At 64.4% G+C, this 55,177-nt stretch carries 55 protein-coding genes (2 of these 55 running past the window's edge); 30 read left to right on the top strand and 25 right to left on the bottom strand.

Annotated elements, in window-relative coordinates; all coding sequences use genetic code 11:
• A protein-coding gene (locus tag HNP49_RS13205; RefSeq protein WP_260407167.1) for an HNH endonuclease crosses the window boundary here: on the bottom strand, positions 1-754 show its 5' portion. It extends 101 nt beyond the left edge of the window; the window shows 754 of its 855 coding nt (coding positions 1-754); its start codon is at positions 752-754; its stop codon lies off the left edge, out of view.
• Here HNP49_RS13205 and radA point away from each other — a divergent pair.
• Positions 735-2,102 (top strand): DNA repair protein RadA, encoded by a 1,368-nt coding sequence (radA, locus tag HNP49_RS13200; RefSeq protein WP_184683951.1) that lies wholly within the window; start codon positions 735-737, stop codon positions 2,100-2,102. The genes HNP49_RS13205 and radA overlap by 20 nt on opposite strands.
• A 21-nt stretch (positions 2,103-2,123) precedes the next feature.
• Here the strand turns inward: radA and HNP49_RS13195 are convergent, their stop codons facing one another.
• The 5 genes from HNP49_RS13195 to HNP49_RS13175 form a co-directional block, all read right to left on the bottom strand.
• A complete protein-coding gene (locus tag HNP49_RS13195; protein ID WP_374507470.1) occupies positions 2,124-2,342 on the bottom strand; it encodes a DUF2788 domain-containing protein in 219 nt (72 codons plus the stop codon).
• A gap of 94 nt (positions 2,343-2,436) precedes the next feature.
• Complete coding sequence (locus tag HNP49_RS13190; protein ID WP_184683949.1) at positions 2,437-2,916, bottom strand: Lrp/AsnC family transcriptional regulator; 480 nt, start codon at positions 2,914-2,916, stop codon at positions 2,437-2,439.
• A 331-nt stretch (positions 2,917-3,247) separates the two neighbouring features.
• Entirely contained in the window at positions 3,248-3,667 is a 420-nt protein-coding gene (locus HNP49_RS13185; protein WP_184683947.1) for an MAPEG family protein, read from the bottom strand.
• A gap of 95 nt (positions 3,668-3,762) precedes the next feature.
• A complete protein-coding gene (locus tag HNP49_RS13180) occupies positions 3,763-4,653 on the bottom strand; it encodes a cation diffusion facilitator family transporter (protein ID WP_184683946.1) in 891 nt (296 codons plus the stop codon).
• On the bottom strand, positions 4,650-5,066 hold the full coding sequence (locus HNP49_RS13175) for a polyribonucleotide nucleotidyltransferase (protein WP_184683944.1): 417 nt from the start codon (positions 5,064-5,066) through the stop codon (positions 4,650-4,652). The genes HNP49_RS13180 and HNP49_RS13175 overlap by 4 nt, the downstream gene beginning before the upstream one ends.
• 116 nt (positions 5,067-5,182) lie before the next feature.
• On the opposite strand from HNP49_RS13175, the gene hrpB reads away from it, so the two are divergent.
• Entirely contained in the window at positions 5,183-7,699 is a 2,517-nt protein-coding gene (gene hrpB, locus HNP49_RS13170) for an ATP-dependent helicase HrpB (RefSeq protein WP_184683943.1), read from the top strand.
• Positions 7,700-7,707: 8 nt separating this feature from the next.
• Here the strand turns inward: hrpB and HNP49_RS13165 are convergent, their stop codons facing one another.
• The gene (locus HNP49_RS13165; RefSeq protein WP_184683941.1) at positions 7,708-8,202 is read right to left on the bottom strand and encodes a helix-turn-helix domain-containing protein; all 495 of its coding nucleotides are present in this window, start codon (positions 8,200-8,202) and stop codon (positions 7,708-7,710) included.
• Between the two features lie 150 nt (positions 8,203-8,352).
• On the opposite strand from HNP49_RS13165, the gene HNP49_RS13160 reads away from it, so the two are divergent.
• Complete coding sequence (locus tag HNP49_RS13160) at positions 8,353-8,691, top strand: hypothetical protein (RefSeq protein WP_184683940.1); 339 nt, start codon at positions 8,353-8,355, stop codon at positions 8,689-8,691.
• Between the two features lie 79 nt (positions 8,692-8,770).
• A complete protein-coding gene (locus HNP49_RS13155; RefSeq protein WP_184683938.1) occupies positions 8,771-9,205 on the top strand; it encodes a cupin domain-containing protein in 435 nt (144 codons plus the stop codon).
• Between the two features lie 7 nt (positions 9,206-9,212).
• On the opposite strand, the gene HNP49_RS13150 is transcribed toward HNP49_RS13155, so the two are convergent.
• Complete coding sequence (locus HNP49_RS13150) at positions 9,213-9,932, bottom strand: ABC transporter substrate-binding protein (RefSeq protein WP_184683936.1); 720 nt, start codon at positions 9,930-9,932, stop codon at positions 9,213-9,215.
• A gap of 227 nt (positions 9,933-10,159) precedes the next feature.
• On the opposite strand from HNP49_RS13150, the gene HNP49_RS13145 reads away from it, so the two are divergent.
• A complete protein-coding gene (locus HNP49_RS13145; RefSeq protein ID WP_184684128.1) occupies positions 10,160-10,399 on the top strand; it encodes a CDGSH iron-sulfur domain-containing protein in 240 nt (79 codons plus the stop codon).
• Between the two features lie 19 nt (positions 10,400-10,418).
• Positions 10,419-11,258 (top strand): SDR family oxidoreductase, encoded by an 840-nt coding sequence (locus HNP49_RS13140; RefSeq protein WP_184683934.1) that lies wholly within the window; start codon positions 10,419-10,421, stop codon positions 11,256-11,258.
• Positions 11,259-11,262: 4 nt separating this feature from the next.
• Here the strand turns inward: HNP49_RS13140 and HNP49_RS13135 are convergent, their stop codons facing one another.
• Both HNP49_RS13135 and HNP49_RS13130 read right to left on the bottom strand, forming a co-directional pair.
• Positions 11,263-11,931 (bottom strand): YciC family protein, encoded by a 669-nt coding sequence (locus tag HNP49_RS13135; protein WP_184683932.1) that lies wholly within the window; start codon positions 11,929-11,931, stop codon positions 11,263-11,265.
• A 28-nt stretch (positions 11,932-11,959) separates the two neighbouring features.
• Complete coding sequence (locus HNP49_RS13130) at positions 11,960-12,490, bottom strand: metal-dependent hydrolase (RefSeq protein WP_184683930.1); 531 nt, start codon at positions 12,488-12,490, stop codon at positions 11,960-11,962.
• Between the two features lie 98 nt (positions 12,491-12,588).
• Between HNP49_RS13130 and HNP49_RS13125 the strand changes: the two genes are divergently transcribed.
• The 3 genes from HNP49_RS13125 to HNP49_RS13115 all read left to right on the top strand — a co-directional run bounded on the left by HNP49_RS13125 (position 12,589) and on the right by HNP49_RS13115 (position 15,467).
• Entirely contained in the window at positions 12,589-13,068 is a 480-nt protein-coding gene (locus HNP49_RS13125; RefSeq protein ID WP_184683929.1) for an NYN domain-containing protein, read from the top strand.
• An 86-nt stretch (positions 13,069-13,154) separates the two neighbouring features.
• Positions 13,155-14,048 carry a drug/metabolite exporter YedA gene (gene yedA / locus HNP49_RS13120; RefSeq protein WP_184683927.1) on the top strand — a complete coding sequence of 298 codons (894 nt, stop codon included), beginning with the start codon at positions 13,155-13,157 and terminating at the stop codon, positions 14,046-14,048.
• A 36-nt stretch (positions 14,049-14,084) separates the two neighbouring features.
• Entirely contained in the window at positions 14,085-15,467 is a 1,383-nt protein-coding gene (locus HNP49_RS13115; protein ID WP_184683925.1) for a DEAD/DEAH box helicase, read from the top strand.
• A gap of 726 nt (positions 15,468-16,193) precedes the next feature.
• Here HNP49_RS13115 and HNP49_RS13110 read toward each other — a convergent pair.
• The 6 genes from HNP49_RS13110 to HNP49_RS13085 form a co-directional block, all read right to left on the bottom strand.
• Positions 16,194-17,021: an ABC transporter permease gene (locus HNP49_RS13110; protein ID WP_095940322.1), complete on the bottom strand. Its 828-nt coding sequence runs from the start codon at positions 17,019-17,021 to the stop codon at positions 16,194-16,196.
• 16 nt (positions 17,022-17,037) lie between these two features.
• Positions 17,038-18,285: an ABC transporter permease gene (locus HNP49_RS13105; protein ID WP_184683924.1), complete on the bottom strand. Its 1,248-nt coding sequence runs from the start codon at positions 18,283-18,285 to the stop codon at positions 17,038-17,040.
• A 119-nt stretch (positions 18,286-18,404) separates the two neighbouring features.
• Positions 18,405-19,463 (bottom strand): ABC transporter substrate-binding protein, encoded by a 1,059-nt coding sequence (locus HNP49_RS13100; protein WP_184683922.1) that lies wholly within the window; start codon positions 19,461-19,463, stop codon positions 18,405-18,407.
• Positions 19,464-19,525: 62 nt separating this feature from the next.
• Positions 19,526-20,635, bottom strand: coding sequence for an ABC transporter ATP-binding protein (locus HNP49_RS13095; RefSeq protein WP_184683920.1), 1,110 nt, complete (start codon positions 20,633-20,635; stop codon positions 19,526-19,528).
• 243 nt (positions 20,636-20,878) lie between these two features.
• Positions 20,879-21,508 carry a response regulator transcription factor gene (locus HNP49_RS13090; RefSeq protein WP_184683919.1) on the bottom strand — a complete coding sequence of 210 codons (630 nt, stop codon included), beginning with the start codon at positions 21,506-21,508 and terminating at the stop codon, positions 20,879-20,881.
• Positions 21,505-23,892 carry a PAS domain S-box protein gene (locus tag HNP49_RS13085; protein ID WP_409372548.1) on the bottom strand — a complete coding sequence of 796 codons (2,388 nt, stop codon included), beginning with the start codon at positions 23,890-23,892 and terminating at the stop codon, positions 21,505-21,507. Before HNP49_RS13085 ends, HNP49_RS13090 begins: the two co-directional genes overlap by 4 nt.
• Before the next feature lie 346 nt (positions 23,893-24,238).
• Between HNP49_RS13085 and HNP49_RS13080 the strand changes: the two genes are divergently transcribed.
• Complete coding sequence (locus HNP49_RS13080) at positions 24,239-24,610, top strand: translation initiation factor Sui1 (RefSeq protein WP_184683917.1); 372 nt, start codon at positions 24,239-24,241, stop codon at positions 24,608-24,610.
• A 116-nt stretch (positions 24,611-24,726) separates the two neighbouring features.
• Positions 24,727-26,640 carry an arginine decarboxylase gene (gene speA, locus HNP49_RS13075; RefSeq protein ID WP_184683915.1) on the top strand — a complete coding sequence of 638 codons (1,914 nt, stop codon included), beginning with the start codon at positions 24,727-24,729 and terminating at the stop codon, positions 26,638-26,640.
• Between the two features lie 4 nt (positions 26,641-26,644).
• Here the strand turns inward: speA and HNP49_RS13070 are convergent, their stop codons facing one another.
• The 4 genes from HNP49_RS13070 to arsB form a co-directional block, all read right to left on the bottom strand.
• Positions 26,645-28,189: a diguanylate cyclase gene (locus tag HNP49_RS13070; RefSeq protein WP_184683913.1), complete on the bottom strand. Its 1,545-nt coding sequence runs from the start codon at positions 28,187-28,189 to the stop codon at positions 26,645-26,647.
• Positions 28,190-28,222: 33 nt separating this feature from the next.
• Positions 28,223-29,791: a sensor domain-containing diguanylate cyclase gene (locus HNP49_RS13065; RefSeq protein WP_184683910.1), complete on the bottom strand. Its 1,569-nt coding sequence runs from the start codon at positions 29,789-29,791 to the stop codon at positions 28,223-28,225.
• A gap of 76 nt (positions 29,792-29,867) precedes the next feature.
• Entirely contained in the window at positions 29,868-31,628 is a 1,761-nt protein-coding gene (gene arsA, locus HNP49_RS13060) for an arsenical pump-driving ATPase (protein ID WP_184683908.1), read from the bottom strand.
• Positions 31,629-31,641: 13 nt separating this feature from the next.
• The gene (gene arsB, locus HNP49_RS13055; RefSeq protein WP_184683906.1) at positions 31,642-32,691 is read right to left on the bottom strand and encodes an ACR3 family arsenite efflux transporter; all 1,050 of its coding nucleotides are present in this window, start codon (positions 32,689-32,691) and stop codon (positions 31,642-31,644) included.
• Between the two features lie 96 nt (positions 32,692-32,787).
• Here arsB and HNP49_RS13050 point away from each other — a divergent pair, with 96 nt between their 5' ends.
• From HNP49_RS13050 to arsJ, 3 genes are read left to right on the top strand one after another with little or no spacing between them, the layout of a single operon-like run.
• A complete protein-coding gene (locus HNP49_RS13050; protein ID WP_184683904.1) occupies positions 32,788-33,564 on the top strand; it encodes a metalloregulator ArsR/SmtB family transcription factor in 777 nt (258 codons plus the stop codon).
• Between the two features lie 32 nt (positions 33,565-33,596).
• On the top strand, positions 33,597-34,598 hold the full coding sequence (locus HNP49_RS13045) for an ArsJ-associated glyceraldehyde-3-phosphate dehydrogenase (protein ID WP_184683902.1): 1,002 nt from the start codon (positions 33,597-33,599) through the stop codon (positions 34,596-34,598).
• A gap of 13 nt (positions 34,599-34,611) precedes the next feature.
• Complete coding sequence (arsJ, locus tag HNP49_RS13040; protein ID WP_184683900.1) at positions 34,612-35,835, top strand: organoarsenical effux MFS transporter ArsJ; 1,224 nt, start codon at positions 34,612-34,614, stop codon at positions 35,833-35,835.
• On the opposite strand, the gene HNP49_RS13035 is transcribed toward arsJ, so the two are convergent.
• Positions 35,829-37,700 carry a DUF4105 domain-containing protein gene (locus HNP49_RS13035; protein WP_184683898.1) on the bottom strand — a complete coding sequence of 624 codons (1,872 nt, stop codon included), beginning with the start codon at positions 37,698-37,700 and terminating at the stop codon, positions 35,829-35,831. The genes arsJ and HNP49_RS13035 overlap by 7 nt on opposite strands.
• Positions 37,701-37,770: 70 nt before the next feature.
• The gene (locus HNP49_RS13030; protein WP_184683895.1) at positions 37,771-38,259 is read right to left on the bottom strand and encodes a DUF3015 domain-containing protein; all 489 of its coding nucleotides are present in this window, start codon (positions 38,257-38,259) and stop codon (positions 37,771-37,773) included.
• A 189-nt stretch (positions 38,260-38,448) separates the two neighbouring features.
• Here HNP49_RS13030 and HNP49_RS13025 point away from each other — a divergent pair, with 189 nt between their 5' ends.
• The 8 genes from HNP49_RS13025 to HNP49_RS12990 all read left to right on the top strand — a co-directional run bounded on the left by HNP49_RS13025 (position 38,449) and on the right by HNP49_RS12990 (position 45,356).
• On the top strand, positions 38,449-38,763 hold the full coding sequence (locus tag HNP49_RS13025; RefSeq protein WP_184683893.1) for a TraR/DksA C4-type zinc finger protein: 315 nt from the start codon (positions 38,449-38,451) through the stop codon (positions 38,761-38,763).
• 147 nt (positions 38,764-38,910) lie between these two features.
• A complete protein-coding gene (locus HNP49_RS13020; RefSeq protein WP_184683891.1) occupies positions 38,911-41,322 on the top strand; it encodes a Lon protease family protein in 2,412 nt (803 codons plus the stop codon).
• 188 nt (positions 41,323-41,510) lie between these two features.
• A complete protein-coding gene (locus tag HNP49_RS13015) occupies positions 41,511-41,852 on the top strand; it encodes a hypothetical protein (protein ID WP_184683889.1) in 342 nt (113 codons plus the stop codon).
• A gap of 190 nt (positions 41,853-42,042) precedes the next feature.
• Entirely contained in the window at positions 42,043-42,537 is a 495-nt protein-coding gene (locus tag HNP49_RS13010; protein WP_184683887.1) for a TIGR00645 family protein, read from the top strand.
• Positions 42,538-42,677: 140 nt separating this feature from the next.
• On the top strand, positions 42,678-42,983 hold the full coding sequence (locus HNP49_RS13005; RefSeq protein WP_184683885.1) for a DUF6482 family protein: 306 nt from the start codon (positions 42,678-42,680) through the stop codon (positions 42,981-42,983).
• A gap of 19 nt (positions 42,984-43,002) precedes the next feature.
• Complete coding sequence (locus HNP49_RS13000; protein WP_311772122.1) at positions 43,003-44,547, top strand: cryptochrome/photolyase family protein; 1,545 nt, start codon at positions 43,003-43,005, stop codon at positions 44,545-44,547.
• Entirely contained in the window at positions 44,544-44,675 is a 132-nt protein-coding gene (locus HNP49_RS18685; RefSeq protein ID WP_184683881.1) for a DUF2256 domain-containing protein, read from the top strand. The genes HNP49_RS13000 and HNP49_RS18685 overlap by 4 nt, the downstream gene beginning before the upstream one ends.
• A 51-nt stretch (positions 44,676-44,726) precedes the next feature.
• Positions 44,727-45,356, top strand: a complete 630-nt coding sequence (locus HNP49_RS12990) for an FKBP-type peptidyl-prolyl cis-trans isomerase (protein ID WP_184683879.1) — start codon at positions 44,727-44,729, stop codon at positions 45,354-45,356.
• Between the two features lie 48 nt (positions 45,357-45,404).
• Here HNP49_RS12990 and HNP49_RS12985 read toward each other — a convergent pair whose 3' ends face one another.
• The gene (locus HNP49_RS12985; RefSeq protein WP_184683877.1) at positions 45,405-45,644 is read right to left on the bottom strand and encodes a hypothetical protein; all 240 of its coding nucleotides are present in this window, start codon (positions 45,642-45,644) and stop codon (positions 45,405-45,407) included.
• Positions 45,645-45,771: 127 nt separating this feature from the next.
• Positions 45,772-46,740: a polyprenyl synthetase family protein gene (locus HNP49_RS12980; RefSeq protein ID WP_184683875.1), complete on the bottom strand. Its 969-nt coding sequence runs from the start codon at positions 46,738-46,740 to the stop codon at positions 45,772-45,774.
• Positions 46,741-46,981: 241 nt separating this feature from the next.
• On the opposite strand from HNP49_RS12980, the gene rplU reads away from it, so the two are divergent.
• The 5 genes from rplU (at position 46,982) to HNP49_RS12955 (ending at position 50,694) form a co-directional block, all read left to right on the top strand.
• Complete coding sequence (gene rplU, locus HNP49_RS12975) at positions 46,982-47,293, top strand: 50S ribosomal protein L21 (RefSeq protein ID WP_095940297.1); 312 nt, start codon at positions 46,982-46,984, stop codon at positions 47,291-47,293.
• Positions 47,294-47,316: 23 nt separating this feature from the next.
• Positions 47,317-47,574, top strand: coding sequence for a 50S ribosomal protein L27 (rpmA, locus tag HNP49_RS12970; RefSeq protein ID WP_095940296.1), 258 nt, complete (start codon positions 47,317-47,319; stop codon positions 47,572-47,574).
• A 133-nt stretch (positions 47,575-47,707) separates the two neighbouring features.
• Positions 47,708-48,931: an Obg family GTPase CgtA gene (gene cgtA / locus HNP49_RS12965; protein WP_184683873.1), complete on the top strand. Its 1,224-nt coding sequence runs from the start codon at positions 47,708-47,710 to the stop codon at positions 48,929-48,931.
• 80 nt (positions 48,932-49,011) lie between these two features.
• Positions 49,012-50,130 carry a glutamate 5-kinase gene (gene proB / locus HNP49_RS12960; RefSeq protein ID WP_184683864.1) on the top strand — a complete coding sequence of 373 codons (1,119 nt, stop codon included), beginning with the start codon at positions 49,012-49,014 and terminating at the stop codon, positions 50,128-50,130.
• Between the two features lie 153 nt (positions 50,131-50,283).
• Complete coding sequence (locus tag HNP49_RS12955) at positions 50,284-50,694, top strand: CreA family protein (RefSeq protein ID WP_184684124.1); 411 nt, start codon at positions 50,284-50,286, stop codon at positions 50,692-50,694.
• A gap of 72 nt (positions 50,695-50,766) precedes the next feature.
• Here HNP49_RS12955 and rpsT read toward each other — a convergent pair whose 3' ends face one another.
• Complete coding sequence (rpsT, locus tag HNP49_RS12950; protein WP_095940293.1) at positions 50,767-51,039, bottom strand: 30S ribosomal protein S20; 273 nt, start codon at positions 51,037-51,039, stop codon at positions 50,767-50,769.
• A 210-nt stretch (positions 51,040-51,249) separates the two neighbouring features.
• On the opposite strand from rpsT, the gene murJ reads away from it, so the two are divergent.
• From murJ to ileS, 3 genes are all read left to right on the top strand, one after another.
• Positions 51,250-52,794, top strand: a complete 1,545-nt coding sequence (gene murJ / locus HNP49_RS12945; RefSeq protein WP_184683862.1) for a murein biosynthesis integral membrane protein MurJ — start codon at positions 51,250-51,252, stop codon at positions 52,792-52,794.
• 69 nt (positions 52,795-52,863) lie between these two features.
• Positions 52,864-53,799: a bifunctional riboflavin kinase/FAD synthetase gene (gene ribF, locus HNP49_RS12940; RefSeq protein ID WP_184683860.1), complete on the top strand. Its 936-nt coding sequence runs from the start codon at positions 52,864-52,866 to the stop codon at positions 53,797-53,799.
• 18 nt (positions 53,800-53,817) lie between these two features.
• On the top strand, positions 53,818-55,177 hold the beginning of the coding sequence (ileS, locus tag HNP49_RS12935; RefSeq protein ID WP_184683858.1) for an isoleucine--tRNA ligase. 1,472 nt of this gene lie beyond the right edge of the window; only the first 1,360 of its 2,832 coding nucleotides appear in the window; its start codon is at positions 53,818-53,820; its stop codon lies off the right edge, out of view.

The raw sequence follows: 55,177 nt of genomic DNA, 5'->3' as shown, positions 1-55,177 counted from the left end.
GATCGGCTAGTTGAGGCGAAATTATGATGTCGCCTTCAGTTGAAAATGTGATGTGGCCAGAGTCGAAGGCTCTATCCAGATTTGGAATCAGCAGTAACCCATTAAAGGGATCAAGGCGTTCATCGTCGTTGCATACGCACCAAGGTTTGATGTGCGAGGCGACTAGGAAACAGGTGTCTTTGAATCCAGTTACGGCACAGCCATTCCAATGAGAAATCAGCTTTTGCCTGAACGCGCCCTGGCCGATTCTTGCTTTTACAAGGGTGCTTATTTCTGTCACGGATTTAGTGCAGTCCCCTAGTATCTCGTCGATGTCCGCTTCCGCATCATTCTCATGCCCCTCCGCCAGGAAGTCAGAAAACTTCTCAAGCGCGGCGTTGTACATATTGTGACCGCGCTCATTTCGTTCGATGTAAATGGGCAGCTCTCGAATACTGGCGGCAATTTTTTTGAAGGCGATATAGCTATTTATCGCGGTCAGTGGGCCGCTTATTAGCCCGTTCTGCGTAGCCCATTCAGACATTACGCCACGTACAGCACCTTCATATTTCTTCACTGTGGACGGGGATAAGCCCCGGTGCTGCATCCAGCCCTCAAAAGTCATCGAATTTGCTCGCTTCGGCACGGCAGCGGGTTGGTGAAATGATTGGTCGGACGCTAATGGCTTTGGCGTTTTTCGTCTATTGAATCGCCCTCCAGTATCATGCCCGCTTTTCCAGCAGGCGGAGACTTCCATGGCCAAGGCCAAACGCATGTATGGCTGCACCGAGTGCGGCGCCACCTTTCCCAAGTGGGCCGGGCAGTGCGGCGAGTGCGGGGCCTGGAATACCCTGACCGAGACAATGATCGAAAGCGGCGGTGCCGGCGCGCCGTCCGGGCGCGGCGGCTGGGCCGGGCAGCAGGCGCAGATCAAGACCCTGGCCGAGGTCAGCGTCGAGGAAGTTCCGCGCTTCTCCACCGTCTCCGGCGAGCTGGACCGGGTGCTCGGCGGCGGCCTGGTGGACGGCTCGGTGGTGCTGATCGGCGGCGACCCCGGCATCGGCAAGTCGACCATCCTGCTGCAGACCCTGTGCAATATCGCCCAGCGCCTGCCGGCGCTGTACGTCACCGGCGAGGAATCCCAGCAGCAGGTGGCCATGCGCGCGCGGCGCCTGGAGCTGCCGCAGGACAGGCTCAAGGTGATGACCGAGACCTGCATCGAATCGATCATCGAGGTGGCGCGCCGCGAGCAGCCCAAGGTGATGGTGATCGACTCGATCCAGACCATCTTCACCGAGCAGCTGCAGTCCGCCCCCGGCGGCGTGGCCCAGGTGCGCGAGAGCGCAGCGCTGCTGGTGCGCTTCGCCAAGCAGAGCGGCACGGCGATCTTCCTGGTCGGCCACGTGACCAAGGAGGGCGCGCTGGCCGGTCCGCGCGTGCTGGAGCATATGGTCGATACGGTTCTCTACTTCGAGGGCGAGTCCGACGGCCGCCTGCGCCTGCTGCGTGCGGTGAAGAACCGCTTCGGTGCGGTCAACGAGCTGGGCGTGTTCGGCATGACCGACAAGGGCCTGAAGGAAGTCACCAACCCTTCGGCGATCTTCCTTACCCGCGCCCAGGAGGCGGTGCCCGGCAGCGTGGTGATGGCCACCTGGGAAGGCACCCGGCCGATGCTGGTAGAGGTGCAGGCGTTGGTCGACACCAGCCATATGGCCAACCCGAAGCGCGTGACCCTGGGCCTGGACCAAAACCGCCTTGCCATGCTGCTGGCCGTGCTGCACAGGCATGGCGGCATCGCGACCTACGATCAGGATGTGTTCCTCAACGTGGTTGGCGGGGTGAAGGTGCTGGAAACGGCGTCGGACCTGGCGCTGATGGCGGCGGTGATTTCCAGCCTGCGCAACAAGCCGCTACCGCATGATCTGCTGGTGTTCGGTGAGATCGGCCTGTCCGGCGAGATTCGCCCGGTGCCGAGCGGTCAGGAGCGCCTTAAGGAGGCGGCCAAGCACGGCTTCAAGCGCGCCATCGTGCCCAAGGGCAACGCGCCCAAGGAGGCACCGGCCGGTTTGCAGGTTATTGCGGTGACGCGCCTGGAGCAGGCGCTGGATGCTCTGTTCGAATAACGCGTTCGAGTAGGCCCGAACTCAGGTCTGGATATGCCGGGCCATTTCGATGAAGTAGCCGATGATCGGCTTGGCGGCGAAGGCGAACAGGCACAGCCCCAGGCCGAGGAACAGGATGGCGGTGCCGAGGCGGCCGGCCTTGGACTTCTTCGCCAGGTCCCAGATGATGAAGGCCATGAACAGCATCAGGCCGCCCACCAGGGTGTACATCATCAGGGCTTCGAACTGTTCGGTTTCCACGTCGACCTCGCCGGGGGATTCGTAACGGCCGGCGATTATACGGGCAGGCGATTGCCTTCGACAGACGACAGAGTGTCGCTCTGTCGGATGCCGCTCAGCTGCGCAGGTGCTCCAGCGGCAGCTCGGTGCTGGCCAGTACCTGATTGAGCACGAAGCTGGAGCGCACGCTGGTCACGCCATCGACGCGGGTCAGGCGGCCGAGGAGGAATTTCTGGTAGTGGTCCATGTCCGGCACCACCACCTTGAGCTGGTAGTCGGCATCCATGCCGGTGACCAGGCAGCACTCCTGCACCTCGGGCCACTGGCGAATGGCCGCCTCGAAGTTCTCGAAGCGCTCGGGGGTGTGCCGGTCCATGCCGATCTGCACGTAGGCGGTGAGGGTCAGGCCGAGCAGCTTGCGATCGAGCAGGGCCACCTGACGGGCGATGTAACCGTCGTCTTCCAGCTGTTTGACCCGCCGTGAGCAGGGTGAGGCGGACAGACCGATGCGTTCGGCCAGCTCCTGGTTGGAGATGCGCGCGTCGCGCTGCAGTTCGGCAAGAATGCGCAGGTCGTAGCGGTCGAGTTTGTTCATGGCTGGCCTGTTTTTATGCTGGATTGCCTAATCATTCTTATTCTTGGTGATTTATTGCGCAAGCGGTGTTCTTGTCGGCAATCTTCGCAAGCATTCTCCCCGCTCGCCTGGGTAACCTTTGTTCCAGATTCAAGGCCCGGACAACACAGTCCAATCGCAGCGGCCAATCAGTTGCTGCGGCGCCGCCGATCCCACCGGGTCGCGCTGGCCACCGGGTCCGCACTGTCCAACCAGACGGGCGATAGGCAAGGGTGTCACAAGCACCTGGGAGGGACACAAAAAAGGAGGCCGGGGGCCTCCTTTTTTGTGCGCGTGTGTTTTACGGCGCCTGTCAGATCAGGCCACCGAGCAACAGCAGCCAGTAGCCCAGGATGGCCAGCTGGATGAAAAAGCCGGCAAAACGCAGCCAGACGAACAGCGGGCCGGTGCTGATCAGGTGCATGACCGACTGGAACAGGCGGGCGCCGAGCAGCAGGCCGGCCAGCGGGTCGGTCAGTGCGGTCTGCCCAGCGGCAATGGCATAGAGCAGCACAGCCGCCTGCAGCGGCAGGTTCTCCAGGCAATTGGCATGCACGCGTACCAGGCGCTGGCCGAAGTCGCTCGGGGTGTTGCTGCCATCCGGGGCGAAGGCATTGACCTTCATCTTGCCGGTCAGAACCATCAGGCCGCGCTGGTTGACCAGCAGAAAGACCAGAACCAGGGCCCAGGCCACCAGGCCGAGCAGGGCGCAGGCAGTTGCCGTCAGCGTCATGTGAAGCTCCTTGTAGTGTCGTTATGGGGAGAGTCGCGGCGCCAGCTTAGCGTTTTTTAGAGTAAAAACTCTAGTTGTTGGCCCCGGTCTTTTGCTCAGTCTGCCTTGGCTTCCACCGGGTCCGGGTGTACCAGCACTTCGGCGCGGGGGAACTCGACGTGAATCGCCGCTTCGGCCGCTTCGCACAGGCGGTGGGCCTCCACCAGCGGCAGGTCGGCCGGCAGTTCCAGGTGCAGCTGCACGTACCAGTGGCTGCCGGAAATGCGCGTGCGCAGGTCGTGGGCGCCAATCACGCCGTCCACCGCGCAGACCAGTTCGTGCATGCGTTCGCTGACTTCCAGCGGCAGTTCCTGGTCCATCAGTACCGCCACCGACTCGCGGGCGATGCCCACGGCGCTCCACAGGATGTAGGCGGCGATGGCCAGGCCGAACAGCGCATCGAGCTGGCTGAAACCGATGCCGGCGAGGATCAGGGCGAGCAGAATGCTGCCGTTGAGCAGCAGGTCGGAGCGGTAGTGCAGGGAGTCGGCGCGGATCGCCGTGGAGCCGGTGACCTGGATCACGTGGCGCTGCAGCACGAGCAGGCCGGCGGTCAGCGCCAGTGACAGCAGCATCACGGCAATGCCCAGCTCGGCGGAGCCGATCGGCTGCGGGTTCTGCAGGCGCTCGACGGCCTGGGCGCCGACCAGCACGGCGCTGACGCCGATGAACATCGCCTGGGCCAGCCCGGCCAGGGCCTCGGCTTTGCCGTGCCCGTAGCGGTGGTCGTCATCGGCCGGCTTCAGCGCATAGTGCACGGCCAGCAGATTGAGGAAGGAAGCGGCACTGTCCAGCAAGGAGTCGGTCAGGCCGGCGAGCAGGCTGACCGAACCGCTCAGCCACCAGGCAATGGCCTTGGCCACCACCAGGGTGATGGCGACCAGCAGCGAGGCACGGGTGGCCAGCTTCAGTAGGCTGGCGTGCTTGTAGGGTGTGCTGGCGCTCATGCCGATGGCGCCAGGCCCAGGCCGGCCAGTTGTTGCGGGTTGCCGCGCTGTTCCAGCAGGCGCGGATCATCCAGCGGCAGGCTGCGGCCCAGCTCCTGTTCCAGTAGAGCCTTGAGCTTGCGGCGATCGACCTGACCGTCGGTGCCCAGCGTCTCCTGCAGCTTTTCCGGAGCGACCGAGTATTTGCCCTCGGGGAAATAGATGGCGCCGGTGGCGAAGTCGATGCCGAAGGCGATCAGGCCGGGGAGGATGTAGAACAGCAGACCGACAGCATTGGCGGCGACGATGGCCGGATCGAGCTTGCCTTCGATCTGGCCGCGGCGTTCCGGGTAGAACAGGGTGCCGCAGGCACTGAGCTGAGCAAGCAGGGTGGTGCCGAGAGCGGCACACAGCAGACGGGTGGAAAAGCGCATGGGAACCTCCTGACGCGATGGCGCGAACTATACCCCAGCTCGCCTGGGGTTGTGCCTGAGACCACCTGTCCCGGCACGGGTTCGCCCTATAATCGCCGGCCTTGTGTGGAGGAACGATGAACCGCCTGCCGATTGATGACGTACTGCCGGCCCTGCGCGCCGCTCTGAACGAACGCGACGAAGCCGTGCTGGAGGCTCCGCCCGGCGCCGGCAAAACCACCCGCGTGCCGCTGGCGCTGCTGGACGAACCGTGGCTGGCCGGACAAAGCATCGTCATGCTGGAGCCGCGCCGCCTGGCTGCGCGCGCCGCCGCCGAACGCCTGGCCAGCGAGCTGGGCGAGAAGGTTGGCGAGACGGTGGGCTACCGCATCCGCCTGGACAGCAAGGTCGGCCCGCGCACGCGCATCGAGGTGGTCACCGAGGGCATCCTCGCCCGCCGCCTGCAGGACGACCCGGCGCTGGAGGGCGTCGGTCTGGTGATTTTCGATGAATTCCACGAGCGCAGCCTGGATGCCGATCTGGCGCTGGCGCTCACCCTCAATGGCCGCGAGCTGCTGCGCGACACGCCGCTCAAGGTGCTGCTGATGTCGGCCACGCTGGAAGGCGAGCGCCTGTCCGCGCTGCTCGGTGAGGCGCCGGTGGTGTCCAGCGAAGGTCGCATGTACCCGGTGGATATGCGCTGGGGCGCGCCCTGGCAGCCCGGCGAATGGATCGAGCCGCGCGTGGTGCAGACGGTGCTGCAGGCGCTGAGCGACGAGCCGGGCAGCCTGCTGGTATTCCTTCCCGGCCAGGCGGAGATCCGCCGGGTGGCCGAGCAACTGGAGAGCAATCTGGCCGGGCGCGCGGACGTGCTGCTTTGCCCGCTGCATGGCGAGCTGGACCTCTCCGCCCAGCGCGCGGCCATCGAACCGGCGCCGGCCGGGCAGCGCAAGGTGGTGCTGGCCACCAATATTGCCGAGACCAGCCTGACCATCGACGGCGTGCGCGTGGTGGTGGATGCGGGTCTGGCGCGGGTGCCGCGTTTCGACCCGGCCAGCGGCATGACCCGTCTGGACACCCAGCGTATCGCCCGGGCATCGGCCACTCAGCGCGCCGGCCGTGCCGGGCGACTGGAACCTGGGGTGTGCTACCGATTGTGGTCGCAGAACCAGCACGATCAGCTGGCCGCTTACGGCGAGGCGGAAATCCTCCAGGCCGACCTCGCCGGGCTGGCGCTGCAGTTGGCGCGCTGGGGTGTCGAACCCTCTGAGCTGGCCTGGCTGGATGTGCCGCCGCCGGCCGCCTTCGCCCAGGCCCGTGACCTGCTGACGCGCCTCGGTGCCCTGGATGAACGCGGTGTACTCATGGCCCACGGCCAGGCCATGGCTGAGTTGCCGGCGCATCCGCGTATCGCCCATCTGCTGCTACGCGGCCAGGCGCTGGAGCTGGGGGCTCTGGCGGCGGACCTGGCGGCGCTGCTGTCCGAGCGCGACATCCTGCGCGGCGCGGGTGCCGACCTGCACAGCCGCATGAGCCTGCTGGCCGGCGAGAGTCGCGCCGCACGCGGTGCGCAAGGTGGCGTGCAGCGCGCGCGGCAGCTGGCCCGGCAATTTCGTTCCTATCTTCGCGGCAAGGCCGATGAGGCCGTGCCCGACCCCGAACACCCGCGTTGGCTCGGCTGCCTGCTGGCTTTCGCCTATCCGGACCGCATCGCCCGCCAGCGTCGCGCCGGCGGTGCCGAATACCGCCTGGCCAATGGCCGCGCGGCGCTGTTTGCCGAGGCCGATGCGCTGATGAAGCACGAATGGCTGGTGATCGCCGACCTGGGCAGCCGTCAGGGCCAGCGTGAGGAGCGCATCTATCTGGCCGCCGATCTGGAGCCGGCACTGTTCGATGCTGAGCTGGCCGAGCAGGTCCGCGAGCTGGACGTGCTCGACTGGGACGAACGCGAGGGCGTGCTGCGCGCCGAGCGCCAGCGCAAGGTCGGCGAGCTGGTGCTCGACAGCAGGGCTTTGCCGCAACTGGACGAGGCTGCACGTGGCCGCGCGCTGCTCGCCTTGGTGCGGCGCAAGGGCCTGGAACTGCTGGCCTGGACGCCCGAACTGCGCCAGTGGCAGGCACGCATCGCGCTGTTGCGACGGCTCGATCTGCAGCACAAGGGCGAGAGCGAGTGGCCAGACCTGTCCGATGCAGCGCTGCGCGATTCGCTGGAAGACTGGCTGCTGCCCTACCTGGGCAAGGTCAGCCGGCTCAGCCACTTTGCCAACCTCGATCTGCCGGCCATGCTCGCGACCTTGCTGCCCTGGCCGCTCCCTCAACGCTTGGACGAGCTGGCGCCGAAGGCCCTGGCCGTGCCGTCCGGCTCGCGCATTGCTATCGATTACAGCGAGCAGCCGCCGGTGCTGGCGGTGCGCCTGCAGGAACTGTTCGGCCTGGCCGAAACGCCGCGCATCGCTGGCGGGCGGCAGAGCGTGCTGCTGCACCTGCTGTCACCAGCACGCCGGCCGGTGCAGGTGACCCAGGACCTGGCCAGCTTCTGGGCCAATACCTATGCCGAGGTGAAGAAGGATCTCAAGGGGCGCTACCCCAAGCACTACTGGCCGGACGACCCGCTGATCGCCGAGCCCACGGCGCGGGCCAAACCGCGCAAGTAGCGTCGGTCTCAGTCCACCGCATGCAGGCACTGGATCTGGCGGATCCGCTCGCGGGTTTCCTCGTTGGCGCCGGGGCCCGCGCTCAGGCCGATGTCGGCCAGTTCCAGCGGGTTGCCCTGTTCATCCTGAAAGCGCAGCGGAGCTAGCGGTGCGCGGGTGTGCCGATTGACCAGCACCACGGGCGGACCTTCGGCCTGCGGGTACCAGCGGTCGCCCCATTGCAGCAGGCTGACGATGATGGCCTGAACCTCACGGCCCTTGGTCGTGAGTTGGTAATCCACGCTGCTGCCCTGGCTGCGTTTCTCCAGGATGTCGTGCTCCATCAGCAGCTTCAGGCGCTTGGACAGGATGCTCTTGGACATGCCGAGGTGGCGCTGGAAATCATCGAACTTGCGGGTGCCCCACAGCGCCTCGCGGATGATCAGCACGTTCCACCAGTCGCCCAGCACGTCCAGAGCGCGGGCTATCGAGCAATTGCGGTCTTCGAAACTCACTCTTTCCATGGGGCGGTCCTGAGGGCAGTCAATCTGGTCGGCAAGGCCTGAAAAGGCCTTGACAGGTTCTATAATGAAACCTATTGTCGATCTCAGGTTCCATTATGAAACCATGATGGGATCAAGAGCCGAGAACGTCAAACCCCAGGAGCGACCGACATGCGCCCATTATTACCCGTGAGTCTGGCGGCCGTTATCGCCGCCAGTGTCGTGTTTCCCGCCCAGGCCGCGCAGCCGCAGTGCCTGACCAGCGAGATCGAGTCCGAACTGATCGACAGCCGCCTGGCGCTCGGAGCCGGCCAATGCCACCTCGAGGCCATGGCGGCCAATCCGTCCCAGGCACTGGCGCATGCCCAGTATGCCTATAGCTGGTTTGTCCAGGCCGAGCAGCGTCAGGCCGGCAGCGCTGTTGACCAGCTCACGCTCGCCCGGCAGCGCCTGGAGGCGCTTGAGCGTCAGGGTCGTGTGCCTGCACTGACCGCCCAGAACGGGCATTGACCACCACGGTGCCGGTGGCTCTGGCGCAGGCCAGGTCGCCGGCAGTCTGGCCGCTACTAACGTTGAAAAAGGAAAAACCATGAGTCGCGAACACAATATGTCCTGTGTCGAGGTTGGTGAGCCGCAGCAGTGGATGAACTATCAATTTGCCCACCCTTTGTTACCGAGACCGGCTAAGGGCAAGCACTTTCTCAAGGACGAGCTGGGGTTGAGTGGGATGGAAATCTCCATCAATGCCCTGCCGGCAGGCATCGCGGTGCCGTTCTGGCACAGCCACCGACTCAACGAGGAGGTGTATGTCTTCGTCAGCGGCGAGGGCGAATTCTGCGTGGATGAGCGCATTGTCCCTGTGGGGCCGGGTTCAGTGGTGCGGGTTGCGCCCGAGGGCCGGCGCTGCTGGCGCAACACCGGCAAAGAGCCGCTGAACTATCTGGTGATCCAAGCCCGGGCCGGCAGCATGGACGGGGCGACCATCGAGGACGGCGTGCCCACGCCGGGTAATCCCTGGATGTGACGGGTGTTCAGAGGCTGAGGTCTTCGCCGGCGTCGCGCAGGGTTTCGTAGGCGCGGTCGAGGTCGTCGCGCAGTTGCTGGCTGTTGGGCGCTGCCTTGGAAATGATCAGTTTGATCGGCAGGCGATGCAGGGTGATGTACGGCAGTGGCGCCAGATTGCGGGCCTGCAGTTCACGCTCCACCGGGCTTTGGTAGTCGATGAAGAAGTCGCCGCGGCGTAGTTCCAGCATGGCCAGGGCAGAGGCATGACTGCTGGTCTGGGTCGACTTGATGCCCAGCTGCGGGTCTTTCAGCCAGTCGGATACCGGCGGGCGGTAGGTGTAGCCGGTGAGCAGGATAACCCGCTTGTCGCGCAGTCCCTCAGGCAGCGCAGGTGTCGGCGTGTCGCTGCGGTGGTACAGGTTGAGGTTGACCTCGGCGACCTGATAGCGGCTTTCCAGGGTCAGCCCCTTGAGCTGTGGCACGCCCGGAGCCCCCGGCCACAGATGGATACTGCCATCGGCCAGACCACCGTACAGGCGGGCGCTCGGGGCGGAGCGAAAGTCGGCGGGGTAGCCGGCCTGCCTGAGCAGGCGCCGGGTCAGCCGGATGATGCTGCCGTCCGGCAGACCCTCGGCATTGGTGAAGCTGTAAGGAGGAAACTCCAGGTAGCGCACTGTCACGGTTTCACGTTGCGGCACCCCGGCCATGCTCAGTGCGCTGACCAGCAGCAGGCAGAGGGCGGCCATGCTCGGCAGTCGCCAGGACTGAAGCGCGCGGAGCTGCTCGGCATGGGCAGGTGCAAGGTGTGGCGGCATGGTTTCCCGGCGGCTGGTGGCCGTCTTGTTCTCGGGCTGTTTTTCAGGTGCTTGTTTCGAGCATGGGCAATGCTCCCGCTGCTGTCCAGTCGCGAGCCTGAACTATGCTTGAGCGATGCCCGGCGCCTGCGCGTCGGCAGTCAGTCGAGGGCAATGCGATGGACGAGCCGGTGATTGCACAAAAAGCACCCTATGCCGTGGCGGTTGAAGCCGGGCAGGATTATTTCTGGTGCCGCTGCGGACGCAGTGCCAAACAGCCGTTCTGCGATGGCGCGCACAAGGGCAGTGGGCTGACACCGCTGAAGTTTCATGCCGAGGAGAGCAAAACCCTGTATCTCTGTGGCTGCAAGCACAGCCAGACGCCGCCACTGTGCGATGGCAGCCACAAGCAGTTGTGAGTTGAACCCGGGGGAAGTCATGCCGCACAAGGTTTTTCACAGCAAGGTATTCGAGCGCAAGGTGGTGCTGGTCACCGGCGGTTGCGCGGGCATCGGTCGTGCCCTGGTGATGCGTTTTGCCCAGGCCGGGGCGCGCCTGGTGATTCTCGACCTGCAGCAGAGCGAGCTTGATTTCCTGGTGCAGCACCTGCGCGATCAGTTCAATGCCGAGGCCCTGGGGCTAGCCTGCGACGTGGCCGATGCGGCGGCGGTCAATCAGGCTGTGGCGCTGGCCAGCGAACGTTTCGGCGGCATCGACGTGCTGATCAACAATGCCGGCATCACCCACCGCAGCACCTTTTCCGAGACCGACCTGGCGGTGTTCCAGCGGGTCATGGCGGTCAACTATTTCGGCGCCCTGCATTGCACACTGGCGGCCTTCGACAGCCTGGTCAACCGCCATGGTCAGGTGATCGTGCTCAGCTCGCTGTCGGGCTTCGCTCCGCTGCTCTATCGCAGCGCCTACAACGCCAGCAAGCATGCGCTGCATGGGCTGTTCGAGACGCTACGTTACGAACTCAAGGGCTCGGGGGTGAATGTGATGCTGGTGTGTCCCGGTTTCACCGCCACCGACCTGCGCAAGAATGCCCTGGTCGGCGATGCGGCGGCCGCGCGGCCACCGCTGGCCATGGGCCGGGTTGCCTCGGCCCAGGATGTGGCCGAGGAAATCTACCAGGCGGCGATCAAGCGCAAACGCCTGCTGGTGCTGTCCAACGTCAACTGGCGGGCCCGCCTGCTGGCGCGTTATTTCCCGCGCCTGTTCGAGCGGGCGTTACTGCCGCGGATGTCCGGGCTAAAGCCTGAGCGTAACCGGTCCTGACGCCTCAGTGGTCGCGCGGCTCCAGTTGCGGCCGCTGTTCCAGCAGCATGAAGTAGCGAAACACCACCACGCTGACGAACAGTTGCAAGAGGCCGCTCAGACCGCCGCTGAGTAGGTCTGCAACCGGCTCGGCGCTGAGCCGGTCGGCCAGCCAGGCATCCAGCAGCCACAGCGGAATCAGAACACTGAAAATGCAGCCGGCCAGCGGCAGGAACTGCCCTCGTACCAGGCGAATGCTGCCACGCATGGCCTCCAGTGGCGACTGGCCGCGCAGTACCAACAGGTATTCGGCAAAGGCCAGCAGAACGATGAGGATCATCCCCGGCAGCAGCATCAGGCTCAGGCCCAGCATGACCAGCACGGACGTCAGTGCGGTGAGCAGGGCGAAACCCGGCCACAGCTGCAGGGCTCGCCCGAACAGTTCCGCGGCACTGGCATCGCGGCCCTGACTGCGGGCATCGAGAAAGAGGATCAGCATGCCGGTGTACAACGGGTAGAACAGCACGCCGAACAGCAGTTGCAGGGCGCCTTCCGGCCAGTGGCCGAACTGCTCGCGCAGTGCCAGCTCGCTGAGGCGTTCGAGCAACAGCAATGGCAGGCAGAGCAGGGCGATACGCAGAAAATTGTGGCTGTAGAAATAGGCGGCTTCGCGCAGCACTCGCAGGGCATTCATGGGCAGGCCAGCAGCAATGGACGTGCCGTCACTCTAGCGGATCGCGCCGGTCGGCTCCATGCACTGGCAAGGGCGCGCGGTGACAATAGGCATAAATGCTCAGAAACCAGAGGAACAACTCAACAGCAAATGACCAGTGAAGGATGAAGTTAAGCCACCAGGGACTGAATCGAGCAGGCACGCTGAACAGCGCAAATGGCTTGTCATTCCAAGGTGCTAGCCACCAGATATCACCCACCAGAGTGTCGAGAACAAGGTGACAACAGCCGTTCAGGCTGAACAGCAGTGCCAGTCGCGGCAATTTCTCACCGCACCATGCCATGCAGGCAATGACGGCTAGACCCAACAGGGAGAACCACAGCAATGGCCAGTGACTCCAGTAACTGTGGTGGTGATGCTGACGCTGGTCGATGAGATAGAAGTACAACATGTCCAGATCTGGTGCGACTGCTCCCAGCAATGCTGCCATCAGCCAGAGCGTTTGAGACATCTGTGTGGGTTTCCAGCGAAGCAGGCTTCGGCCAAGCAGGTAGCCAGCAGGCAGATGCGCGATGAACATGGCCAGTCCTTTGCCGAGATAGGCGTCAAACGATACAGAATGTAGCCATCGGCGCATAATCGCCGCCTCCCTGACGCGATCCGGACATCAAACACCCCGTGAAAACCATTGCCCTGTTCGCCGATGTGCAGAACCTCTACTACACCGTGCGCCAGGCCCATGGTTGCCACTTCAACTACAACGCCCTGTGGCAGGAGGTGGCGGCGCGCGGGCAGATTGTCGAGGCCTATGCCTATGCCATCGACCGTGGCGATGCCAAGCAACAGGGCTTTCAGCAGATCCTGCGCAACCTCGGTTTCACCGTGAAGCTCAAGCCCTATATCCAGCGCAGCGACGGTTCGGCCAAGGGTGACTGGGATGTCGGCATTACCCTGGATGTGATCGAAGCGGCGGCACGGGTCGACGAGATTGTCCTGGCCTCTGGCGATGGTGATTTCGATCAGTTGCTGGAGCGGGCCAGGCTGCGCTTCGGCACCCGCTCACTGGTCTATGGCGTCCCCGGCCTGACCGCCCAGGCACTGCTGCGCGCGGCCGATGACTACCGGCCGATTGAAGGCACGCTGCTGCTGCGTCATTGAGCGGTACAGTTTTTCCTGACGACTGTAACTGTTCAGCCTGTGCCAGTGACTCGCACACTGGCTCGCCGCACGTCGAGAGTTGCGTCATGCCTGCCTCCCGTTTCCCCTGGTTACTGATCGGTGCCTTTGCCGCCCTGTATCTGATCTGGGGCTCGACCTACCTGGTGATCCGCATCGGCGTCGAATCCTGGCCGCCGCTGCTGATGGCCGGTTTGCGCTTCATCATTCCTGCACTGCTGTTGCTGCCGTTGCTGCGGCTGCGTGGTGCGCCCTGGCCGACCCGCCGGCAGTGGCTGTACACCGGCGTGCTGGGCGTGTTGCTTTTGAGCATCGGCAATGGCGCGGTGACCATGGCCGAAGACCTGGGCGTGGCCTCCGGGGTGGCGGCGCTGGCGATTGCCACGGTACCGCTGTTCACCCTGCTGTTTGGCCTGTTGTGGGGGCAGCGTCCGCGTGCGCTGGAGTGGACCGGGATTGCCCTCGGTCTGCTCGGCATCGCCCTGCTCAATCTCGGTGACAACCTGAAGGCCAGCCCGCTGGGCGCCGCGCTGCTGCTGTCGGCCGCTGCCAGCTGGGCGTTCGGTTCGATGTGGAGCAAGCAGCTCGACCTGCCACAGGGCTTCATGCTGGTGGCCTGCCAGATGCTCGGCGGCGGCGTGGTGCTGCTGGCCGCCAGTGCGCTGACCGGCGAGCGTCTGGAGCAGGCGCCGAGTCTGGCTGGCTGGGGGGCGTTGCTGTACCTGATCGTGTTCGGCTCGCTGATCGCCTTCAGCGCCTACCTCTATCTGCTCAAGACCGTGCGCCCGGCGGCGGCCACCAGCTATGCCTACGTCAACCCGGTGGTGGCGGTGCTGCTGGGCATCGTTTTTGCCGGCGAACAGATCAACACGGCCGAATGGCTGGCGATGGCAGTGATTCTCGCCGCCGTGCTGCTCATCGGTCTGCCGCAGTGGCGGGCGCAAAGTCGGGCGGCAGAGTAAACTAGCGGGTCTTTGAGCCTGACCCGGTATTGCCCCATGTCCTTTGCTGCCCTTGGCCTGATCGAGCCGCTGCTCGTCACCCTCAACGCCCTTGATTACCAGACGCCGACGCCGGTGCAGAAAGAGGCGATACCGGCGGTGCTCAAGGGCCGAGACCTGCTCGCCGCGGCACAGACCGGCACCGGCAAGACCGCCGGTTTTGCCCTGCCGCTGCTGCAGCGCCTGACTCAGCAGGGGCCGCAGGTGGCGAGCAACTCGGTACGGGCGCTGGTGCTGGTGCCGACCCGCGAGCTGGCCGAGCAGGTGCAGCAGAGTCTGCTGGCCTACGGGCAGAACCTGCCGCTGCGCTGCTACGCGGTGTACGGCGGGGTGAGCATCAACCCGCAGATGATGAAGCTGCGCAAGGGCATCGACATCCTGGTGGCCACGCCCGGTCGTCTGCTGGACCTGTACCGGCAGAACGCCGTGCGCTTCGAGCAGCTGCAGGCGCTGGTGCTGGATGAGGCCGACCGCATGCTCGACCTGGGCTTTGCCCGCGAGCTTGACGAGCTGTTCTGCGCCCTGCCGAAAAAACGCCAGACCCTGCTGTTTTCCGCCACCTTCTCCGACGCCATCCGCGCCATGGCCAAGGAGCTGCTGCGCAACCCGCTGTCGATCGAGGTCAGCCCGCGCAATGCCGCGGCCAAGAGCGTCAAGCAGTGGCTGATTCCGGTGGACAAGAAGCGCAAGGCCGAGCTGTTCCTGCACCTGCTGGCACAGCAGCGCTGGGGGCAGGTGCTGGTGTTTGCCAAGACGCGCAAGGGAGTGGATGCGCTGGTCGAGGAGCTGTTGGCCGAGGGCGTCAGCGCCGATGCGATCCACGGCGACAAGCCGCAACCCAGCCGCCTGCGCGCGCTGGAGCGCTTCAAGGCCGGTGAGGTGCAGATTCTGGTGGCCACCGATGTCGCCGCCCGTGGTCTGGATATTCACGACCTGCCACAGGTGGTCAATTTCGACCTGCCCATCGTGGCCGAGGATTATGTGCACCGCATCGGTCGTACCGGGCGGGCGGGCGCGACCGGCGAGGCGATCTCGCTGGTGTGTGCCGACGAGGTGGACCAGCTCGCCGCCATCGAGACCCTGATCGGTCAGGTGCTGCAGCGCCGCGACGAGCCGGATTTCATTCCCGATCACCGTGTACCGCTGACGGCTCCCGGTGGCGCCATTCTGAAAAAGCCGAAGAAGCCCAAGCAGAAACTGGTGCCCGGCAGCGGCGCATCGGCCGGCGGCAAGGGCAATATTCACCTGGGGCGCTGGTTTGAGGGCGATGACAACAAGCCCAAGGTCAAGGCGGTGCGCCAGGTGCCCAAGCTGGGCGGTGGTGGGGCCAAGGCGGGTGGCAAGCTCGGTGGTAAACCGGCGGGGAAAAAGCCCCGCTGAGCCTCAATGCTGCATCAGTGTTTTGTGAAACCCCGCATTTGCACTGAAGGTGCTGTTTCACGCTGTGCTCTGGCTATTTAGTGCGAGTGCTTGAATGTTTGGTTTCGCCCAGCCGGGCGACTCACTTTTCTTTGTTTGCGCAAAGAAAAGTAAGCAAAAGAAAGCGCCCCCCGACATCCGGGTCTGGCCTGTGGCCAGACTTCCCTCCCTCCGGCGCCGCTTCGGGGACCGGCATACACGGGACGTCCTTGTCCCGTTATGCCTCGCGCGGCCATCCCGGCCGCTCGTCCCCCTGCGCGACACCTCCAGTCGGCCTCCTGACGGGGACTCGGCTCCGAGTGGCCTGAAGGTTTGAATCCAAACGCTTGGGCTCTTTGGCTCTCTGTGCACTGCCTTGCAGGCAACACCTCACGCCCCTTTCAGGAGGGCGAATGGAATCGTTGCGCAGAGGGGCGAGCCGCAGGGATGCGGCGAGAGGCTTAAAGGGCCACGACGGCCTTGTAAGCCGGCCCTCGGAGCAGCGATGGAGTGAGCGGACCCTGCGCGAAGCGCTGGGCCGGATGACGGGGCTAGACCTTTTGGTTTCTTTTGGGACAATGCCAAAAGAAACTCGCCCAGCAGGGCGAAACCTGATTATCCGGCCACTCCGGCAATGGGCTTAGCGCATCGGGTGGGGAAACAAAACGGGCGCCTCAAGGCGCCCGTTTTCATATGCAGCATCGATCTTCAGCCCGGCTGCTGAGTCCGCAGCTTCTCGCTGCGCCCGCGCAGCCACTCCAGCGTCAGCAGCATGACGATGGAGAAACCGATCAGCAGCGTCGCCGCCGCCGCGATGGTTGGTGACAGGTTCTCGCGGATACCGCTGAACATCTGCCGCGGCAGGGTGGCCTGCTCGGGGCCGGCGAGGAACAGGGTCACCACCACTTCGTCGAACGAGGTGGCAAAGGCGAACAGCGCGCCGGAAATCACCCCGGGGGCGATCAGCGGCAGGGTCACCTTGCGGAATGCCAGCAGCGGTGACGCACCCATGCTGGCGGCGGCGCGCACCAGGTTGTAGTTGAAGCCCTGCAGGGTGGCCGACACGGTGATGATCACGAAGGGCACGCCCAGCACGGCGTGCACCAGGATCAGCGAGATGTAGCTGTTGCCCAGCCCCAGCGGCGCAAAGAACAGGTAGCTGGCGACACCGACGATGACCACCGGGGCGACCATCGGCGAGATCAGCAGACTCATCACCAGCGCCTTGCCGCGAAATTCGCCGCGGGTCAGGCCGATGGCCGCCAGGGTGCCGAAGACCATGGCCAGCAGGGTCGCCGCCGGGGCGACGATCATGCTGTTGGTCAGCGAGCGCATCCACTCGGCCGAGGTGAAGAAATCGGCGTACCAGCGCATGGACAGGCCCTGCAGCGGGTAGACCAGGAAGCTGCCGGAGTTGAACGACAGCGGCACGATCACCAGGATTGGCAGGACCAGGAACAGCAGGACCAGGGCGCAGAGGCTACGGTGGGTCCAGAACCAGAGTTTCTCGATCGGGGATTTGTACGGACTGAGCATGTCGATGTTCTCCTGATCAACCCAGACGCAGACGGCTGGCGCCGACCAGCCAGCTGTACACCACGTACAGCAGCATGGTGGCGAGCAGCAGCAGGCCGCCGAGGGCGGTGGCCATGCCCCAGTTGATGGTGCTGTTGGTGTAGAAGGCGACGAAGTAGCTGATCATCTGATCGTTCGGGCTGCCCAGCAGGGCCGGGGTGATGTAGTAGCCGATCGACAGGATGAACACCAGCAGGCAGCCAGCGCCGACACCGGCCACGGTCTGCGGGAAGTACACGCGCCAGAAGCTGGCGAACGGGTGGCAGCCGAGAGAAATGGCGGCGCGCATGTAGGTCGGCGATATGCCCTTCATCACGCTGTAGATCGGCAGGATCATGAACGGCAGCATGATGTGCACCATGGAGATGTACACACCGGTGCGGTTGAACACCAGCTGCAGCGGCTGGTCGATGATGCCCAGCGCCATCAGCGTGCTGTTGATCAGACCGCCGGACTGCAGCAGCACGATCCACGCCGCCACCCGCACCAGAATCGAGGTCCAGAACGGCAGCAGCACCAGAATCATCAGCAGGTTGCTGGTGCGGGTCGGCAGGTTGGCCAGCAGGTAAGCCAGCGGGTAGGCCAGCACCAGGCAGAGCAGGGTGATCACCAGCCCCATCCAGAAAGTGCGGGCGAAGATATCCAGGTAGATCGACTGATCCGGAGTGGCGGCCGCCAGCTCGCCGAGATCGTCGATGCGGTGGTCGAGTGCCGCCAGCAGGTAGTAGCCGGTGAAGGCGCTGCTGTTGCGGCGGATCACCTGCCAGTAGGCGGGGTCACCCCAGCGCTCGTCGAGGTTCTCGAGGGCATCCTTGTAGGAAGCCGGTTCCTGCTTGAACGGCAGGGCGCGTCCGGTCTTGGCCATCAGGCTGCGGTAGCCGGCCAGTTCCATGTTCATGCGCTTGGACAGGTCGCCGATGGTCTGTTGCTTGCGCGCTTCGGCCAGGTCCACGGCCAGTGCCTGATACACCGGTTCGGCGGGCAGGCCGCGGCCGTCCCAGCTGGCGATGGCTGTAACTGTGCGCGGCAGGCTGCGTACCACTTCCGGGTTTTCCACGCTCTTGTACAGCAGCAGGGCGATCGGCAGGACGAAGACGACAAAGAGGAACAGCAGCAGCGGCAGGATCAGGCCCTGGGCCTTGAGCCGGTTGATGCGTTCGGCACGCGCCAGCTTCTGCTTGAGCGTCAGTCCGGCGAATTCAGTGAGGGAAACGGTAGTGGCCATCGCGGGCTCCAGAGACACCGGGATAAAACACCCTCGCCCAAGGCAGGCGAGGGATGAGAGGGGCACGGGCCGCCCCTCTCGCAAACCTCTCCGTCAGGAGAGGGCACCACTGTTGAAACTTACTTGGCCGCCCAGGCGTTGAAGCGCTGTTCCAGCTGCTCGCCGTAGTCGGCCCAGAAGGTCACGTCCATGGCCACCTGATTGGCAATGTTGGCCTTGGTGGTCGGCATGTCCTTGCCCAGCGCCGGGTCCAGCAGCATCACTGCCTTCTTGTTGGCCGGGCCGTAGGCGATGTTGGACGAGTAGACCTTCTGCTGCTGCGGCTGCAGGGTGAAGGCGATGAACTCCTTGGCGGCGTCGGCATCCTTGGCACCCTTCGGGATGGCCCAGGAGTCGAAGTCGTAGATGCCGCCGTTCCACACGATCTGCAGGTTGCTTTCCTTCTGCACTGCGGCGATGCGGCCGTTGTAGGCCGAGCTCATGACCACGTCACCGGAGGCGAGGAACTGCGGCGGTTGGGCACCGGCTTCCCACCACTGGATGTGCGGCTTGATCTCGTCGAGCTTCTTGAAGGCGCGGTCCTGGCCTTCCTTGGTGGCGAGCACGGTGTACACCTCTTTCGGTGCCACGCCGTCCGCCATCAGGGCGAATTCCAGGGTGTACTTGGCGCCCTTGCGCAAGCCGCGCTTGCCCGGGAACTTGTTCACGTCCCAGAAATCGTTCCAGCCCTGCGGGGCGGTTTTCAGCTTGTCGGCGTTGTAGGCCATGACCGTGGAGTAAACGAAGAAGCCGATGCCGCACGGCTGGATGGTGCCTTCCACGTAGTCCTTGGGATTGCCGAGAATGGCCGGGTCGATTTCCTCGAACATGCCTTCGTCGCAACCACGGGCCAGCTCCGGCGACTCCACTTCGACCAGATGCCAGGACACGCTGTTGGTGTCGACCATGGCTTTGACCTTGGCCATTTCGCCGTTGTACTCACCGGCGATGATCTTGCCTTTGCCGGTGGCTTCCCACGGCTGGTAGAAGCCCTTGGTCTGGGCGTCCTTGTTGGCGCCACCGAAGGAAATCACGGTGAGGTCGGCGGCCATGGCCGAGGATGCGGCGGCGAGGCCCAGGGCCAGGCCGGCGAGACGGAAGGTGCTACTGGTCAACTTGCTGCGGGTTGCGGTGCTCATTGTTGTTGTCTCCACGGTGCAGGGTATGGGGTTTTGCTGTTGTGGGGTGTGGCGCGGCGCACTCATTCCGCCAGCAGCGGATCGAGGGCGCGGACGTGCTCGACATGCCAGCCCAGCGGCACGACATCGCCCACGCCCAGGGCGGGGTCGAGTTCGGCGATGGGCTGTTTGACGAAGAAGTTCGGGTTGCCGCAGACCTCCATGCGGATGCGCACGTGGTCGCCCAGGTAGATGAACTCGGCGACCCGGCCGCTGAAGCGGTTGGCGCAGTTCTCGCTGGCGGCATTCAGGCGCACGCGCTCGGGGCGGATCGACAGGCTGACCGGCTCGCCGCTGGCGCCGACCTTGACCGCCAGGGCCTGGACGTTTTCGCCGCGGGCCAGCTTGACGCTGCAGCGCTCGCCGTCGCGGCTGACCAGGGTGCCCGGCAGGCGGTTGTTCTCGCCGATGAAGTGGGCGACGAAGGTGTTGCTCGGCGCCTCGTAGAGATCGCGCGGCGGAGCGATCTGCTGGATCTCGCCCTGATGGAATACGGCCACGCGGTCGGACATGGTCAGGGCTTCGCCCTGGTCGTGGGTCACATAGACCACGGTGACGCCCAGGCGCTCGTGGATGTGCTTGATCTCCATCTGCATGTGCTCGCGCAGCTGCTTGTCCAGCGCGCCGAGCGGTTCGTCCATGAGCACCAGCTGCGGCTCGAACACCAGTGCGCGGGCCAGCGCCACGCGCTGCTGCTGACCACCGGAGAGCTGGCCGGGGTAGCGGTGGCGGAACTTGTCCAGCTGGACCATGGCCAGCGAGCGTTTGACCCGCTCGTGGATGTCGGTCTTGTTCATGCCGCGCACGCTGAGCGGGAAGGCCATGTTCTCGGCCACCGTCATGTGCGGGAACAGCGCGTAGTTCTGGAACACCATGCCGATGTTGCGCTTGTGCGGCGGCACGTTGTTGATGGCCTTGCCGTCGAGGAGGATTTCCCCGGCGGTGGGGGTTTCGAAACCGGCCAGCATCATCAGGCTGGTGGTCTTGCCGGAACCGGACGGGCCGAGCAGGGTGAGGAACTCGCCCTTGCGGATATCCAGGTTGAGATCTTTGACGATCAGCGCTTCGCCGTCGTAGCTCTTCTGCACGCCGCGGAAACTGACCAGGATGTCGTTTGCCTGAGAATCGCTCATCACCGCACCTTTTGTTTTTGTCTTGCCGATGAGCAAAGACTAGGTGCGCGGGACCGTCCAACAAATCGGGCAGGCGGACAACTTGCGGTAGGGCGGCAGGCCGATTTTTTGTAGGGATTGCCCTACAAGTGTGCGAGTTGCCGGCAGCCCCCTCACCCTGGCCCTCTCCCGGAGGGAGAGGGAGAAAACGGTCTGCGCCTTAGCTCCCCTCTCCCTTTGGGAGAGGGGCTGGGGGTGAGGGCGTCAGACCAGCTTGTGTTCCAGGGCATACTTGACCAGTTCGGCCACCGAGTGGGCGCCCATCTTTTCCATCAGGCGCGCCTTATGCGTGCTCACGGTCTTGCTGCTGATCGCCAGGTGCTGGGCGATCTCGTTGACGCCCTCGCCCTGAACCAGGCGCTCGAACACGGAGAACTCGCGCTCGGAGAGCAGAGCATGGGGCGGCCGCGAGTCGGTCAGGCCGACCTCGAAGACCATGCGGTCGGCCAGCTCCGGATCGATGTAGCGGCCGCCGCTGGCGACCTTGCGGATGGCGGTGAGCAGCAGCGCCGGATCGCTGTCCTTAGTGGCGTAGCCGGCGGCGCCGACCTTCAGGGCGCGGGCGGCCATCTGCGCCTCGTCGTGCATCGACAGCATCAGCACCGCCGGTGGCTGGAGCAGGGCGCGAATGCGCGGGATGGCTTCCAGGCCATTCACGCCGGGCATGGAAATATCCAGCAGCACCACGTCGCAGGGCGTCTGACGCAGCACCTCCATCAGCTGTTCGCCGTTGCCGGCCTCGCCCACCACCTGCATGTCCTTGGCCATGCCGATCAGTTGCTTGATGCCCTCGCGGACAATGGTGTGGTCTTCGGCCACCAGCACTCGAATCACTGCTCTGTCTCCTCATCCAGGGCCACGTATACACACAGGGTAGTGCCTGCACCGGGGTGGCTGTCGAGGCTTAGTGTGCCGCCGAGCATCAGCACGCGCTCGCGCATGCCGACCAGGCCAAAGGAGCCGTGCACCGCCGCCGGGTCGAAACCGCGGCCGTCATCGCTGACCCGCAGGCACAGCTGATGGCCCTGCGCGCGCAGGCTGATCTCCACGCTGTGGGCCTGGGCGTGGCGCAGAATGTTGGTCAGCGCTTCCTGCAGTACGCGGAACAGGCCGATGGCCTTGGCGTCGGACAGCGCCGGCAACTGCTCCGGCACTTCCACCAGGCAGGGGATCTGGCTGCGCGCCTCGAAGCGCCGCGCCTGCCATTCGATGGCCGAGGCGATGCCGGCATCGAGAATCGGCGGGCGCAGGGCAGTGGCAACGTCACGCACCAGCTGGAACAGGCTGGCGATAAGTTTCTTCATGCTGTCCAGGCGCGCCTGCAGGCCAGGGTCGAGGTCGGCGTAGGCCAGTTCGCACATCGAGGTTTCCAGCTTGAGCACGGTGAGCACCTGGCCCAGCTCGTCGTGCACCTCGCGGGCGATGCGCGCCTTTTCCTCCTCGCGCACGCTCTCCAGATGCGCCGACAGCTCGCGCAGCTGGGCGCGGGATTCGCCCAGGGCCAGCTCGATGGCCTTGTTGGCGCTGATGTCCCAGACGATGCCGTCCCACACCACGCGGCCATCCTCGAAGCGCCGGGCGGTGGCCTTGATGTCGACCCAGCGCTGTTCGCCGCTTTGGGTCAGCAGGCGACCCTGCCACTGCCAGTCGCGGTCGGCGGCCAGGGCCGCGTCCTGAATGGCGCGGTAGTCGGCCTGGTCGTCCGGGTGGGCCAGGCTGCGGATGCCGCGGTCGGCATGGGAGAGGAACTCGGCGGAGTAGCCCAGCAGACCCTGACTGGCTTCGCTCATGTAGGCGAACAGCACCGGGGCGCCCGGCGCCGCCCGTTCCAGACGGAAGACCAGACCGGGCACGTTGCCGGCGATGCCCTTCAGGCGTGCTTCGCTTTCTTCCAGTGCCGCATGGGCTCGGCGCCGTTCGGTGACATCGCTGAGGAACACCAGCAGGTATTCACTCTCGCCGAAGCGCAGGAAACTGATCGACACATCCACTGGCAGCAGGCTGCCGTCGGCGCGCACGCACTGGGTTTCGAAGCTCAGGGCGCCTTCCTCCGGCTGCCGTGCTCGGCGCCACAGGCCGAGCCAGCGGTCCATGTGCAGGCCGGGCTCGAAGTCGGCCAGCGGCCGGTCCACCACCGCGCCGGCCGGATAGCCGAGCATCTGTTCGGCGGCCGCGTTGGCATAGCGCACGCGGCTGTCCCAGTTGACCCAGAGAATGCCCACGGTGCTCTGGTCGATGGCGAACTGGGCCAGGCGCAGGGCTTCTTCCGCCGCCAGTTGCTGACTGAGTTGCAGGCGGGCATCGAGCAGGCGTTTTTCCAGACCGCTGCGCTGGCGTAGCAGCCAGGTGATGATCGCCGCGCTGGCCAGCAGCAGGGCCAACAACAACAGGCTGATGTTCTGCCACAGTCCCGGTGATTCGCTCAGGCGCGGGTACTGGATCTGCAGCCAGCGGTCGTGCAGCTGGTTGAGCTGCTGCGGCGACAGGTTGCGCAGGGCGCTGCCGATCAGCTCCGCCAGTTGCGGCTGGTCGCGGCGACTGGCCACGCGCAGCAGCAGGGGGAAACCGATGTCGCCGACTACCGCCAGCTCGCTGAATTCCTGCAGGCGCGATAGACGGCTGAGTTGCGCTTCATCGGCCACGGCGAAACGTGCGGTCTGGTTGATGACCTGCTGCAACGCGGCTTGTTCATCCGGGCTGGGGCGCAGGTCGAGGTTGCTGAAGTTGCTGCGCAGGTAGGCCAGTACCGGACTGTTGCTGGCCACGCTGACGGCGCTGCCGGCTTCAAGTGCATCCAGTTCGACCGCGCCGGTATGGCTGCGTTCGCCGACCACCAGATGCGGCACGCGCAGGTACGGGTCGGAGTACTGCCAGAGGCGCAGGCCGGCCGGTGTCTGCAACAGGCCGGGGGCCAGGTCGATGGCGCCGGCCCGGAGCGCGGCCTGCAGTTCGTCCTGGCTGGCATAGTGTTGCCACTGCCAACTGACCCCCAGAGCCTGGCCCAGCCACTCCATCAGCTCCACGTTGGCGCCGGACAGGCGCTGCTGGCGGCGGTCGAACTGGGCGTAGGGCGGCTGCAGGACGATGCCCACACGCAGCGGCCCATGAGCCCGCAGCCAGGCGCGCTGGGCTTCCGTCAGCGTCAGCGGTGCGGGCGCGTCGGCCCACGCCGGGAGGGCGAGCAGGCAGAAAATAAGGGTGGCGAGGCGCAGCAGCACGGGCGTGACCTTGTAGTCGTAATGGGCTTGAGCATATCCGAGGCGTCGGCCCTGGGCGATCCGACCATGGTCCCGCTGCTTCCACCCAGCGCGTTGAAACAGGCTGTAAAGCCTTGCCGTACGTGGCGTTGGCGATTTTGCACAGGTCGCGAATCTAGCAGCACAATGACGCAAAAACGCTCTTAGCAAGCGCCGGGCATGCCGTTACACTGCGCCCCGCCCGTTGCTTGCAATGGATTCGGCCCGCATGGCGTGGCCGGCAGCGCTGCCCCTGCCAGAGTGGGGCTTCGCGGCTGAGGTTTGCCTCAGCCAGTCGCTATCCTGACCAACCCAAGAGGACAGCCCGGTGGTCAAGAAAGCTGCGTCATTTGCCGCACTAGGCGGCCTCGTCTATTCCACCGATGGCGGCCGGCATTGCCCGGACTGTAACCAGCCGGTGGATGCCTGTATCTGCAAGCAGACCCAGATTCCTGCCGGTGACGGCATTGCCCGCGTGCGCCGCGAAACCAAAGGCCGTGGCGGCAAGACCGTCACCACCGTCACTGGCGTGCCCCTGGCCGAGGCCGAGCTGAAGGAACTGGCCAGCGCGCTGAAGAAGCGCTGCGGCTGCGGCGGTGGGCTCAAGGATGGCGTCATCGAGATCCAGGGCGACATGGTCGACCTGCTGCTCGAAGAACTCGCCAAGCGCGGCTTCAAAGCCAAGAAGTCCGGCGGCTGACTTTTCTTTTCGTGCGTTTCCGTGAAGGCTGCTGCCGACGCGGGGCCGTCTGTCATCTTTACTTTCCATCTTGGGAGTCGCCATCGAGCGGCTCTGTCGCCTAACAGGAGGACGCCATGTCCACACGTCGCACCCGCAAGAACGATGGCAGCCAGTGGACCGTTGCCGATAGCCGCAGCGTGTATGGCATTCGCCACTGGGGCGCCGGCTACTTCGCCATCAGCGATGCCGGGCATGTCGAGGTCCGTCCCAACCGCGCGGCTCGCAGTGCCATCGATCTGCACCAGCTGGTGGACGAGCTGCGCCAGACCGATCTGTCGCTGCCGCTGCTGGTGCGTTTCCCTGACATCCTGCAGGACCGCGTGCGCCAGCTGACCGGCGCCTTCGATGCCAGCATCGAGCGCCTGGGCTACCGCAACCGCTACACCGCGCTGTACCCGATCAAGGTCAACCAGCAGGAAGCGGTGGTGGAAAACATCATCGCCACCCAGGACGTCTCCATCGGCCTGGAAGCCGGCTCCAAGCCGGAGCTGCTGGCGGTGCTGGCGTTGGCGCCCAAGGGCGGCACCATCGTCTGCAACGGTTACAAGGATCGCGAGTTCATCCGTCTGGCGCTGATGGGGCAGAAGCTCGGCCACAACGTGTTCATCGTCATCGAGAAGGAATCCGAGGTGCGTCTGGTGATCGAGGAGGCCAAGGAGCTGCAGGTGCTGCCGCAGATCGGCCTGCGCGTGCGCCTGTCCTCGCTGGCCTCCAGCAAGTGGGCCGACACCGGTGGCGAGAAGTCCAAGTTCGGTCTGTCTGCCGCGCAGATTCTTTCCGTGGTGCAGCGTCTGAAAGAGGCCGGGCTGGATCAGGGCATCCGCCTGCTGCACTTCCACATGGGCTCGCAGATCGCCAACATCGCCGATTACCGCAAGGGCTTTCGCGAGGCCATCCGCTACTACGGCGAGCTGCGCGCCCTGGGTCTGCCGGTCGATCATGTGGATGTCGGCGGCGGCCTTGGCGTCGACTACGACGGCACCCATTCGCGCAGTGCCAGCTCGATCAACTACGACATGGAAGACTACGCCGCCACCGTGGTCGACATGCTCCGCGAGTTCTGCGACCGCCAGGAAATCCCCCACCCGCACATCTTCTCCGAGAGCGGCCGGGCGATGACCGCGCACCATGCGGTGCTGCTGGTGCAGGTGACCGACGTGGAGAAACACAACGACGCGGTGCCCGAGATCGATCCGGCGGCCGAGCAGCCGGAAGTGCTGCAGGTGCTGATCGAGCTGCTCGGTGACAGTGATCCGGAAATGGTTGCCGAGACCTACTGGCGTGCGACTCACTACATCAGCGAGGTAGCCGCGCAGTACTCCGCCGGCAAGCTGTCGCTGGCGCAGAAGGCCCTGGCCGAACAGTGCTACTTCGCCATCTGCCGGCGCCTGCACAACCAGCTCAAGGCGCGTCAGCGTTCGCACCGCGCGGTGCTCGACGAACTCAACGACAAGCTGGCGGACAAGTACATCTGCAACTTCTCGGTGTTTCAGAGCCTGCCCGATACCTGGGCGATCGAGCAGATCCTGCCGATCCTGCCGCTCAACCGCCTCGATGAGGAGCCGCTGCGCCGCGCCGTGCTGCAGGACCTGACCTGCGACTCGGACGGCAAGATCAAACAGTACGTCGACGAGCAGTCGATCGAGACCAGCCTGCCGGTGCATGAGCTGCGCGAGGGTGAAGACTATGTGCTGGGCATTTTCCTGGTCGGCGCCTACCAGGAAATCCTCGGCGACATGCACAACCTGTTCGGCGATACCGACTCGGTGAACATCTACCAGAACGACGACGGCAGCTTCTATCATGCTGGTATCGAGACCCACGACACCATCGAGGACATGCTGCGCTATGTGCACCTGTCGCCCGAGGAGCTGATGACCCACTACCGCGACAAGGTGGCCAGTGCCGATCTCAGCAGCCGCGAGCGCAGCCAGTTCCTCGACGCCCTGCGCCTGGGTCTGACCCGCTCGTCCTACCTCTCCGAGTAAAGGGCTACCCGGCCACCGCCGCGGTGGCCGGGTATTCATGCTCGATGCGGTTGCGTCCGTTCTGCTTGGCCCGGTAGAGCAGCGCGTCGGCGCGTTTGATCGCCGCCTCCAGTTCTTCGCCTGCGCCCAGCAGCACCAGGCCGCCACTCAGGGTAACCGGCAGGTCGCCTTGCGGAATGCGCGTGCGTTGCGCCTGCTGACGCAGGCGCTCGGCCACCGGGATGGCGTCTTCGCCATGGGGTAGCCGAAACAGGGCAATGAACTCCTCGCCACCCCAGCGGCAGATTAGGTCGAAGGGGCGGCGTCCCTGCAGCAGATAACTGCCCACTTGCCGGAGTACGACATCGCCAGCGTCATGGCCATGCTGGTCGTTGATCTTCTTGAAGAAGTCGATATCCATCAGCAGCACGGCGACCCGCTGGTTCTCGCGCTGGGCAATGGCCAGATTGGCACCGGCCTGCTCGTAGAAACCGCGGCGGTTAAGGGTCTGGGTCAGTGGATCGGTGTGAGTCAGGCGGGTCAGCTCGCCGAGCGCGTCCATCAGGCGCCAGGCCAGCAGGCAGAACAGAGCCAGCAGGCTGGATAGCAGCAGGCCGGGCAGGCTGTCGAGAAAGGCATCCCATTCCAGTTCATGGCGCTTGACCTGGTGCACCAGCCACAGCTCATGGTCGATCAGTGGGGTGCTCAGCCAGTGGTTGCCGTGGGCATCGGTTCGCCATTCGTGCAGCTCCGTGCTGATGGGCGGCTGGTTCAGCGTGGGCGTGGCGACGTCGCCCTGGCGTGCGATGACCTGTCCGCTGTCGCTGAGCAGCAGGCTTTCGCCGGTGCTTTCACCCACGTCGAGCAGCTGTTGCAGGGTGTCGATCCGCAGGTCCAGAGCGGTGACGCCGAGAAACTGCTGATCGACATAGATCGGCTGGGAGAAGGTCATGATCTGGCCCTTGCCGGCGAGATCGGCGTAGGGACCATGGATGGTCAGGCGTCCGCGGGGATTGGCCTGTGGCAGGTTGCCGAGCCAGTAGGCGCGCTGATACAGCTGCGCGGAGAAATGGAAACGCTTGAGCGCGGCATCCGGGGCCAGGTAGATGAAGCTGCTGGCCGACAGATAGTAGATCCAGGCGACTTCCTGGTTGAACGCCATGGCTTCGCGAATGAGCGGGTCGAGTGCCAGGGTGGCCTGGATTTCCCGGCGCTGATCCGCCGAGTAGCTTTGCTGCAGGGCACCACTGAGCTGGCCTTCGCGACCCGGCGCCGAGTCAATGTGCCAGATGCCCAGCTCCGGGTGCAGCTTGGTTGGCGGAAGTGGTGGCGGCGGTTGTTGCCGGGCCTGCAGGTTGCCGTCGATCAGCAGGTTGCTCATGACCGAGACCTGATCCCTGCGCATCTCCAGAAAGACGCTCAGCAGCTTGGCGCGGCTGGCGAAGATGTTTTCGATCTGCAGCCGCCGTTCGGTTACCCGCTGTTGGTACAGGTAGATATTGGTGGTCAGGAGCAATACGGCCAGGCCGATCACGACGATGGCCAGGCGTTTCTTCGAGTTGATCAGCATGCGGCAGTTCTGGGCTCGGTTTGATTGATGGGGCTATCCGGCGCTGGCCTGCACCTGGGGGTCGCTAGTGGCCCGCGTGGGCAGGTCGCTGACGATACGGTTGCGCCCCTGCTGTTTGGCCTGATAGAGCAGCTGGTCGGCGCGGCGGATGGCCTGGTCCAGGCTTTCGCCTTCCTTGACCAGCACCAGGCCACCGCTCAGGGTCACCTGCTGACGCTCGGCAAAGCGTGCCCGCTGCGCCTGTTGGCGCATGCGTTCGGCCACGCTGGCGGCGGACTCGGCATCGTCCAGCAGCATCAGCACGAGGAACTCCTCGCCGCCCCAGCGGACGATCAGATCGAACGGCCGCGCCGACTTCAGCATGTAATGCGCGGCCTGACGCAGCACCTGGTCGCCAACCGCATGACCATGGGTATCGTTGACTGCCTTGAAGTGGTCGATGTCCATCAGCAGCAGGACCAGATGGCCCTGCTGGCGGGTGCTGAGCGCCTGGATACTGGCGGCCTTGTTGTAGAAGCCCCGGCGGTTGAGGGTCTTGGTCAGCGGGTCGGTCTGCATCAGCCGGGTCATCCGGCGCAGGGCGAAGAACAGCCGCCAGGCCACGCCATACAGCAGCAGCGCCAGGCCGATCAGCAGCCACGTGCTGCCGCTCTGCTGGACGGCCAGCCAGTGCAGCTGGCTTTCGCTGATATGGTGCAGCAGCCACAGCTGGCCGCCGAGCATTGGCTTGCCCAGCCAGTGCACGCCGGCGGAGCTGTCCCAGCTGGGCTGGGCGCTGGGTGGCAGGGTGTACTGTTCGTGCAGGCCAAAGGTGCCCTGACGCACCACGATCTTGCCGTGTTCATCGACCAGCAGGGTTTCACCATGGGTAGCCCCGCTGCTGGTCAGGCGGCGCAGCAGCTCGATGCCCAGGTCGAGGGAGACCACCCCGAGCATCCTGTTCTGTTCATAAACCGGCGCCGAGAGCGTGATCATCAGGTCCTTGCCGCCGGCATCCTCGTACAGGCTGGAGATGATCTGCCGGCGCTGCGGGTTGTGCTCGGCCAGGGCGTCCTGCCAGAACGGCTTGAGCAAAAAGGCCCTTTCGTAATGAAAGTCGTCGAGCGGTGGTTTAGGCGCCAGGTACATGAAGTCGCTGGCCGAGGTGTAGTACACCCAACTGATCTGCGGGTTGTGCCGCAGGATCGGGGCGAACAGGACATCCAGCCCGAGGGCGGCATTCAGCTCGCGGCGCACGGCGCTGGCCAGTGGAACATCGCCAAGCCCGGTGACGGTGCCGCTCAGTTCGCTGGCGCCCTGTTCATCTTCACGCCCGGATAGTACCCAGCGCTGGCCATCTGCCAATGGGCGCAGGGCGCGCAGCGCAGGGAGTGGCGGTGGGTCGTCGCGGTAGCGCTGCAGCAGCAGTTGCTGCATGGCGTCGACCTGGGTGCTGAGCAGGGTCAGGTAGTTCTGGGTCAGCTCATGGCGGCTGTGGAAGGTCTGCGCGATATCGGCGCGCAGGCCGTTGAGATTGGCCTGGTAGCGATAGGCGCCCAGGCCGAGGGCCAACAGCAGCGCCGGCAGCATGAGGATCAGTCGGGTGCGGGTGGTCAGTGGCATGGCGAATCCGCAGGCAGGAACGGCACGTTTGCCAAGCAGTATGGCAGTCTGTGCGTGCCTTGCCTGCCTCCCCGCATTAATCCTGCGGCTGACTGAGCGCGCGCAGGCGTTCAACGCCCACCGGCTCCTCGGCCAGCAGCGGCACCAGGGCGTAACGCCGGGCATGCTGGGTGGCCACGGCGTGGATTTCCTTCAGTTCATTGTGCGCGCGCTGGCGCAGCAGTGCCGAGCGCGGGCGTGCGGCGGCCAGGCTGTTGTTGATCACCCAGGCCCAGGGCTCGATACCGGCGCGGCGCAGGTCGTTCTGCAGGCCGGCCGCTTCCAGCACCGGGGTGGTTTCGGCCAGCGTCACCAGCAGCACCTTGGTCTGCTGCGGGTCCTGCAGTTGCATCATCGGTGTGCTGAAGCGCAGATGGCTGTCGCTCATCTGCCGGGCAATCTCGCGGTGATAGGCGCCGGTGGCATCGAGCAGCAGCAGGGTATGGCCGGTGGGCGCGGTATCCATCACCACGAACTGGCGGCCGGCTTCGCGGATGGCGCGGGAGAAGGCCTGGAATACGGCGATCTCCTCGGTGCAGGGCGAGCGCAGGTCTTCGGCCAGCAGGGCGCGGCCGGCATCGTCCAGCTTGGCGCCCTTGCTGGCCATGACCTGAGCCCGGTAGGCCTCGGTGGCCGCATGCGGGTCAATGCGGCTGACCCGCAGGTTCTCCAGAGAGCCATTGAGGGTTTCGCTGAGGTGGGCTGCCGGGTCGGTGGTGGTCAGGTGCACGGGCAGGCCGCGGTTGGCCAGCTCCACCGCCACCGCTGCGGCCAGGGTGGTTTTGCCCACGCCGCCCTTGCCCATCAGCATCACCAGGCCATGGCCGTTGGCGGCAATCTCGTCGACCAGCTCGGCCAGGCTGGGAGCCTGCAGGGCCGGTTCGGCCGGCAGTGTCTGGCTCGTGCCCAGGGTGGTGTTGTCGAGCAGCTGGCGCAGGGCGTCGAGACCGACCAGATCGAAGGCCTTGAGCGGGATCTGCTCGCATGGCAGGTCGCGCAGCGCCTCGGGCATGGCGGCGATGGCCGCCTGTTCGCGGCGCTGCACGGCGGCGGCCAGCGGGTCGTCTGCGGTCTCTGTGGCCGGCAGCACGCCATTGATCACCAGATGCTGCTGGCCGAGGCCGATGGCGGCCAGCTCCTCGTGGGTGCGCGCCACTTCGCGCAGGGTCGCCGCCTGGGCCCGGGCCACCAGAATCAGACGGGTGCGCTGCGGGTCGGCCAGCGCCGCTACCGCGGCGGCGTACTGTTCGCGCTGCTTGTCCAGCCCGGCCAGCGGCCCGAGGCAGGAGGCATCGCCCTGGCCGGCCTGAAGAAAGTCGTTCCACGCCCCCGGCAGTTGCAACAGGCGGATGGTGTGTCCGGTGGGGGCGGTGTCGAAGAGGATGTGGTCGTAGTCGCGGGTCAGTTCGGAGTCCACCAGCAGGGCCGTGAACTCGTCAAAGGCGGCGATCTCGGTGGTGCAGGCGCCGGACAGCTGCTCTTCCATGCTGCGCACCACCTCGTCGGCCAGCACGCTGCGCGCCGGGCCGATGATGCGTTCGCGGTAAGCCTGGGCTGCGCCCGGCGGGTCGATCTCCAGGGCCGACAGGCGGGGGACCGCCGGCACCGGGGTGATCTGGTTGCCGATGCGGATGCCGAAGACCTGGCCGACATTGGAGGCCGGGTCGGTGCTCACCAGCAGCACGCGTTTGCCACTGGCGGCGAGGGTCAGGGCGCTGGCGCAGGCGATCGAGGTCTTGCCCACCCCGCCCTTGCCGGTGAAGAACAGGAAACGCGGTGCGGCGTGGAGAAACTGCATGGTCAGCTCCTGCTTAGCGGGTGTTCAGGGCGCGCTCGTACCAGCCCTGGCTGCGGTTGACCAGATGCACCAGCCAGAGCATCAGCGGCACCTCGATCAGCACGCCGACCACCGTGGCCAGTGCGGCGCCCGAGTGAAAACCATAGAGCACGATGGCCACGGCCACCGCCAGCTCGAAGAAGTTGGACGCGCCGATCAGCGCCGCCGGCCCGGCGATGGCGTGGCGCACCCGCAGGCGCCGGCACAGCCAGTAGCCGATCGCGGCGATCAGCAGGGTCTGCAGCAGCAACGGCACCGCCAGCAGGGCGATCACCAGCGGTTGGGCGATGATCGCCTGACCCTGGAAGGAGAACAGCAGCACCAGGGTGCTGAGCAGGGCGAGGGTGGCCAGCGGGGCGATCTTCGCCAGCGCCGCGTCGAAGGCCGCCTGGCCTCGGCGCAGGAGATGGGCGCGCAGCCACTGGGCGATGGCCAGGGGAATGACGATGTACATCAGCACCGACAGCAGCAGGGTGTCCCAGGGCACCGGGATCGATGACACACCCAGCAGCAGGGCGACGATCGGGGCAAAGGCCAGCACCATCACCAGATCATTGAGCGCCACCTGGGTCAGGGTGAAGTTGGCATCGCCGCGGCACAGGTGACTCCAGACGAACACCATGGCGGTGCAGGGCGCCGCGCCCAGCAGGATCATGCCGGCCACGTAGCTGTCGATCTGCTCGGCCGGCAGCCAGTCGGCGAACAGGTGACGGACGAACAGCCAGGCGAAGAACGCCATGGTGAAGGGCTTGATGGCCCAGTTGACCACCAGGGTCACGCCCATGCCGGCCTTCTCCCGCCACACCTCGTGCAGGGAAGAGAAGTCGATCTTCATCAGCATGGGGATGATCATCACCCAGATCAGCAGGCCCACCGGCAGGTTGACCTGAGCGATCTGCAGCGCGCCGACGGCCTGCGCCGCCTGCGGCAGGTACAGGCCCAGCAGGGTGCCGGCGATGATGCACAGCAGCACCCACAGGCTCAGGTAGCGCTCGAAGAACCCCAGCGGGCTGACGTTGGACATCCGGCTTGCTCCGTCATTGTTTTGAAATATCTGTTTTACAGAATATGCCTCATTAAATATATTCGCCAAAACGTATTTATTGCGGCAGGTCAATCCATGAAGCGTCCGTTGCGCGTGCTCTTTCTCTGTGTCGCCAATTCGGCCCGTTCGCTCATGGCCGAGGCCCTGCTGCGGCATGCCGGTGGCGAGCAGTATCAGGTGTTCAGCGCTGGCAGCCGGCCGGGCTCGCCCGACCCACGGGCGCTGGCGGCGCTGGATCAGGTGGGCATCGCCACGGGGGGGCTGCGCAGCAAGGGCATCGACGAGTTCGCCGGCGAGCACTTCGATTATGTGATCACCCTGTGTGACAAGCAGGCGCTGGAGTGCGCGGCATTGCCGCAAGCCGACGAGGTGCTGGCCTGGCACTTCGAGGACCCGGCGGCCAGTTCGCAGCCCGCGGCCTTCCGCCAGACCCTGCAGGCCATCCACGAGCGCATCAAGCTGTTCGTGCTGATCAACAGCAAGGAAGAGCAGGCGCTGGCCGACAGCCTGACCCCGCTGAGCCTGTTCAAGAGCCTGGCCGATGAGACCCGTACTCGCCTGTGCCTGCTGATCGCCGCCGAGGGTGAGTTGTGCGTCTGCGAGCTGACCACGGCGCTGCAGCAGAATCAGCCGAAGATTTCCCGGCACCTGGCGCAGCTGCGCGCCGCCGGGTTGCTGGAAGACCGCCGGCGTGGCCAGTGGGTGTATTACCGGCTGCACACGCTGCTGCCCGAGTGGGCACGGCAGATCGTGCAGCAGGCCGGGCAGGCCGATGCGGCTGCCGTGGCCGCCGACGCCGCGCGCCTGAACAACATGGGCAACCGCCCCGACCGGCAGGCGCATTGCGCCTGACGATGTGAACCGATAAACGAGTGGAGTTCGATATGACGATCAAAGTGGGTATCAACGGTTTTGGCCGCATCGGCCGTCTCGCCCTGCGCGCCGCCTGGGACTGGCCGGAGCTGGAGTTCGTGCAGATCAACGACCCGGCCGGCGATGCCGCCACCCACGCCCACCTGCTGAACTTCGACTCGGTGCATGGCCGCTGGCAGCACGAGGCCGGCAGTGAGGGCGACTGCATCCTGATCGGCGGCAAGTCGATCAGGGTCACCGCCAACAAGTCCATCGCCGACACCGACTGGAGCGGCTGCGATCTGGTGATCGAGGCCAGCGGCAAGATGAAGACGGTCGCGGTGCTGCAGGCTTACCTGGAGCAGGGCGTCAAGCGCGTGGTGGTCAGCGCTCCGGTCAAGGAAGCCGGCGCGCTGAACGTGGTGATGGGCGTCAACCAGCAGCTGTTCGACCCGGCCGTGCACCGCATCGTCACTGCCGCCTCCTGCACCACCAACTGCCTGGCGCCGGTGGTCAAGGTGATCCACGAGAACCTCGGCATCCGTCACGGCTCGATCACCACCATCCACGACCTGACCAACACCCAGAGCATCCTCGATCAGCCGCACAAGGATCTGCGCCGCGCCCGCGCCTCTGGCATGAGCCTGATCCCGACCACCACCGGCTCGGCCACCGCCATCGCGGAAATCTTCCCCGAGCTGCGCGGCCGCCTGAACGGCCATGCCGTGCGCGTGCCGCTGGCCAACGCCTCGCTGACCGACTGCGTGTTCGAGGTCGAGCGCGCCACCACGGCAGAGGAGGTCAACGCCCTGCTCAAGGCCGCCGCCGAAGGCCCGCTCAAGGGCATTCTCGGTTACGAGGAGCGCCCGCTGGTGTCCATCGATTACCGCACCGATCCGCGCTCGTCGATCATCGACGCGCTGTCGACCCTGGTGGTCGACGGCACTCAGGTGAAGCTCTATGCCTGGTACGACAACGAGTGGGGCTACGCCAACCGCACCGTCGAGCTGGCCCGCCTGGTCGGCTTTGCCTGAGTGAGCTGACATCATGCGTGCGCTTGCCAGCCTTTCCGCCGAAGTGCGTCAGTACCTGCTGGTCACCGGCAACTACTGGGCCTTCACCCTGACCGACGGCGCGCTGCGCATGCTGGTGGTGCTGCACTTCCACAGCCTCGGCTACTCGCCGTTGCAGGTGGCGCTGCTGTTCCTTTTCTACGAGCTGTTCGGCGTGGTCACCAACCTGTTCGGCGGCTACCTCGGCGCGCGTATCGGCCTGAACCGCACCATGAACCTCGGGCTGGCGCTGCAGGTGGCGGCGCTGCTGATGCTGACGGTGCAGTCACCCTGGCTCACCGTGCCCTGGGTGATGGCGGCGCAGGCGCTGTCCGGCATCGCCAAGGACCTCAACAAGATGAGCGCCAAGAGCGCGATCAAGCTGCTGGTACCGGGCGAGGCGCAGGGCCAGCTGTACCGTTGGGTGGCGCTGCTGACCGGGTCGAAGAATGCGCTCAAGGGCGTGGGCTTCTTCCTCGGCGGCGCTTTGCTGGCACTGCTGGGGTTCGCCGGCGCGGTACTGGCCATGGCGCTGGTGCTGGGGCTGATCTGGCTGGCCAGCCTGTGTCTGCTGCGCAATGACCTGGGCAAGGCCCGCGCCAAGCCGAAGTTCCGCGACCTGCTGTCCAAGAGCCGTGCGATCAATCTGCTGTCGGCGGCGCGGCTGTTCCTCTTTGGCGCCCGTGATGTGTGGTTCGTGGTGGCGTTGCCGGTGTTCCTGGCCACCCAGTTCGGCTGGGATTTCTGGCAGGTGGGCGGTTTTCTCGCCCTGTGGATCATCGGTTACGGCCTGATCCAGACGCAGGCACCAAGGGTCACGGGAAAGGCCTCCGGCCGTCTGCCCGATGGCCGCGCGGCCTTTGTCTGGGCGCTGGCGCTGGCCGGTCTGCCGGCTCTGATTGCGCTTGGCCTGAGTGCTGGCGGTCCGGCGCAGGTCTGGGTGCTGGGCGGTTTGCTGCTGTTCGGTGCGCTGTTTGCGGTGAACTCTTCCCTGCACAGCTACCTGATCGTCAGCTACGCCAAGGAGGACGGCGTGTCGCTGGACGTGGGCTTCTACTACATGTCCAACGCCCTCGGCCGGCTACTCGGCACGTTGCTATCCGGCTGGCTGTTTCAGACCTGGGGGCTGGAGGTCTGCCTGTGGGTATCCAGCGCCTTCGTGCTGGTGGCGGCGCTGGTTTCGCTAGGGCTGCCCCGACATGGCTCGCAGGCTCAGTAGTGATACCACTTGAGCTGCAGCATCACTTCGTTTTCCGGGCCGGTCAGGTGGCTGAACTCGCGCAGGGCCGACAGGCGCAGGCCGAGGTTCTGCCCGAGCTGCCATTGCTGGTTGAGTGACAGGCGGCGGCGGACTTCGCCGTTGAGGAAGTAATCGCCGGCGCCTTCGACGCTGGCCGTGCCCAGCGCGTTGTGCCAGAGCAGGCCGGTGTTGAAACCGCCGGCGGTGGCCAGGTAGGGCGCGAAGTCGCTGTTGTGCTCGACCCGCCCGGTGGCCATGGCGAAGGCCAGGGTGCTGTCGGTCAGTTGCCAGCTGGCGCCGGCGCCGCCATTGAGGTGCGCCACCAGGGTTTCATCGCCGTCCTTGCCCGGTACCCGCTCGAAGCCGCCGGCCACCTGCCAGCTCAGCGGCTGCAGCAGTTGGCTGCGTGGGGTCAGCGAGCGGATGGTGGCGAAGTCCAGTTCCTGCAGCTGCCAGTGGTTGTTCTCATACTGGCGCAGCTTGAGGCCGAGAATCTCGATCTGCGCGCCGAGGGGGAAGCCGGCCAGGTTGTCGTTGAGGTCGTGATAGGCCATGCGCAGGCCGTATTCGGCGAAGGCGCGGTCATCGCGGCTACCCACGCCCAGTTGCCAGGTGCGCGAGTCGTGGCCGTCTTCCGGCAGCTTCGGGCGCTCAACGTCGAGCGTGGTGGGCGGATTCTGGTTGATCGCCCGCAGCAGCTGGTAGCTGCGCTGGGCGGCGGCCGGGTCGCGCTCCTGGCCATTGGCCTGATAGCGCAGCAGGCGGTAGGCACCGTCCTGCACCAGCGCGCGGCGTTCGGCCGGCAGGGCCTGGAATTCGGCAGACTGCAGGGGCTGGGTGTCGGCGGCCAGGGTTTTGACCCACTGCAGCTCGTTATCACTCAGCGGTTTGGCGCGTTCCAGCAACTCCCGTTCGCGTGAGGGGCGGTAGTCGATGCGTTCGACCAGGCCGGCGTCCTTGATCGCCCGCACGGTGTCCACCGGAATGGCGGTGATCGGGAAGTCGTCGGTCAGCTCCAGGCCCGGGCGGGCGATTTCCAGCAGTTCAAGCAGGCGGTAGGAGCAGTTCTCGTCGAAGAAGTAGTAATCGAACTGGATCTGCTTGAGTTCCCAGACGTGCTCGACCATGCGCCCGGTTTCCTCGGGCGTCAGGTTCAGGCGGTATTCCCACAGGTCGCGGTTTTCCAGACGGCTGTATTCGCTGAGCTTCTCGCGGTAGGGCAACAGGGCGAACAGCCCCGGGTAGCCGCCCATCAGGCCTTTCCAGGCATAGAGGATGCTGTTGTCGCTGCCTTCGATGAAGGCGCCGAAGTTCAGCGCGTAGCTGAGCAGGGCGGTGCCGTTCTGGTCGATGTCGGCCTGGTCGATGCGCAGCAGGGTGTGGCCGAACATCGACGACGGGCTGTTCAGGTAGGCCGCCGGGAAGATCAGCACGCTACTGTGCGGGGCAATGTCGCGGTACCAGGTGGTGAATTCGCCACAGGCCGGTTGCGGCAGATCATTCAGCTGCAGTTGGTCACGCAGCCAGCGGGTGCGTGCCGGAAACACGCACTGGGGATGTTTGTCGCCGAGGTTGACGGGGCGGTAGAGCGCCGTGAGGGTGGCACTCAGCTCGGCGGCCGGATCGTGCGGACCGTCGGGCGAGAGAAAGAAATCGTCGTCATCCACATAGCTGCGCCAACCGCCGAGCTTGCCGGTTTCGTAATGCCCGATGGCCAGCCAGTAAGGGTCATTGGCCAGCTGTTGCAGACGGGCGGGCGAGGGGCTGGCGGCCAGAGCGGGCAGGCTCAGGCACAGCGCCAGACTCAGGCCAAGAACAGGCCGGGAGGCGAAGCGTTTGCGCATGGGGAGGGATTCGATGGTGCAAGTGGGGCAGGAAAGGGGAGGCCCGTCCAGGTGGACGGGCCTCGGCGCATCAGGCTTCGCTGGCGTATTGGGCCAGACGGGCATCCTGCTTCATCACTGCCAGGGTGGCGGCGTGAACTTCGGCGTCGGTGGCGCTGGCCGAGGTGAAGATGTCGCTGAAGTGCTGGTGGGTCACTTGGGCAAAGTGAGCACGGTCTTCCGGCTTCACGCCCAGGGCCACGGCGTAGGTGGTCAGGGCTTCGCCTTCACCCTTGGCCATGTCTTCGGACAGCTCGTCCATGATCGAGCCCAGTACCAGCATCGGCTTGCCGCCGTAGGTCAGGGTGCCTTTGGTGGAGCAGCCGTTGGTGCCGGAGGTCATGCCGAAGGTGGCGTTGCCCGAGGTGCCGTTGGTGATGGAGGCAACAAAGTGAGAACCGAAGCCGCTCTGGCCTTTGAACAGCATGTTGCCCCAGCCGCAGCTCGGGCCACCCGGGGCTTCGGCAAAGGCGGCAGCGGAGGTGAGGGCGAGCAGGGAACCGATCAGAATCCGTTTCATGGGTAATCTCTCTTTTCTTGGTTGGAACGCAGACGTCATGCCTTGCGGTGCCCTCAGCATTTTCGTTCTGTTCGCGAGTGTCAAGCGCCGGCCTTTTGCCAGCGGCGCAGGCTCACAGGATTTGATGCAAGTCAGTGCGCGCTGGCGACCATGAGCCACACTGCAGGCAACCGTTGAAGGAGCCTTGCAATGACCGCTTTCGATCCGCGTAGCACCCTCGAACAACTGGCTGCCGACTACCGTGGCCGCGCCGAAGCCATTCGCCGCGATCTGGGGCGCAGCCATTCCCAGGATTTTGCCGAGCAGGCTAGCGAACGACAGAACGATGAGGTGCTGGAGGCCCTGCTGGCCGAGGCCGAGTTGGCGCTGCGTCAGGTCGAGCATGCCCGTGAGCGCTTGGCGGCCGGCCATTACGGCGAGTGCGCGCGCTGTGGCGAAGCCATCGAGGCGGCCCGCTTGGCTGCGCTGCCGATGGCTGAGTGCTGCCTGAAGTGCGCCGACTGATAGGTACGGGTAGATAGGTGCAGCCGCCGCGTCTGGTTTGTCTGGGCGCTGGCGGCCAGCCAGTCGTTCGCCTTGCCAGTGCGTCGGGGCCACCGCAGAATGCAGGCATCCCCGCGGCCCTGAGCCGCCCGCCTGCAAGGATTGACGATGGCCGCTACCGCCGTTGCCGCTCTCAAGCTTGAGCCTGAAGAGCTGACCCGCCCGTACTCCCCCGACCAGTTCAACTTCGCCAGTACCGACGAGCTGGAGCCGTTCCGCGGTGTGCTCGGCCAGGAGCGTGCCGTCGAAGCGCTGCAGTTTGGCGTGGCCATGCCGCGCCCCGGTTACAACGTTTACGTGATGGGCGAACCGGGTACCGGGCGCTTCTCCTTCGTCAAACGCTACCTGCAGGCCGAGGCCAAGCGCCTGGCCACGCCGGTGGACTGGGTCTACGTCAATCACTTCGACGACCCGCGCGAGCCGCGTGCGTTGCAGCTGCCGCCCGGCGAGGGCACGCAGCTGATTGCCGACATCAACCAGCTGATCGATAACCTGCTGAGCACCTTTCCGGCTGCCTTTGAACACCCGACCTTCCAGCAGAAAAAGAACGCCATCGACCGCGCCTTCAACCAGCGTTACGACAAGGCTCTGGACATCATCGAGAAGGCTTCGCTGGAGAAGGACGTGGCGCTGTATCGCGACAGCGCCAACGTCGCCTTCACCCCGATGAAGGACGGCAAGGCGCTGGATGAGGCCGAGTTCGCCCAGTTGCCGGAGGCCGAGCGCGAACGTTTCCATCGCGATATTTCGGCGCTGGAGGAGCAGCTCAACGAAGAGCTGGCCAGCCTCCCGCAATGGAAGCGCGAGTCGAGCAACCAGCTGCGCCAGCTCAATGAAGAAACCATCACCCAGGCGCTGCTGCCGTTGCTGGCGCCGTTGTCGGCCAAGTATGCAGAGAACGCCAGCGTGGTGGCCTACCTGCAGGCCATGCAGGTCAATCTGCTGAAGACCGTGGTCGACCAGATGGTCGAGGACAACCGCAGCGATGCCCAGCGCCGCCGCGCCCTGGAAGAGGATTACAGCCCCAGTCTGGTGGTGGGCCACCATGCTCAGGGCGGTGCGCCGGTGGTGTTCGAATCGCACCCGACCTACGACAACCTGTTTGGCCGCATCGAATACAACACCGATCAGGGCGCGCTCTACACAAGTTACCGCCAGCTGCGTCCGGGGGCGCTGCACCGCGCCAATGGCGGCTACCTGATCGTCGAGGCCGACAAGCTGCTCAGCGAGCCCTTCGTCTGGGATGCGCTCAAGCGCGCCCTGCATTCGCGTCAGCTGAAGATGGAGTCGCCGCTGGGCGATCTCGGCCGCCTGGCCACCGTGACGCTCACCCCGCAGGTACTGCCGCTGCAGCTCAAGGTGGTCATCGTCGGCTCGCGCGAGCTGTATTACACCCTGCAGGACCTCGATCCGGACTTTCAGGAAATGTTCCGAGTGCTGGTCGATTTCGACGAGGAAATCGCCCTCTCCGACGAGAGCCTGGAGCAGTTCGCCCAGTTGCTGAAAACCCGCACCAGTGAGGAGGGCATGGCCCCGCTCAGCGGTGCGGCGGTGGCGCGTCTGGCCACTTACAGTGCCCGTCTGGCCGAACACCAGGGGCGCCTGTCGGCGAGGATCGGCGACCTGTTTACCCTGGTCAGCGAGGCGGACTTCATCCGTCACCTGGCCGGCGATGCGCTGACCGATGTCGGCCATATCGAGCGGGCTCTGAAGGCCAAGGCCGACCGCACCGGGAGAGTCTCGGCGCGCATCCTCGATGACATGCTGGCCGGCATCATCCTGATCGACACCCAGGGCGCGGCCGTCGGCAAGTGCAACGGACTGACCGTGTTGGAGGTTGGCGATTCGGCCTTCGGCGTACCGGCGCGCATTTCCGCCACGGTCTATCCCGGCGGCAGCGGCATCGTCGACATCGAGCGCGAGGTCAATCTCGGCCAGCCGATCCACTCCAAGGGCGTGATGATCCTCACCGGCTATCTGGGCAGCCGCTACGCGCAGGAGTTTCCCCTGGAGATTTCCGCGAGCATCGCGCTGGAGCAGTCCTATGGCTACGTGGACGGCGACAGTGCCTCGCTGGGTGAGGTCTGCACGCTGATCTCGGCGCTGTCACGCACGCCGCTCAAGCAGTGCTTTGCCATCACCGGATCGATCAACCAGTTCGGTGAGGTGCAGGCGGTCGGTGGGGTCAACGAGAAGATCGAGGGCTTCTTCCGTCTGTGCGAGGCGCGAGGCCTGACCGGCGAGCAGGGCGTGATCATCCCGCGCGCCAACGTCACCAACCTGATGCTCGACGAGCGCGTACTGCAGGCCGTGCGCGGTGGGCAGTTCCATGTCTACGCGGTGAGCCAGGTGGACGAGGCGCTGTCGCTGCTGGTCGGCACCGACGCCGGCACGCCGGACGGGCAGGGCGTGTTCCCCGAGGGTTCGGTGAATGCCCGGGTGGTTTCCCGTCTGCGCGAGATCGCCGAGCTGGGCATGGAGGAGGATGACAAGGGCAAGGACAAGGCGGACGCGTCCTGACCACTTGTCGCCGGGCGCGGCTGGTCAGTCACTGAGCGAAGTGCTGGCGGCCGCGCCAAACCTGCCTGAGAGGCGCTTCCCCCCGCACTGTCCACAAAGATATCCACAGCTGGCGTGGATAAGCGCCAGGCTTCTACAGCGCCGCCTGCGGGTGTAGTCTCAAGGCAGACCCCTTGAGGATTGCCGCCATGGCGCGTGACCTCTGCCTGATTCGTCATTGCCTGGGAATCGTCACCCGCATCGAGTGCGAAGTGCGCCCGCTGGCAGACGGTCGCGGCCTGTGGACGCTGCTCTGCGCCGCTGGCATGAATGCCGCGCAGCCGTCGGCGATCAAGGCGCAAGGCCCGTTCCACGGGCCTTTGCAGGCCGAGGGGGTGCTCGCCGCGATTGCCAGCAACCTGATCGATCAGGGCTATCGGGTGTGTCCCGATCCCGCCATCTGGCGCCTGCACCTGCAGGCCGAATTGCGCCGGCAGCAGGCCGAACATGGCCGTCATCTGGGCGACTGTCAGTTCCGCCCAGAGACCTGATGGTCAGCTTTGCTGCTGTTTTGACCAGGGCGCTGCAGGCCGCGGCCGGGCGGCTTCAGGGCATTCGCTGCAGAGCCTCTCCACAGAGTTATCCACAATTGCCGGGGATAAGCGCGGACGCCTCTGGCAGGCTTGTCTGAGCCTTTCTCGCGGGTATACTCGCGCCAGTTTTGGCTCATCGGGGGACCCCATGGAACGCTTTATCGAAAACGCCATGTACGCATCGCGCTGGTTGCTGGCACCCATCTACTTCGGCCTATCGCTGGCCCTGCTGGCGCTGGCCCTGAAGTTCTTCCAAGAAATCCTGCATATCCTGCCGATGGTCTTCAGCATGGCCGAGGCCGATCTGGTGCTGACCTTGCTGTCGCTGATCGACATGGCGCTGGTAGGCGGCTTGCTGGTGATGGTGATGATCTCCGGCTATGAGAACTTCGTGTCGCAGCTGGATATCGACGAGGGTAAGGAGAAGCTCAGCTGGTTGGGCAAAATGGACTCCGGCTCCCTGAAGATGAAGGTTGCGGCTTCCATCGTGGCCATTTCCTCTATTCATCTGCTGAAGATTTTCATGTCAGCGCAGTCGATCAAACCTGACTACCTGATGTGGTACGTGATCATTCACATGACCTTCGTGGTGTCGGCCTTCGCCATGGGCTACCTGGACAAGCTGACCAAGCACGATCACTGATCGGTTCTGGCACTACCCGCCGCCCGGCCTTCGCAAGATCGCCGGGCGGTTTTGTTTGGGCTTGCGGGAATGTTTATCTGTACAGATTGGTAGTGTTGTACAATATTTGTACATGATAATTCCTTGTACAGGTGCGTGCCATGAAACTCGTCGAATTGCGTGAACTGGCCTTGAACAGTGAGATTGCCGAGCTGGCCCTGATCTCACTGGAGGGTGGCACCTATGTGCTGGAGGCCAAGGTCGGTGGCCGCCAGCGGCCGGTCAAGGATGAGCAGGGGCGGGTGTTGCACCTGCGTTCGGTAGAGCATGCCCGTGATCTGCTCAAAGAAGTGCCGCCGGTGCCGTTCTACCTGGTGCATGCCGAAGTGCATGACCAGATGTGCGGCATGCCACCGGCGGCCAGTGAGCCGCTGCGGGTAGCCATTTCGCTGAATTCGGCCTGGTAGCGCTGTGTCAGGCAAGTCTGTGCCTAGCTCTTCCGTGCATCGTCTGGCGCTGGTCCTGGGCGATCAGCTCAGTTTCGATCTGCCTTCGCTGCAGGCGCTCGATCCGACCACGGATGCCGTGCTGCTGGCCGAGGTGGCGGCCGAAACCGACTATGTCCCCCACCATCCGCAGAAAATCGCACTGATCTTCAGTGCCATGCGCCACTTTGCCAAGGCCCTGCGCCAGCGCGGCTATTGCGTGCACTACGTGTCGTTGGAAGATCCGGATAACAGTGGCTCCCTGCCGGGTGAGCTGCAGCGATGGTCTGAGCGGCTGACGGCGCGTGAGGTGCATGTCACCGAATGCGGTGAGTGGCGCCTGGAGCAGGCGCTGAAATCCTCTGGTCTGCCGATTCACTGGCATGCCGATACGCGCTTTCTCTGTCGTCGCGACGAGTTTGCCGCCTGGGCGGCGGGCAAGCGTCAGTTGCGCATGGAGTTCTTCTATCGGCAGATGCGCCAGCGCAGCGGGCTGCTGATGAATGGCGATGGCATGCCGGTGGGCGGCGCGTGGAACTTCGATGCCGAAAACCGCCAGACGCTGCCTGCTGGTGTAAGCGCCCCGTCGCCGCAGCGCTTTGTCCACGATGCGATTACCCAGGAGGTGCTGGCGCTGGTCGGCCGGCGTTTTGCTCATCATTACGGCAGTCTGGAGGCATTCGACTATCCGGTGACTCATGCCGAGGCGGAGGCGCTCTGGCAGCACTTTGTCGAGCAGTCTCTGCCGGCCTTTGGTGATTATCAGGATGCCATGGCCACGGGGCAGCCCTTTCTCTTTCATGCACGCATCAGCGCGGCGCTGAATATCGGCCTGCTGGATCTGCGCCGGCTTTGTGCGGACGTTGAGGCGGCCTATTGGGCCGGGCGCGTGCCGCTGAATGCCGCCGAGGGTTTCATTCGCCAGCTGATCGGCTGGCGCGAGTATGTGCGCGGTATCTACTGGCTGCACATGCCGGAGTACGCCGGGCTCAATGCCTTCGGCAATACCCGTGCGCTGCCTGAGTTCTACTGGACTGGCCAGACGCGCATGAAGTGCATGAGCCAGGCCATCGGCCAGACCCTGGAATACGCCTATGCCCATCACATCCAGCGGCTGATGGTGACGGGCAACTTTGCCCTGTTAGCCGGCATCGCCCCGCAGCAGGTGTGTGACTGGTACCTGGCGGTGTACTTGGATGCCTTTGACTGGGTCGAACTGCCCAATACCCTGGGCATGGTTATGCATGCCGATGGCGGCTATCTCGGTTCCAAGCCCTACTGTGCCAGCGGCCAGTACATCAAGCGGATGTCCGACTACTGCCGCAGTTGCGCCTACAAGGTGACGGAAAGCACCGGCGAGCAGGCTTGCCCGTTCAATGCGCTGTACTGGCATTTTCTTATGCGCCACCGCGACCGCCTGGGTGGCAACCATCGCCTGGCCATGGTCTACAAGAATCTCGATCGCCAGCCCGAGGCCAAGCAGCAGGCTCTCTGGGCGCGCGGCCAAGCACTGCTGGCGCGGCTGGATGCCGGGGAAGCCCTGTGAGGAAAAAGACCGATCTGCCGAGCAAGGCCTGTGTGGTGTGTGGACTGCCGTTCACCTGGCGGCGCAAGTGGGCGCGCTGCTGGGAGGAGGTGCGTTACTGCTCGGAGCGCTGCCGGCGTCAGCGCTAGGGGACTGTGTTAGTCTTGCCGGCCTTTTTTGTCCTTCCCAGGGAGCCGGCCATGTCCGAACTGAATCTTTCCACCGAGCTTTCCACCGACGAGGGCCGCGTCAGCTATGGCATCGGCCGCCAGCTGGGCGACCAACTGCGTGACAACCCTCCGCCTGGCGCCAGTCTGGAAGCCATCGTGGCCGGCCTGCGCGATGCGTTTAACAATCAGCCAAGCCAGGTTTCTTCCGAGCAACTGAACGCCAGCTTCCGCGTGATCCGCGAAATCATGCAGGCCGAAGCTGCTGCCAAAGCCGAAGCGGCTGCCGGTGCCGGTCGCGAGTACCTGGCCGAGAACGCCAAGCGTGACGGCGTCACCGTGCTCGCCTCGGGTCTGCAGTACGAAGTGCTGGTAGCCGGCGAGGGCGCCAAGCCGTCGGCCGACGACCAGGTGCGTACTCACTACCACGGCACCCTGATCGACGGCACCGTGTTCGACAGCTCCTACGAGCGCGGCCAGCCGGCCGAGTTCCCGGTTGGCGGCGTGATCCCGGGTTGGGTCGAGGCTCTGCAGCTGATGGGTACCGGCAGCAAGTGGCGCCTGCACGTGCCGAGCGAGCTGGCCTATGGCGCTCAGGCCGTTGGCAGCATTCCGCCGCACAGCGTGCTGGTGTTCGATGTCGAGCTGCTCGACATCCTGTAATTCTCGGGTGTTGTGCACGACGGGGCGCCTTGGCGCCCCGTCGTCGTTTCAGCCTTCCAGCGTCGGACGCAGGGCGCGGGCGTAGCAGTAGAGAAACAGGTTGCGCACCACTTCCTTGAGCAGGCCCGGTTCGGTGCAACTGAGGTCGGCCACGTCCAGTTCACCCTGCTCGCGCAGCTCCTCCAGTGCCTCTTCGTGGAGCATGGCGCAGACCTCGCCGGTGTCGCTGTTGAGGATGCGCAGGTAGGGGTGGGGACGATCCAGCCAGGCATCAATCAGATAGGTCATATCTCATCTCCTTGATTGGTTTAGATGAGAATAATTCCTATTCAAATAATGGCAAGTCGCAATTGGACTTTTCTTTGCGCCAAGAAAAAGCCCATCGCGTGGATGGGCTCTTCATGGTTGGCTGGCTCTAGTGCGTACGGGCGACGGCGAAGCGGGTCAGTTCGATCAGCGCATCGCGGAACTCGTTGTCCGGCAAGGCCTGCAGGCTGTCGATAGCGCGCTCAGCGTAGTCGCGGGCCAGGCGGGCGGTGTAGTCCAAGGCGCCAGCGGCTTCCACCGCAGCGCGAATGCCTTCCAGATCCTGGCTGCCGCCTTGCTGGATGGCCTTGCGGACCAGTGCGGCCTGCTCAGTGGTGCCGTCGCGCATGGCGACGATCAGTGGCAGGGTCGGTTTGCCTTCGGCCAGATCGTCGCCAACGTTCTTGCCGAGGGTGGCAGCGTCGCCACGGTAGTCAAGCAGGTCGTCAACCAACTGGAAGGCGATGCCCAGGTGGTCACCGAAGGTCTGCAGCGCGGCCTTCTGCTCGGCGCTGGCCTCACACAGAGCGGCGGCGCTGTGGGTCGAGGCTTCGAAGAGCATCGCGGTCTTGCCGCGGATAACTTCCATGTAGGTCTCTTCGGTGGTGCTGGCGTCGCGCACCTTGGACAGCTGCAGGACTTCGCCTTCGGCGATCACTCGGGTGGCCTGGGAGAGAATCTGCATGACCGGCATGGAGCCAAGCTCGACCATCATCTCGAAGGCGCGGGAATAGAGGAAGTCGCCGACCAGCACGCTAGGCGCGTTGCCCCATTGGGCATTGGCGGTGGCGCGACCGCGGCGCATGCCCGACATGTCGACCACGTCGTCGTGCAGCAGGGTCGCGGTATGCAGGAATTCGATGGTGGCGGACAGCAGGTTCAGGTCATCGCCCTGCTTGCCCAGGGCGCGGCCAGCGAGCAGCACCAGCAGCGGGCGCAGGCGTTTGCCGCCAGCGGAGATGATGTAGTCGCCGATCTTTTCCACCAGAGGCACGCGGGATACCAGCTGTTTGCGGATGATGCCGTCAACGGCGGTGAAATCATCTGCCACTACGCGATAAAAGGCCTGGGGTTGCATCGACGCCGGGTACTCCGTTCAAGTTGCGCGGCATGCTAGGTGGCAGGGGGGGAGGTGTCAAGGTAAAGCCCGGTCAGGCTTGCGTTGCAGGCGGCTTTTCCGTAATATCGCGACCCCGAACTTCCCAGGGCAATCCCTGACTTACGCAATTGCCTCGGAGCCCTCCGGCCCCGGGCAGCCATGCCGGCCAATACCTCTTCTTATAAAGAGCCGGGTGAGCAGGCTTAACGGAGATACATCCATGTACGCAGTAATTGTTACCGGCGGCAAGCAATACAAAGTCGCTGAAGGCGAATTCCTCAAGATCGAAAAGCTGGATATCGCCACTGGCGAAGCTGTGACTTTCGATCGCGTTCTGCTGGTTGCCAGCGGTGACGACGTTAAAATCGGTGCTCCGGTTGTTGCTGGCGCCAAAGTGACTGCCGAAGTGATTGCTCAAGGCCGCCACGACAAAGTGACCATCATCAAGTTCCGCCGTCGTAAGCACCACATGAAGCGTCAGGGCCACCGTCAGTGGTACACCGAAGTTAAAATCACCGGCATCCAGGCCTAATTCTTTTTCAGGAGAATTGACTCATGGCACACAAAAAAGCTGGCGGTAGTACCCGCAACGGCCGCGACTCAGAAAGTAAACGCCTTGGCGTGAAGATGTATGGCAGCCAGGCTATCAAAGCCGGCAACATCATCGTTCGCCAGCGCGGCACCCAGTTCCACGCCGGTGTTGGCGTTGGCATGGGCAAAGACCACACCCTGTTCGCGAAAGTGGACGGTGTCGTCAAGTTCGAAGTAAAGGGCGCCTTCGGTCGCCGTTACGTGAGCGTTGTCGCAGCCTAATCGCGACCATGCTGGAAAAGCCCTGTCGCAAGACGGGGCTTTTTTGTTTGTGCGGCTGGGCGCGGATGGTCCGCGTCTGTCTGTATCCTATGATTCAGTTTTTTAAACCCGCCACGCTGCGGGAGGCGTCCAGATGAAATTCGTCGATGAAGTATCCATTCACGTCAAAGCCGGTGACGGCGGTAACGGCATGATGAGTTTCCGCCGTGAGAAGTTCATCGAGAAGGGCGGCCCCAATGGCGGTGATGGCGGTGACGGTGGCTCCATTTATATGGAAGCCAACGAGAACCTCAATACGCTGGTGGACTATCGCTATACCCGTCGCTTCAGTGCGCCGAACGGTGAAAAGGGCGGTAGCACCGACTGTACGGGTGCCAAGGGCGAGGATCTGATTCTGCCGGTGCCGGTGGGGACCACGGTGATTGATGCGGCCACTCAGGAAGTCATCGGTGATCTGGTCAAGCCGGGGCAGCGGCTGCTGGTGGCGCATGGCGGCTGGCATGGCCTGGGCAATGCCCGCTTCAAGTCCAGTACCAACCGCGCGCCGCGCCAGACTACGCCAGGCAAGCCGGGCGAGGCGCGCGACCTCAAGCTGGAGCTGAAGGTCTTGGCTGATGTAGGGCTGCTCGGTTTGCCCAATGCCGGCAAGAGCACCTTTATCCGCGCCGTTTCGGCGGCCAAGCCAAAGGTGGCGGACTACCCGTTCACCACGCTGGTTCCCAACCTAGGCGTGGTCAGTGTCGGGCGCTACAAGAGCTTTGTCGTCGCCGACATCCCAGGTTTGATCGAGGGGGCGTCGGAGGGGGCGGGTCTGGGGATTCGCTTCCTCAAGCACCTGGCGCGTACGCGCCTGCTGCTGCACCTAGTCGATATGGCCCCGCTGGACGAGTCTGATCCGGCTGTGGCGGCCGAGACCATCATTCACGAGCTGAGTAAGTTCAGTCCGGCGCTTGCGGATCGTGATCGCTGGTTGGTGCTGAACAAGGCCGATCAGCTGCTCGATGACGAGCGTGAAGAGCGTCTGCAGGATGTGATCAAGCGCCTGAACTGGACTGGTCCGGTGTTTGTGATCTCCGCGCTGGAGCGTGAAGGCACCGAGGCGCTGAGTCAGGAAATCATGCGCTATCTCGATGAGCGGACCCTGCGTCTGGCTGAAGAGCCCGAGTATGCCGAGGCGCTGGCCGAGCTGGATCAGCGTATCGAGGACGAGGCGCGTGCCCGTCTGCAGGCGCTGGATGATCGTCGCGCACTGCGTCGCGCGGGTCTGCGCAGTGTCGATGATATGGGTGATGACGATTGGGATGATGATTTCGAGGATGATGAAGATGGTCCGGAGATCATCTACGTTCGCGATTGATGGTTGAATACTGGCTGAGGTGCGGCGCGCCGGCGCCGCTTGTCTGAGCGCCGCATGTGCGGCGGCTAAGGTTGAAGAGCATGCGGGATAAGGTGACTGGCGCGCAGCGCTGGGTAGTGAAGATTGGCAGTGCGCTGCTGACCGCCGATGGTCGTGGACTGGATCGCGGCGCCATGGCGGTGTGGGTCGAGCAGATGGTGGCGCTGCGCCGTGCCGGCGTCGAGCTGGTGCTGGTGTCTTCCGGTGCGGTGGCGGCGGGCATGAGTCGTCTCGGCTGGACTGCTCGGCCGAGTGCCATTCATGAGTTGCAGGCCGCGGCTGCCGTGGGTCAAATGGGGTTGGTGCAGGCCTGGGAATCCAGCTTTGGCGAGCATGGTCTGCATACCGCGCAGGTTCTGCTGACTCACGAGGATCTCTCCGACCGCAAGCGCTACCTGAATGCCCGTACCACCCTGCGTACCCTGGTCGAGCTTGGCGCCATCCCGGTGATCAACGAGAACGACACGGTCGCTACCGATGAGATCCGCTTCGGTGACAACGATACCCTGGCGGCGCTGGTGGCCAACCTGGTCGAGGCGGACCTGCTGGTGATTCTCACCGACCGCGACGGCATGTTCGATGCCGATCCGCGCAACAATCCCGATGCTCAGCTGATTTTCGAGGCGCGTGCCGATGATCCGGCGCTGGATGCCGTGGCTGGCGGTACTGGCGGCGCGCTCGGTCGTGGCGGCATGCAGACCAAGCTGCGTGCGGCGCGCCTGGCGGCGCGCTCCGGGGCTTACACCATGATTGTTGGTGGGCGTATCGAGCGAGTGCTGGATCGGCTCAAGGCAGGTGAGCGTCTGGGCACGCTGCTGTCACCGGAGCGCGGTCTGCTGGCGGCGCGCAAACAGTGGCTGGCTGGGCATCTGCAGATGCGCGGCACTTTGACGCTGGATGCCGGGGCGGTGAAGGCGCTGACCGTGGATGGCAAGAGTCTGCTGCCGGTGGGTGTGCGTGCCGTCGAAGGAAGTTTCCGGCGCGGCGAGATGGTCGCCTGCGTGGGGCCTGATGGCCAGGAAGTGGCGCGCGGGCTGGCCAACTATGCGGCGGCCGATGCGCAAAAGATCGTCGGCCTGCCGACTGATCGCATCGAGGCGGTGCTGGGCTATATCGATGAGCCGGAGCTGGTGCATCGCGACAATCTGGTGCTGGTCTAGCGCCAGATCCTTTGCAGGGTGCGGCGGTGTTCTCTGGTCGCACCATTGCCTTCTCTGTCTGGCTGGGTGACTCTCTGTGCGGAATGGTTCTGCAAGGAGAAGCCTGTGTTCAGTGTTCGTTGCGCCGTGCTGGCGCTCAGTCTGTTGCCTGTGATGGCCTCTGCCGAAGCGATTGGTGAGGTCTCGACCGTGTTTAAGTGGGTGGGGCCTAACGACAAGATCGTGGTCGAGGCGTTTGATGATCCCAAAGTCGAAGGTGTGACCTGTTATCTCTCGCGGGCTAAAACGGGAGGGGTCAAAGGTGGCTTCGGGCTGGCCGAGGATCGTGCCGAGGCGTCGATCGCCTGTCGCCAGGTCGGACCAGTACGCTTCGTTGGTCAGCTCAAGGATGGCGAGGAGGTCTTCAAGGAGCGGACTTCGCTGGTGTTCAAGACTATGCAGGTGGTGCGGTTCTTCGATCAGAAGCGCAATACCCTGGTCTATCTGGTCTACAGCGATCGGGTGATCGAGGGCAGTCCGCAAAATGCGGTGACTGCGATTCCGATTCTGCCCTGGGTGCGCTGAGAGCGTCCGGGGGGGGGGGTCTACAGGCACAAAAAAACCGGCTCAAGAGCCGGTTTTTTCTGCATCATCGCATCAGGCGGCGGTAGCCATTGCCTTGATGTGAGCGTTCAGACGGCTCTTGTGACGAGCAGCCTTGTTCTTGTCGATGATGCCTTTGTCAGCCATGCGGTCGATAACCGGAACGGCCAGAGTGTAAGCGCTCTGAGCTTTTTCCAGGTCTTTAGCGTCGATCGCTTTGACAACGTTCTTGATGTAGGTGCGCACCATGGAGCGCAGGCTGGCGTTGTGGCTGCGACGCTTCTCAGCCTGTTTGGCGCGTTTTTTGGCGGAAGGTGAGTTGGCCACCGTCGAGCTCCTCAAAATCTTGGGAATAGCGAACAAATTAAGGTCGCGAATTATTCCCTTGCGGTTGGGTAGTGTCAAGCGAATTAGCAACGGCGTTTGCTGGCCTGACCAGCGGCTGCCCGGCTAAACTCGCCGTCTTTGCAAGCGGTGGCGCTGCCTGTGGGCAGATAAAAGGTCACCGCGGTGGCGCATTCTATCCGGTCAGGCCCAATGAATCTGCTGAAATCGCTGGCAGCTGTCAGCTCAATGACTCTTTTGTCGCGCGTGCTGGGCTTTGTGCGCGACACCATCGTGGCACGTGCCTTCGGCGCCGGCATGGCGACCGACGCCTTTTTCGTGGCGTTCAAGCTGCCCAACCTGCTGCGGCGGATTTTCGCCGAAGGGGCATTTTCCCAGGCCTTTGTACCGATTCTGGCGGAATACAAGGCGCAGCAGGGTGAGGAGGCGACGCGTACCTTCATTGCTTATATCGCGGGCCTGCTGACCCTGGTGCTAGCGCTTGTGACCCTGCTCGGCATCCTGGCTGCGCCAGCCATTATTTGGGCGACGGCGCCAGGTTTTTCCGCCGACCCCGAGAAGTTCGCCCTGACCACTGATCTGCTGCGGGTGACCTTTCCTTATATCCTGCTGATTTCCCTGGCTTCGCTGGCGGGGGCCATTCTCAACACCTGGAACCGTTTTTCGGTGCCGGCCTTCGTGCCGACGCTGCTGAATGTCAGCATGATCGGTTTTGCCCTGTTTCTGGTGCCGTACTTCGAGCCGCCGGTGATGGCGCTGGGCTGGGCGGTGCTGGTGGGCGGCCTGTTGCAGTTCGTTTTCCAGCTGCCGGCATTGAAGAAGATCGGCATGCTGGTTCTGCCGCGGCTGAACCTGCGTGATACGGGCGTGTGGCGGGTGATGAAGCAGATGGGGCCGGCGATTCTCGGGGTGTCGGTCAGTCAGATTTCGCTGATCCTCAACACCATCTTTGCGTCCTTTCTGGTGGCTGGTTCGGTGTCCTGGATGTATTACGCCGATCGTCTGATGGAGTTGCCGGCCGGCGTGCTGGGTGTGGCGCTGGGTACCATTCTGTTGCCGTCGCTGGCGCGTACCCATGCATTGGATGATCGCAGTAGCTACTCGCAGCTGCTCGACTGGGGGCTGCGACTCTGTCTGTTGCTGGCGCTGCCGGCTTCTCTGGCGCTGATCGTGCTGGCCAAGCCGTTGGTGGTGACCCTGTTCCAGTACGGTGCCTTCACGGCGCTGGATGCCGACATGACCTGCCGGGCACTGGTGGCCTATGCCGTCGGTCTGGTCGGGATCATTCTGGTCAAGGTGCTGGCGCCTGGCTTCTATGCCCGGCAGAACATTAAGACGCCGGTGCGTATCGCCATTTTCAGTCTGGTGGCGACGCAGCTGATGAATTTGCTGTTTCTCTTCGTGATTCCGCTGGCTCATGCCGGCCTGGCGCTGTCGATCAGTCTGGCGGCCTGCCTGAATGCCGGGTTGTTGTTCTGGCAGCTGCGGCGTCAGCGGCTGTATCAGGCGCAGGCTGGCTGGCCCATATTCATTTCCAAGCTGTTGCTGGCGCTGGCGGTGATGGTTGGCGTGCTGCTATTGGGCATGCGTTATGTGCCGGCCTGGGAGCTGGGTGGCATGCCGCAGCGCATGTTCTGGTTGGGCGTTCTGGTGGTTGCCGGCGCCGGCAGTTATTTCGCTGTGCTGTTTGCTCTGGGTTTTCGTCCCCGCGACTTTGCCCGGCGTGCAGTGTCCTAATGGCTGCGCGCCTGTTGTCGGCGCGTGGCTGTGGGTATAATCGACCACTTTTTAAGCAAGTAGCCTGATATGCAGCTGGTCAGAGGTTTGCACAATCTGAAGCCCGCGCTCCGCGGCTGTGTGGCCACCATCGGTAATTTCGATGGGGTGCACCGTGGGCATCAGGCTATTTTGCAGCGTCTGCGCGAGCGCGCTGCCGAGCTGCGGCTGCCCAGTTGTGTGGTGATTTTCGAGCCGCAGCCACGCGAATTCTTTGCTCCTGACAATGCGCCGGTGCGCCTGTCGCGCTTGCGCGACAAGCTTGAGCTGCTGGCGGCTGCCGGTGTCGACCGGGTGCTGTGTCTGGCCTTCAATCGTCGTCTGCGTGAGCTGTCGGCTGCCGACTTTGTGCGTACCGTGCTGGTCGAGGGGTTGGGTGTGCAGCATCTGGAAGTTGGCGATGACTTCCGTTTTGGCTGTGACCGCGCCGGTGATTTCTCCTTTCTGGAACAGGCCGGCCGGCAATTCGGCTTCAGTGTCGAGGATGCCATTACCATCGAGCTGGACGGAGATCGGGTCAGCAGCACGCGGGTGCGCAACGCCGCGCAGGTGGCCGACTTTGCCCTGGCCCAGCAGTTGCTGGGGCGTCCGTTCAGCATCAGCGGGCGTGTTCTGCATGGCCAGAAACTGGGTCGCCAGCTCGGGACACCCACCGCCAATGTGCAGCTCAAGCGCCGTCGTGCCCCGCTCAACGGGGTGTATCTGGTCAGCGTCGAGCTGGATGGGCGCGTGCAGCCGGGCGTGGCCAATATCGGCATGCGTCCGACGGTGGCCGGTGACGGCCGCGCACACCTGGAAGTACATTTGCTGGATTTTGCCGGTGACCTCTATGGTCGCCGGTTGACGGTGGTCTTCCACCAGAAGCTGCGGGATGAGCAGCGCTTTGCCTCGCTGGAGGCTCTCAAAGCGGCGATTGATGCCGATATCGCCAGTGCCCGCGCCTATTGGCAGCGCGCCAATTCCTGATCATGAGCCGGACCTAAGATGACCGATTACAAAGCGACCCTGAACCTGCCGGAAACGGCGTTCCCGATGAAGGCCGGCCTGCCACAGCGCGAGCCGGAAGCCCTCAAGCGCTGGGACGGCCTGGGCCTGTACCAGAAGCTGCGGCAGATTGGCGAGGGTCGCCCGAAGTTCGTCCTGCATGACGGCCCGCCCTATGCCAATGGCAACATCCACATCGGTCATGCGGTCAACAAGATCATCAAGGACATCATCATCCGCTCCAAGACCCTGTCCGGCTTCGATGCGCCCTATGTGCCTGGCTGGGACTGTCACGGTCTGCCGATCGAGCACAAGGTCGAAGTGACCCATGGCAAGCATCTGCCGGCCGACAAGACTCGCGAACTGTGCCGCGCCTATGCTGCCGAGCAGGTCGAAGGGCAGAAAGCCGACTTCATGCGTCTGGGTGTGCTGGGCGACTGGAGCAACCCCTACAAGACCATGGACTTTGCCAACGAGGCCGGTGAAATCCGTGCGCTGGCCGAGATGGTCAAGCAGGGCTTCGTGTTCAAGGGACTGAAGCCGGTGAACTGGTGCTTCGACTGTGGCTCGGCACTGGCCGAGGCCGAGGTGGAGTATCAGGATAAGAAGTCCGATGCCATTGATGTCGCCTTCATTGTCGAAGACGCCGACAAGCTGGCTGCGGCCTTCGGCCTGAGCGCGCTGAGCAAGCCGGTCGCCATTGTCATCTGGACCACCACGCCCTGGACCATTCCGGCCAACCAGGCGCTGAACGTTCACCCCGAGTTCACCTATGCCCTGGTTGACACTGGCGAGCGCCTACTGGTGCTGGCCGAGGAGCTGGTCGAGAGCTGCCTGCAGCGCTATGGCCTGAGTGGCGAGATCGTCGCCCGCGCCGAGGGCCGCTCGCTGGAGCTGATCCGCTTCCGCCATCCCTTCTATGAGCGCTTCTCGCCAGTCTACCTGGCTGAGTACGTCGAGTTGGGAGCGGGTACCGGTATCGTTCACTCGGCACCGGCCTATGGCGAGGACGACTTCCGTTCCTGCAAGCACTACGGCATGAGCAATGACGACATCCTCAGCCCGGTGCAGAGCAATGGCGTTTATGTGCCGGATCTGCCGTTCTTCGGCGGTCAGTTCATCTGGAAGGCCAACCCGCAGATTGTCGAGAAACTGCGTGAAGTCGGCGCGCTGCTCAGGCACGAAGGCATCCAGCACAGCTACATGCACTGCTGGCGCCACAAGACGCCGCTGATCTACCGCGCCACCGCGCAGTGGTTCGTCGGTATGGACACGCAGCCGCAGGCGGGCGCAAGCCTGCGCGAGCGTTCGCTGGCGGCCATCGAGCAGACCGAGTTCGTGCCTGCCTGGGGCCAGGCGC

Source organism: Pseudomonas fluvialis (assembly GCF_014207935.1).
GTDB classification, from domain to species: domain Bacteria; phylum Pseudomonadota; class Gammaproteobacteria; order Pseudomonadales; family Pseudomonadaceae; genus Aquipseudomonas; species Aquipseudomonas fluvialis_A.
The sequence above is the reverse complement of the archived record's forward strand: the minus strand, read 5'-3'. Positions and strand labels throughout refer to the sequence as shown.

Bases quoted from the DNA above. Each gene is read 5' to 3' on its own strand.
- radA (WP_184683951.1), top strand. From the start codon at position 735: ATGGCCAAGGCCAAACGCATGTATGGCTGCACCGAGTGCGGCGCCACC.
- HNP49_RS13190 (WP_184683949.1), bottom strand. From the start codon at position 2,916: ATGAACAAACTCGACCGCTACGACCTGCGCATTCTTGCCGAACTGCAG.
- HNP49_RS13185 (WP_184683947.1), bottom strand. From the start codon at position 3,667: ATGACGCTGACGGCAACTGCCTGCGCCCTGCTCGGCCTGGTGGCCTGG.
- HNP49_RS13180 (WP_184683946.1), bottom strand. From the start codon at position 4,653: ATGAGCGCCAGCACACCCTACAAGCACGCCAGCCTACTGAAGCTGGCC.
- HNP49_RS13175 (WP_184683944.1), bottom strand. From the start codon at position 5,066: ATGCGCTTTTCCACCCGTCTGCTGTGTGCCGCTCTCGGCACCACCCTG.
- hrpB (WP_184683943.1), top strand. From the start codon at position 5,183: ATGAACCGCCTGCCGATTGATGACGTACTGCCGGCCCTGCGCGCCGCT.
- HNP49_RS13165 (WP_184683941.1), bottom strand. From the start codon at position 8,202: ATGGAAAGAGTGAGTTTCGAAGACCGCAATTGCTCGATAGCCCGCGCT.
- HNP49_RS13160 (WP_184683940.1), top strand. From the start codon at position 8,353: ATGCGCCCATTATTACCCGTGAGTCTGGCGGCCGTTATCGCCGCCAGT.
- HNP49_RS13155 (WP_184683938.1), top strand. From the start codon at position 8,771: ATGAGTCGCGAACACAATATGTCCTGTGTCGAGGTTGGTGAGCCGCAG.
- HNP49_RS13150 (WP_184683936.1), bottom strand. From the start codon at position 9,932: ATGGCCGCCCTCTGCCTGCTGCTGGTCAGCGCACTGAGCATGGCCGGG.
- HNP49_RS13145 (WP_184684128.1), top strand. From the start codon at position 10,160: ATGGACGAGCCGGTGATTGCACAAAAAGCACCCTATGCCGTGGCGGTT.
- HNP49_RS13140 (WP_184683934.1), top strand. From the start codon at position 10,419: ATGCCGCACAAGGTTTTTCACAGCAAGGTATTCGAGCGCAAGGTGGTG.
- HNP49_RS13135 (WP_184683932.1), bottom strand. From the start codon at position 11,931: ATGAATGCCCTGCGAGTGCTGCGCGAAGCCGCCTATTTCTACAGCCAC.
- HNP49_RS13130 (WP_184683930.1), bottom strand. From the start codon at position 12,490: ATGTTCATCGCGCATCTGCCTGCTGGCTACCTGCTTGGCCGAAGCCTG.
- yedA (WP_184683927.1), top strand. From the start codon at position 13,155: ATGCCTGCCTCCCGTTTCCCCTGGTTACTGATCGGTGCCTTTGCCGCC.
- HNP49_RS13115 (WP_184683925.1), top strand. From the start codon at position 14,085: ATGTCCTTTGCTGCCCTTGGCCTGATCGAGCCGCTGCTCGTCACCCTC.
- HNP49_RS13110 (WP_095940322.1), bottom strand. From the start codon at position 17,021: ATGCTCAGTCCGTACAAATCCCCGATCGAGAAACTCTGGTTCTGGACC.
- HNP49_RS13105 (WP_184683924.1), bottom strand. From the start codon at position 18,285: ATGGCCACTACCGTTTCCCTCACTGAATTCGCCGGACTGACGCTCAAG.
- HNP49_RS13100 (WP_184683922.1), bottom strand. From the start codon at position 19,463: ATGAGCACCGCAACCCGCAGCAAGTTGACCAGTAGCACCTTCCGTCTC.
- HNP49_RS13095 (WP_184683920.1), bottom strand. From the start codon at position 20,635: ATGAGCGATTCTCAGGCAAACGACATCCTGGTCAGTTTCCGCGGCGTG.
- speA (WP_184683915.1), top strand. From the start codon at position 24,727: ATGTCCACACGTCGCACCCGCAAGAACGATGGCAGCCAGTGGACCGTT.
- HNP49_RS13070 (WP_184683913.1), bottom strand. From the start codon at position 28,189: ATGCTGATCAACTCGAAGAAACGCCTGGCCATCGTCGTGATCGGCCTG.
- HNP49_RS13065 (WP_184683910.1), bottom strand. From the start codon at position 29,791: ATGCCACTGACCACCCGCACCCGACTGATCCTCATGCTGCCGGCGCTG.
- arsA (WP_184683908.1), bottom strand. From the start codon at position 31,628: ATGCAGTTTCTCCACGCCGCACCGCGTTTCCTGTTCTTCACCGGCAAG.
- arsB (WP_184683906.1), bottom strand. From the start codon at position 32,691: ATGTCCAACGTCAGCCCGCTGGGGTTCTTCGAGCGCTACCTGAGCCTG.
- HNP49_RS13050 (WP_184683904.1), top strand. From the start codon at position 32,788: ATGAAGCGTCCGTTGCGCGTGCTCTTTCTCTGTGTCGCCAATTCGGCC.
- HNP49_RS13045 (WP_184683902.1), top strand. From the start codon at position 33,597: ATGACGATCAAAGTGGGTATCAACGGTTTTGGCCGCATCGGCCGTCTC.
- arsJ (WP_184683900.1), top strand. From the start codon at position 34,612: ATGCGTGCGCTTGCCAGCCTTTCCGCCGAAGTGCGTCAGTACCTGCTG.
- HNP49_RS13035 (WP_184683898.1), bottom strand. From the start codon at position 37,700: ATGCGCAAACGCTTCGCCTCCCGGCCTGTTCTTGGCCTGAGTCTGGCG.
- HNP49_RS13030 (WP_184683895.1), bottom strand. From the start codon at position 38,259: ATGAAACGGATTCTGATCGGTTCCCTGCTCGCCCTCACCTCCGCTGCC.
- HNP49_RS13025 (WP_184683893.1), top strand. From the start codon at position 38,449: ATGACCGCTTTCGATCCGCGTAGCACCCTCGAACAACTGGCTGCCGAC.
- HNP49_RS13020 (WP_184683891.1), top strand. From the start codon at position 38,911: ATGGCCGCTACCGCCGTTGCCGCTCTCAAGCTTGAGCCTGAAGAGCTG.
- HNP49_RS13015 (WP_184683889.1), top strand. From the start codon at position 41,511: ATGGCGCGTGACCTCTGCCTGATTCGTCATTGCCTGGGAATCGTCACC.
- HNP49_RS13010 (WP_184683887.1), top strand. From the start codon at position 42,043: ATGGAACGCTTTATCGAAAACGCCATGTACGCATCGCGCTGGTTGCTG.
- HNP49_RS13005 (WP_184683885.1), top strand. From the start codon at position 42,678: ATGAAACTCGTCGAATTGCGTGAACTGGCCTTGAACAGTGAGATTGCC.
- HNP49_RS12990 (WP_184683879.1), top strand. From the start codon at position 44,727: ATGTCCGAACTGAATCTTTCCACCGAGCTTTCCACCGACGAGGGCCGC.
- HNP49_RS12985 (WP_184683877.1), bottom strand. From the start codon at position 45,644: ATGACCTATCTGATTGATGCCTGGCTGGATCGTCCCCACCCCTACCTG.
- HNP49_RS12980 (WP_184683875.1), bottom strand. From the start codon at position 46,740: ATGCAACCCCAGGCCTTTTATCGCGTAGTGGCAGATGATTTCACCGCC.
- rplU (WP_095940297.1), top strand. From the start codon at position 46,982: ATGTACGCAGTAATTGTTACCGGCGGCAAGCAATACAAAGTCGCTGAA.
- rpmA (WP_095940296.1), top strand. From the start codon at position 47,317: ATGGCACACAAAAAAGCTGGCGGTAGTACCCGCAACGGCCGCGACTCA.
- cgtA (WP_184683873.1), top strand. From the start codon at position 47,708: ATGAAATTCGTCGATGAAGTATCCATTCACGTCAAAGCCGGTGACGGC.
- proB (WP_184683864.1), top strand. From the start codon at position 49,012: ATGCGGGATAAGGTGACTGGCGCGCAGCGCTGGGTAGTGAAGATTGGC.
- HNP49_RS12955 (WP_184684124.1), top strand. From the start codon at position 50,284: ATGGCCTCTGCCGAAGCGATTGGTGAGGTCTCGACCGTGTTTAAGTGG.
- murJ (WP_184683862.1), top strand. From the start codon at position 51,250: ATGAATCTGCTGAAATCGCTGGCAGCTGTCAGCTCAATGACTCTTTTG.
- ribF (WP_184683860.1), top strand. From the start codon at position 52,864: ATGCAGCTGGTCAGAGGTTTGCACAATCTGAAGCCCGCGCTCCGCGGC.